Source organism: Arthrobacter sp. 10T419, from assembly GCF_056394105.1.
Window position 1 is genome coordinate 1 of the sequence record NZ_JBFTHF010000011.1, and the last position, 54983, is coordinate 54983.

Consider the following 54983-nt stretch of genomic DNA (forward strand, 5'->3'; position numbering starts at 1 on the left):
GCTTCGTCCCAAGAGTCTTGAGCTGAGCAACATCTGCACCCCAAATAGCCATTCGAAAAAACTCCTTAGTTCACCGGACCCGAAACTCTCGGCATCCCCAGCGGCCCCCGGCTGATCCGGAAGATCCAATGCCTCGAACCTACCCTGCCTCGCAAAAAACTGTCGATGGGCAGCACTCCCCATCGGGTTACTTGCCGAAGCTGCGCAGCCGCAGCGAGTTGGCCACCACCAGCACGGAGCTGGCCGCCATCGCCGCGCCGGCGATCATTGGGTTGAGCAGGCCCAGCGCAGCAACCGGAATGCCGATGGCGTTGTAGAAGAAGGCCCAGAACAGGTTCGTCTTGATCGTGGCCAGGGTCCGGCGGGACAGCTCGATGGCCTGCGCGACCTGCCCCAGATCGTTGCCCATCACGGTCAGGTCCGCGGCTTCGATGGCGACGTCGGTGCCGGAGCCCATTGCGATGCCCAGATCCGCCTGGGCCAGCGCTGCGGCGTCGTTCACGCCGTCGCCGGCCATGGCCACCGTGGCGCCGCCGGCCTGCAGCCTCCGCACGGCATCGACCTTGCCCTCCGGCAGGACCCCCGCGAAGACGTCCTCCGGCGGGATGCCGACGGCGGCGGCCACCTGGCCGGCCACCGCGGCGTTGTCGCCGGTCAGCAGGATGGGCCGCAGCCCCAGCTCCCGAAGCCGGGCGATTGCCGCAGCGGAGCCGGGCTTCAGCGTGTCGCGCAGGCTCACGATGCCCGCCGGTTCGCCGTCCACGGCCACCCAAATGGCGGTGGCCCCGGACTGCTCGGCGGCGGACAAGGCTTCGCGCTGCGCTCCGGAGACCGCAACGCCGTTCCCCTGCAGCCAGCCGGACCGGCCCACCGTAACGAGGCGGCCTTCCACGCTGCCGCGGACACCGCCGCCCGGGGCCGAATGGAAGCCGACGACGGCGGGCAGCCGCGCGTCGTCGCCGCGCCCACGCTCCGCGCTGAGCGCCGCTGCCGCGATGGCCCGGGCGACGGGGTGTTCGGACGCGGCCTCCGCTGCGCCGGCGAGCCGCAGGACCTCGTTTTCGCTGAACGGGGCGAACGCGCTGGTGCCGGCGACGGCAAGGTGCCCGGTGGTGACGGTGCCGGTTTTGTCCAGCAGGATGGTGTCCACGGTGCGGGTGTCCTCGAGCACCTGCGGGCCCTTGATCAGGATGCCCAGCTGGGCGCCGCGGCCTGTGCCAGTGAGCAGGCCGACCGGGGTGGCGAGCCCCAGGGCGCACGGGCACGCGATCACCAGCACCGCGACGGCCGCCGTGAAGGCGGCGCGAAGCTCGGCGTCGCTGACCTCCGGCCCGGCCAAGAGCAGCCACGCACCGAAGGTGAGCGCGGCGATGGCGAGGACCACGGGGACGAAGACGGCGCTGATGCGGTCTGCGAGCCGGGCGATCGGGGCCTTCCCCGACTGCGCCTGGGAGACCAGCCGGCCCATCTGGGCCAGCGTGGTGTCGGCGCCGACCCGCGTGGCGCGGACCAGGATCCGGCCGGAGGTGTTGATGGTGGCCCCCGTGACGGGGCTGTCCGGACCGACTTCAACCGGCACCGATTCCCCCGTCACCAGGGAGGCGTCAACGGCGGAGGCGCCCTCGATGACCACGCCGTCGGTGGGGATCTTCTCGCCCGGGCGGACCACGACGACGTCCCCGACCCGGAGCCGGTCCGCGGGCACCGGGAACTCGGTGCCGTCGCGGAGCACGGTGGCATCCTTGGCGCCCAGATCCAGCAGGGCCTTGAGCGCGTCACCGGCCTTGCGCTTGGCGTTCGCCTCCAGATAGCGGCCGAGCAGCAGGAAGGTCGTGACGACCGAGGCGACCTCGAAGTACAGGCCGGCCGAACCCATGCTTTCCATGCCCGGGTGCTCGGTCAGGCGGGGATCGGCCAGGAGCTGCCAGGCCGAGAAGATATAGGCAGCCGATACGCCGATCGACACCAGCGTGTCCATGGTGGACGACAGATGCCGGGCGTTCACTGCCGCGGCCCGGTGGAACGGCCACGCCGCCCAGCTGACCACCGGCAACGCCAGCGCGGCGGCAACCCAGCCCCAGTTCGGGAACTGGACGGCCGGGAGCATCGAGAGCACGAAGACCGGGACGGTGAGGGCGGCCGCGACAACCAGCCGGGGCTTCAGCGTCGCCGCAGGTCCTGCGGCAGTCTCCTCGGCCGGGGAGGCAGGCTCCGGCAGAGTCCGCACCGTGGCCTTGTAACCGGCGGCGTTCACTGTCGCAGCGATCTGCTCGTCTGAGATGTTGGCCGGGACGGTGACCCGGGCGGACTCCAGCGGGAGGTTAACCGAAGCCTGCACGCCGTCGAGCTTTCCCAACTTGCGCTCGACCCGGCCGACGCAGGAGGCGCAGGTCATGCCCTCGATGTCGAGTTCAATCACCCGGCTTCCGGACTGGTCCAGCAGTTGCGCGTTGCTCACGGTATGTTCTCCTCGGTCGTGCTCGGTGAAGTCCTGCTCAGGTCCTGCTTCCGGGAGGCCGCCCGGCGCCGGGCTCAGGCCTCGTTCGCGACCACCAGGTAGCCCGCCTCGGCGACCGCTTCGCCGATTTCGGCGGGCGAGAGTGCCTTGTCGGAGGTGATGGTGACGGTGGAGATCCCGCCCGCGTTGAGGTCGACGTCGACGCTTTCGACGCCCGCCAGCGCTTCAAGTTCTTCGGAGACGGAGGACACGCAGTGCCCGCAGGTCATCCCGGATACCTCGACGGTGGTGGAAACGGTGCTCATGGCTTGCTCCTTGGTGGGGGACTGGTTTACCAGTCCGGTCGTGTTTTGGGAGGTGTGGTGAGTGGTGTTGCCGCTACCGCAGCAGGCGCCCGATGGCATCGGTGGCCTCCTTCACTTTGAAGTCGATGGCTTCGGCGCGAAGTTCCGGATCCGGTTCCGCGGCCGCCCCGACCACGCAGTGGCCGATGTGTTCTTCCACCAGACCGAGGCTGACGGCGTGCAGGGCCTTGGTGACGGCGGCGACCTGGGTCAGGATGTCGATGCAGTACTTGTCCTCATCGACCATCCGGGCAATGCCGCGGACCTGGCCCTCGATCCGTTTGAGCCGCTTGAGGTAGGCGTCCTTGTTGGCGGTGTAGCCGTGCTGCTGGGGCGGTGCGCCCTCCAGGGGCGCCACGATGGAGGCGTCGGACTCGTTCATCTCATCAAGTTATACCCCCCAGGGGTATATGGCAAGTACCCTCCGGGGGTACCGTGACGGGAAAAGGAATTCTGTCCGGAAATTAAAGAGCTCCGGAGTGCGTTATTGGGGGATACGCACTCCGGAGCAGCTATGGGGTAGGGGTTTCCCGCCTACGAATACAACCTTACTTGGCAGTAGAGACGATGCGCCAGCACCTCGAATAACTACTTTCGCTTTATTTTCCCGGGCCGGTCAGGAGCCGCGGCGGGGCCTGCCCGCCCCGCTGGATCGCACCGGGACGATGAGGACCGGGCGGTCCTGATGATGGCTGAGCCAGGCGGCCACCGATCCGTTGAGTGCAGCAGTGAGCCGGTGCCCGAGTCCGGGTTCGGGAGTACCGACGATGATCATGGCCGCACCGGCGTCCGCCGCCAGCCGGCCGAGCGCCCGGGCGGGATCCCCGGCCAGGGTCCGCAGGTTCCATTCCACCCCCGGGACATCGCAGACGGCGGCGATCTCGGACCGCAGCCGCTCGGTGGCTGCCCGGATCTCCGCATTGTCGGCCTCCGGGTGGAGCGAGAGCCGGTGCGCGGACCGGGCCGGATCCCACTCCACGAGGTAGCTGGCCTCGTCCACGTAGGCACAGACCAGCGGGGCGGAAAGGCTTCTCGCCAGTGTCACCGCCGTTTCAAGCACCTCCGGGGGCTGGCCCGGGAGGACGCCGACAACCAGAGGTGCTGGGCTCATGCGCTCTGCGGGCATACCCAATTCTTGCCCCGGCTCTTCCGGCCCGGCTAGGGCCTTCCTCCCTTGATCCACTCCGGCGCCGGGCCCACGGTTGGAGGACACGGGAAGGGCGGCAGCGGTGGAAATCTTCATGTGGTGGCTGGACCTGGACCTTGCCAGCAAGGAATGGCTGCGCGGCAACCTGCGGGCCGAGGAGTTACCGCTCCCGGTGCTGCAGGGCATTGCCGAGGCCGGCGGCCCGCATCCGGACAAGGCCACCGGCGTCCTGAGCGCCGCCGACTGGGACTTCGTCGAAACCCAGTCTGAATTCGTCGATTGACCCCCGAAAAACCATTGCGGCAGCCGGGCCGCGGTGGTTGCATGTAGGGCATGGCTACCGCAGAAAGTTATGTCCTGGCGATCGGCACCAAGAAAGGGCTCTGGCTGGCCAGCAGCCCGGACCGGCAAAACTGGTCCCTCTCCGGACCGCATTTCCTGATGAGCGAGATCCCAAGCATCGGAATCGACACGCGCGAAGGCCGGACCCGCATCCTCGTCGGGGTCCGCTCGGAACACTGGGGACCCACCGTCTTCCACTCCGACGACCTTGGCGAAACCTGGAACGAGCCGGAAAACGGAGCCATCCGCTTTCCCGAGGACACCGACGCCGCGCTGGAGCGCGTCTGGCAGATCCACCCCGACGCGGAGTCGCGCCCCGGCGTCGTCTGGGCCGGGTGCGAGCCGATCTCGGTCTGGAAATCCACCGACGGCGGCGAACACTTCGAGCTCAACCGCGGCCTCTGGGACCACCCGCACCGCAGTGAATGGGGGGCCGGCTACGGCGGGGCGGCGGCACATTCGATCGTCGTCAACCCGGACGGGGAGAAGGTGCACGTCGCCATGAGCACCGGCGGAGTCTACCGCTCGCTCGACGGCGGGACGTCCTGGGAGCCGCGGAACAAGGGGATCTCGGCTTACTTCATGCCCGATCCCAACCCCGAATTCGGCCAGTGCGTCCACAAGATTGCCGCCGACGCCGCGGTGGACGGGCGCCTGTACGCGCAGAACCACCACGGCGTCTACCGCAGCGATGACGACGCCGAGAACTGGGAATCTATTGCCGAGGGCTTGCCGGCGGACTTCGGCTTTGTCATGCTGACGCACCCCCGCCGCGCGGGCACAGCCTGGGTCATCCCGCTGAAGGCCGACGGCGAACGGATCCCGCCCGGCGGAAAGCTTGCCGTGCACCGGACCGACGACGCCGGCGCGAGCTGGAAGCGGCTGGACGCCGGCCTGCCCGGGGCAGAGTTCAATTCCGTGCTCCGCGACGCGGCCTGCGTCGACGCCGCCGAACCCGCCGGAGTCTACTTCGGGACCCGCGGCGGCAGCGTCTACGCCAGCGCCGACGAAGGCGAACACTTCACCGAGGTCGCCTCGCACCTGCCCGACGTGCTGTGCGTGCGGGCCGCGGCTGTTGTCGGCGCCCCGGCGCCTGCGGCGCGCGTTGCCGCGGCTTCCGCTTGAGGCTAACTGTGCCTGAGATCAGTGTGCTGCTTCCCAGCGTCCTGCAACCGCTGGCCGGCGGGCAGTCCATCCTGACCGCGCCCGCGGACGGGGCCGTAACGGTCCAATGGGTGCTGGATACTGTGGCCGGGGACTTCCCCGCCCTGTCCCGGCGGCTGCGGGACGAAACCGGAGCCGTCCGCCGCTACGTGAATATATACGTCAACGGGAATGAAATCCGGCGACTGCAGGGCCTCGGCACGGAAGTGGCGCCCGGCCAGGAGGTCCTGATCATCCAGTCCGTCGCCGGCGGTTAGCTCGTTAGGCCACGCGCCAGAGGGTGCACTCGTCGGCGTTGACCGCCTTGCGCATGCCCGATTGCCGGTCCAGGATCCAGACGACGCCGATCCCCGGCGCCGTTTCCTGCACGCTGCCGCGGCGGATCACGACGTCGTCGTAGTTGGGGCCGACGCGCAGGCGGGCCTCGATCTCGTCGCCGCGATGCAGCTGGTCGAGGGCGCGGATGCGGGTGGTCTGGGCTTTGGCTTCCTTCAACATGGCGGGCCTCCTGGACTGGAGCTGGTGCCTGCTCTTGCCGGCACTTCCAGTGTCCTGCGCCATTGTTGCCGCTGCGTTTCGGCCCGGTAAGCGGTGGGTTAGTTTTCCGGGCCGTCCTGATTTCCGCGGCAGGGCCGCCGGCCCAGGCGCACGCAGGCTCTGTCGTGGAAATCCGCACGAAGGCCGGCCGCTAGCCCCGACTGGCCGCTGGCCCCCGGCTGGCCGCCCGGGGGTCGACGCCGGCGGCCGGCCCGGACAGAATGGGCCGTATGCGACTGCCGCTGATGCCCCCGATCGCGCCGATGCTGGCGAAAGCCGTAAGCTCCCTGCCGGAGGGTTCGATGAGTTTTGAGCCCAAGTGGGACGGATTCCGTTCCATCATCTTCCGCGACGGCGACGAGGTGGAGATCGGCAGCCGCAACGGCAAACCCCTGACCCGGTACTTCCCGGAGCTCGTGGAGTCACTCAAGGCAAACCTCCCGCCGCGCTGCGTTCTCGACGGCGAGATCGTCCTGGTCGGCGCCGCGGGGGACCGCCTGGACTTCGATGCCCTCCAGCAGCGGATCCACCCGGCCGCGAGCCGCGTCCGGCTGCTCGCCGCCCAGACCCCCGCAAGTTTCGTTGCTTTCGACCTGCTGGCCCTCGACGACGAGGATCTCACCGGCCGGCCCTTCGGGGAGCGCCGGGCGGCCCTCGAGCGGGTGCTCGCGGACAGCTCCGCGCCGGTGCACTTGACCGCCGCCACCGCGGACCGGGACACCGCGGCGAGGTGGTTCCGGCAGTTCGAAGGCGCCGGCCTGGACGGGATCGTGGCCAAGGCGCTGGACTCCAGCTACCAGCCGGACAAGCGCACGATGTTCAAGGTCAAGCACGAACGCACCGCTGACTGTGTCCTCGCCGGTTACCGGGTGCACACCTCCGGCCCGGACCGGATCGGTTCGCTGCTGCTGGGGCTCTACGACGACGACGGCGTGCTCGCCAACGTGGGTGTGGTGGGTGCGTTCCCGATGCAGCGCCGCAAGGAGCTGTTCGAGGAACTCCAGCCACTCGTCACCGATTTTGCCGACCACCCGTGGGCGTGGGCCAGGCAGGAGGAGGGGGCCCGGACGCCGCGCAACGCCGAGGGCAGCCGGTGGAGCGGGGGCAAGGACCTGGGCTTCACGCCACTGCGCCCGGAGCGGGTGGTGGAGGTGAAGTATGACCACATGGAGGGCGCGCGTTTCCGGCACACCACCCAGTTCGTCCGCTGGCGGCCGGACCGGGAGCCGGGCTCCTGCACCTACGCCCAGCTGGAGGAGCCGGTCAGCTACGACCTAGCCGCCGTGCTGGGCGCCGGCCAGGGATGAGCTCCCGCCGTCGGGCGGTCCACACGACGCTCCCGCCCGGTTCTTTTGCCCGCGACACCGCCGACACGCGGAAAAGCCCGGCGTGTTCACCGAACACGCCGGGCTTTTCCAATAAGAACTGGGCGGGAGCGTCGCGGATGCCCTTGCCCGTCGGGGGCCTTAGCGCAGGCCGAGCTCCTTGGTGGGAACCTTGAAGGTTTCCTTGGCGGTCAGCGCGGAGATGGCGGCGATGGCGCAGATGATCCCGGTGAAGATGGTGATCTGAACCCAGCCACCGGGCTTGATGCCGCCCATGGCCGCCACGATTGCCGGGGCGAAGCCTGCCATCAGGAAGCCGAGCTGGGTGCCGATCGCCAGGCCGGAGAAGCGGACCCTGGTGCTGAACATTTCGGCGTAGAAGGACGGCCAGACGGCGTTGGAGGCCGCGTAGCCGAAGGAGAAGAAGCCGATTGCGGCCAGGAACATCAGCGGGACGCTGCCGGATTCGAGGCTGAGCAGGAATACCGGGGTCAGCAGCGCGCTGGAGAGAGCGCCGTAGATGAAGACCGGCTTGCGTCCGATCCGGTCGGCCAGCTTGCCGAAGAGCGGCTGGGTACCGAGTGCCACGAGGTTGGCGCCCACGACCAGCCACAGCGTGACGGTGCCGTCCACGTTGGCGACGTTCTTCGCGTAGCTGATGGCCAGGGTACCGAACACGGTGGAGACGGCGGCGATGAAGGCGCATGCGACAACGCGGAGCACGTCGCGCCAGTGGTGCTTCAGCAGGTCGGCGACCGGGAGCTTGGAAATCTGGGCGCTCTTCTGGGCCTCCTCGAAGGCCGGCGGCTCGTGCAGGGTGCGGCGGATGAAGAAAGCAACCACGACGACGACGGCGCTGAGCCAGAACGGGATGCGCCAGCCGATGCCGTACTTGACCTCGTCAGGCAGGGCAAGGACGGGGATGAAGACGAGGGCGGCAAGGATCTGGCCGCCCTGGGTGCCGGTCAGGGTCCAGGAGGTGAAGAATGAACGGCGGTTGTCCGGTGCGTGCTCCAGGGTCATGGAGGAGGCGCCGGCCTGCTCACCGGCGGCGGAGAGGCCCTGGCAGAGCCGGGCGATCACCAGCAGCACGGGGGCCCACCAGCCGACGGTCTTGAAGTCCGGCAGGCAGCCGATCACAAAGGTGGAGGCGCCCATCAGCAGCAGCGTGAACATCAGGACCTTCCGGCGGCCCACCCGGTCACCGAAGTGGCCCAGGATGACGGCGCCGACGGGACGGGCCACATAGGCGAAGCCGAAGGTCGCGAAGGACATGATGGCGGCGTTGGCGTCCGCGTCCGGGAAGAAGACCTTCGGAAAAATCAGGGCGGCGGCGGACCCGAAAATGAAGAAGTCGTAGTACTCGACGGCGCTGCCCAGGAAGCTGGCGAGGGCCGCCTTCTTAGGCGTCCCGGCCGGTGCGGCAGTGCCCGGCGTCGTAGACGGGAGTGTCTGGCTCATGGTGTTCCTTTGATGTGACGACGTTGTCGCGGATGGATCGGGAGGGTCCTGCCGGCCGGTGGCTTCAGTGTGCGGCAGCCGGTGGACCGAGGAAAGACCCGGACTAGTAGCCACATGGTGGGAGCTACTTGTGCGATGTAGCAAGCATGGCTGTGAGCGCGGTCACTTGTCAAGAAAAATAATCACTATCTAGCAATAGCTCTCACTATGTGAGAACATCGATGCATGAGTGTGAATCAAGACACAGAGCCGGACCTCGCTGCCGGGGCCCCCGATGAAGAGACCGCGAAGCCTGCGCGCCCGGCCAAGGAGGACTCGCGCACCGATATGGTGGGCAAGGCTCTGGGCCTGCTGGTCCTGCTCGGCGATGAACCCCGCGGAGCCAGTGCCGCGGAGCTCTCGCGCCGGGCGGAACTGCCCTTCAGCACCACGTACCGCCTGCTCGGTTCGCTGACCAGGGACGGCTTTGTGGACTACGAGCCGGACGGCCGCCGCTATCATCTGGGCCTGCGCGTCTTCCAGCTCGGCCAGCGGGTATCCAACCACCATGGCTTCGCCGGCACGGCCCTTCCCATCCTGCGGCGCGTCACCGAGGAGACCGGCGAGGCCACCATCCTTTCGGTGCGTGACGGAAACCACCACCTCACCGTCAACAAGGTCGACGGTCCGCAGACCTTCCGCGTCACCTCCGATCCGGGCCACCTCGGCGCGCTGCACACTACCTCGGTGGGCAAGGCGCTGGTTGCGTTTGCCGACGATGCCACCCGGGACCGTCTGGTGCAGGACCTCGAACTGGAGCCCCTGACGGAACTCTCCATCACGGACCGGGATGCGTTCCGGGCCGAAATCGAGCTGGTCCGGAAGCGCGGCTACGCCACCATGGACGAGGAAAACGAGCTGGGCATGCGCGCCGTCGCCGTCCCGGTCGTCAACTCCCAAGGCCATGCCTTCGCCTCGCTGGCCACCGCTGTGCCCGTCTTCCGGATGAGCATGGAGGCCCTTGTGGCCCTCGTGCCGCTGCTCCAATCCGCCGCGGCCGAACTCTCGGCCCGGCTGCCCCAGCAGTGAAGAAATATATGTTCGTAATAAGAACATCAGTGCAATATGTGAACACTTGCGGTAATGTAATCCCCACCACCCGGCCTGCCGCCCCCATTGCGGCCGCCGAGTGCCGTTGTCAAAGGAGCTAGACGGATGAGCAATCGAGCAGAGTCCTTCCTCGTGGGCCTCGTAGGCGATGGCGTGACGCCGTCCCTCACGCCCCCCATGCATGAACGCGAAGGCGATGTGCAGGGCCTCCGGTATCTTTACCGCCCCATTGACCTCACCGAACTGGGCCTCCCCGGCCAGGCCGTCGGGGAACTCCTGACCGGCGCCCAGCGGCTCGGCTTCAACGGATTGAACATCACCCACCCGTGCAAGCAGTTGGTGCTGGAACACCTCGACGAGATCTCGCCGGACGCCCGGCGCCTCGGTGCCGTCAACACCGTGACCATCCGCGACGGCCGCTTCATCGGCCACAACACCGATTTCTCCGGCTTTGCCTCCGCCCTCGCCTCCGGCCTGCCCGGGGCGAAGCTGGACCGCGTCGTGCAGCTCGGCGCCGGCGGCGCCGGGTCCGCTGTCGCCTACGCACTGCTGACTGCCGGGGTCCGGCGGCTGGACCTCGTGGACACCGACGCGGCCCGTTGCGCGGACCGGGCGGCCGAACTGGCCGGGTTTTTCCCGCACAGCCAGGTCACGGCCCGGACGACGGCCGAGCTTCCCGGGCTCATGCCGCTCGCCGACGGGCTGGTGCACTGCACCCCGGTGGGCATGGCCGCCCACCCCGGTGTCCCGCTGGACATGTCCCTGCTGGAACCACGGCACTGGGTCGCGGACATCGTCTACCGGCCGATCGAGACCGAACTGGTCCGCGAAGCCCGCGCCAAGGGCTGCGAGGTGCTCGACGGCGGCCGGATGGCCGTGGGCCAGGCAGCCGACGCGTTCCGGATCTTCACCGGCCTCGAAGCGGACGCGGACCGGATGCGGGCCCACTTCCTGGAGCTCGTCGCTGCCGAGGAGGTGGCCGCCTGATGCGCACCGGAATCGCCACCGTCTGCCTCTCCGGCACCCTGAAGGAGAAGATGCACGCCTGCGCCGTCGCCGGGTTCGACGGGATCGAGATCTTCGAGCAGGACCTCGTGACGTCCTCGCTGAACCCGGAGGAGATCCGGTCGATGGCCGCGGACCTGGGCCTCGGCCTCGACCTGTACCAGCCGTTCCGCGACTTCGACAGCGTGCCGGAGGAGCTGCTCGCCGCCAACCTGCGCCGGGCGGAGGCCAAGTTCCGGCTGATGTCCCGGCTGGGCATGGACACCATCCTGGTCTGCTCCAACGTGGCCACCGCCAGCATCGACGACGACGAGCTCCGCGCCGGGCAGCTGTCCCGGCTCGCCTCGCTCGCCGGCGAGCACGGTGTGAAGGTCGCCTACGAGGCCCTGGCATGGGGCAAATACGTCAACGACTACGAGCACGCCCACCGCCTCGTGGAACTGGTGGACCACCCGAACCTGGGCACCTGCCTCGACTCGTTCCACATCCTGTCCCGGGACTGGGACACGGCCCCGATCGAGCGGTTCAACCCCGAGAAGATTTTCTTCGTCCAGGTGGCGGACGCCCCGAAGCTGTCCATGGACGTGCTGTCCTGGAGCCGGCACTACCGGGTCTTCCCGGGCGAGGGGCAGTTCGAGCTCGCCAAGTTCATGGGCCATGTGGTCCGTGCCGGCTACTCCGGCCCGGTCTCGCTGGAGGTGTTCAACGACGTCTTCCGGCAGTCCGACGTCGAGCGCACCGCGGTGGATGCCATGCGTTCGCTGATCTGGCTCGAGGAACAAAGCGCACAGTGGCTGGAGGCGCACCCCTCGGCGCCAGAGGCGGCCGAAACGGCCGCCGGGACCGCCGGCCGCCGTCGTCATCCGATGGAACTGGCCACGCTGCCGCAGGTGGCCGAACCGGCTGGCTTCAACTTCGCCGAGGTGCGGGCCGCCGACACCGCCACCCTGGAGACCCTGCTGGGCCAGCTCGGCTTCGCGTTCAACGGCCGGCACCGGACCAAGAATGTGCAATTGTGGACCATGGGCCACGCGCGCGTGATCATCAACGAGGAAGCCCCCGCCGCGGCGGAGACCGCCATTGCCGCGGTCGGCTTCGACGTCGACTCACCCGTGATCGCCGCCGCCAGGGCGCAGCAGCTCAAGGCCCCCGCAGTGCCGCGCAAGAGCCAGGCGAACGAGGAAATCTTCCAGGGCTTCGCCGCCCCGGACTCCACCGAAATCTTCCTGTGCCAGGGCAGTCCGGACGGGACCGCCGCCTGGGTCAACGAGTTCGGCACGCCCGCCGGAACTGGAAACGGCACTGGAGACGGCGCTGCCGGCGCAGCCGCAGGCAGGGCTGCGGGGCCGCAGGCCGTGATCGACCACGTCAACCTCGCCCAGCCGTGGCAGCACTTCGACGAGGCCGTGCTCTTCTACACCAGCGCTCTGGCCCTCGAGCCGCAGCCGTACGCCGAAGTGGCCAGTCCCACCGGGCTGGTCCGCTCCCAGGTGATGACCACCCGGGACCGCGGAGTGCGGCTGGTGCTGAACCTGGCCCCGCTGCACCAGCAGGACGGCGGCCAGGACGCAGCCGGCGGCGCACCCACCGGAATCCAGCGCCGGACCTACCAGGAACACATCGCGTTCGCGGTGGATGACCTTGTGGCCACGGCCCGGGCCGCCCGCGGCCGCGGCCTGGACTTCCTGCGCATCCCGGCGAACTACTACGAGGACCTGGACGCGCGTTTCGACCTGGATCCGGGGTTCCTCGCCACCCTCCGCGAGCTGAACCTGCTCTACGACCGTGACGCCGACGGCGAATTCCTGCACTTCTACACCGCGACCGTCGGCAGCGTGTTCTTCGAGATGGTGGAACGCCGCGGCTCCTACGACGGCTACGGGGCCCCCAACGCCCCGGTCCGGCATGCCGTCCAGTACGACCATCTGCACCAGCTCAAACTCACCGCCTGACCGCTCCCGGCCAGGTTCGACCCACCCCAACGAAAGGAGGCTGCTGTGCCTGAAGAAATCAACCTCGAAATTTTCAACGCGGACCCGATCACCGAAGACGTGTCCGACGCAGCGCCCGAGGCCACACCGCAGGCCGCCGCGCAGGCTGTTCCGGCCCTGGACACTGCCGCGGAATCGCAGCAGATCCTCAGCGACGAGATGAAGGCACTGGGCGACGCCTACGCGCAGGCCCGCCTCAACGGCGCCGCGGCGGAAACCCAGCCGCGGCTGGACTACCCCCCGTACCGCAGCAGCATCCTCCGGCACCCGACCAAGAGCCTGCAGCACGCGGACCCCGAGACCATTGAGCTGTACTCGCCGGCCTTCGGACACATGGACGTGCACGCCCTCGAATCCGACCTCACCATCCAGCACAACGGCGAACCGATGGGCGAGCGGATCATCGTCTCCGGCCGCGTGCTCGACGGCGACGGCCGGCCGGTGGCGGGCCAGCTGGTGGAAATCTGGCAGGCCAACTCCTCCGGCCGCTACATCCACAAGCGCGACCAGCACCCGGCCCCGCTCGACCCGAACTTCACCGGCGTCGGCCGCTGCATCACGGGCGCGGACGGGTCCTACAGCTTCACCACGATCAAGCCCGGCGCCTACCCGTGGAAGAACCACCTGAACGCCTGGCGGCCGGCCCACATCCACTTCTCCCTCTTCGGCCAGGAGTTCACGCAGCGGATCGTCACGCAGATGTACTTCCCCGGCGACCCGCTCTTCGCCCTGGACCCGATCTACCAGTCGATCGTGGACCAGGACGCGCGGGACCGCCTGGTCGCCAGCTACAACCATGATCAGACCAAGCCGGAGTGGGCGCTGGCCTACAACTGGGACATTGTCCTGACCGGTTCGAAGCGGACCTGGACCGAGAACGAGGCGCTGGGCGCAGAAGGAGACGACCATGAGTAAGTTGACCCCCACGCCCGGCCAGACGGTGGGCCCGTTCTACGGCTACGCACTGCCCTACGCGAAGGACCGGGAGCTGCTGGCCCCCGGGTCCGCCGGCTCGATCCGCCTGCAGGGCACCGTGTTCGACGGCGCCGGCCATCCGGTCCCGGACGCCATCCTGGAGATCTGGCAGGCCGACGCCGAGGGCCAGGTCCCGCAGCGCACCGGCTCCCTGGTCCGTGACGGCTACACCTTCACCGGCTTCGGCCGCAGTGCCGTCGGCAACACCGGCGTCTTCACCTTCACCACCGTCAACCCGGGCCCCACTGCGCCCGGCGCCGCACCGTTCATCTCCGTGGTCGTGTTCGCCCGCGGCCTGATGAACCGGCTCTTCACCCGCGTCTACCTGCCGGAGAACGAGGAGGCCCTCGCCGCGGACCCGCTGCTGTCCGCCCTGGAGCCGGAACGCCGCCGCACCCTGATCGCTCGGCGCGATCCCGACGGCGGCCTCAGCTGGGACATCCGGCTGCAGGGCGAGGGCGAGACGGTGTTCCTCGATTTTGAAGGCGACGGCGCTGAAGCCAGTAGCGTCGAGGATGCCGGCGTTCAGGACGCTTCGCAGTGACGATTCCCAACGGTGACGCCGCTGCCGGCCGGGACGGCGATTTCGGCCTGCTAAGCCCCGTGTCGGCGTCGCCCCGGGTGGCGGCGCTGACCGGGGACCGCGCGGTGCTCGCCGCCATCCTCCGGGTCGAAGCCGGCTGGGCCGCGGTCCTCGAGGAAGCGTCCCTGGCCCCGGCCGGGTCCGCCGCCCTCGTGGCGGAGGCCGCCGACGTCGGACGCTACGACATCGCTTCAATCGCCGTCCGAGCCCAGGGCGGCGCCAATCCGGTGATACCGCTGCTTGCCGACCTCCGCAAGCAGGTCACGGCCCTCGACACGGCCGGCATCGGCGCCGGACGCGCCGTGCACACCTCGCTGACCAGCCAGGACGTGCTCGACTCCGCCCTGATGCTGCTGGCAGCCGGAACCGTTGGGGAACTGCTCACCGACGTCAAACGCACGACGGCGGCCCTCGCCGCCCTCGCGGAGCGGCACCAGCAGACGCTGTGCGTGGGCCGGAGCCTGACTCAGCACTCGCTGCCGTTCAGCTTCGGGCTCAAAGCCGCGCAGTGGTTCCACGGGCTCGCCGCTGCCGCGCGCCGGCTCGAGGCACTGGAGCTGCCGGTGCAGACCGGGGGAGCCGCCGGAACCCTGGCGGCCGGCACCGTGCTGACCGAAGGCTCGGCCCTCGCGCCGCTCGACTTGGCCGACCGCCTGGCCGCCCGGCTGGGACTGGCCGCTGCCCCGGCGCCCTGGCACACCAACCGGCTCGCGGTCACCGCGCTCGGCGACGCCCTGGCAGCCGTGACGGACGCCGCTGGCAAAATCGCCGCCGACGTGCTCTTCCTGAGCCGCCCGGAGGTGGCCGAACTCGCCGAACCGCGGGCCGCGGGCCGGGGAGGCTCCTCGGCCATGCCACAAAAGCAGAACCCGGTGCTGTCCGTGCTGGTCCGCAGCGCCGCGCTGCAGGCACCGGCGCTGGCGGCGCAGCTGCACCTCGCGGCGGCCAATTTCAACGACGAACGTGCCGACGGCGCCTGGCACAGCGAGTGGCCCGCGCTGCGTTCCCTGCTCCGGCTGGCCCTGGGCGCCGCCGGACAGCTCCGCGAACTGGCCGAGGGCCTGCAGGTCTTCCCGTCGGCGATGCGGCGGAACCTTGACCTGTCCGGCCCGCTGCTGCTCTCCGAGGCGGTGACTGCCGCCGTCGGCCCGCTGCTGGGCGCGGACGGCCCACGACGGCTCCAGGACGTGGTGGACCAGACCCTGCAGGCGCCGGCGGCCGATCAGCCAAGCACCTACCGCAAGCTGCTCCGCGCGGCCGTCCCGGCCGAACTGCTCTCCGACGAGCGGCTTGAGGAGTTGCTGGACCCGGCCAACTACCTCGGCCAGGCCGCCGAAATCTCACGACGCATCCTCGCGGCGTGGCCCGACTTCGCGGCGGCCCTGCCCCAACCCATCGAACCGAACCAAGCGACCGAAGAGAACGGAGCCCACCGTGGCTAGACCAACCGTCAAGGCCGTACTGCTCTCGCCCGTGCGCGAGCTCGGCGATAAGCCCCTCCTCGTGGTGGGCCCGTCGCTGGGCACCTCCACGCTGCTCTGGAGCCAGGCCGGCGCACTGCTAGGCAACGACGTCGACGTCGTCGCCTGGGACCTGCCCGGCCACGGCGTCTCCCCGGCCGCCGCCGAATCCTTTTCCGTCGCCGAACTGGCCGACGCCGTCATCGAACTGGTCGACTCGATCGCGCCCGGCGCGCGGTTCCACTACGCCGGAGTCTCCCTCGGCGGGGCCACTGGCCTGCAGCTGGGCATCAAGCACGGCGAACGGCTCAAGAGCCTGTCCGTGCAGTGCAGCGGCGCGAAGATCGGCACCCCGGAAGGCTGGCTGGAACGGGCCGAAACCGTCCGCAACCAGGGCACCGGAGTGATGATCGAGGGCTCCGCCCAGCGCTGGTTCGCGCAGGGCTTCATGGAGCGTCAGCCCGAGCTCAGCAGCCGACTGCTGCACACCCTGCGGGACGCGGACCGGTTCAGCTACGCCTTCTGCTGCGAGGCCCTGGCCGGCTTCGACGTGCGGGACGAACTCGGCAGCATCCGGGTCCCCACCCAGGCCCTGGCCGGCGCCGAGGACACCGTCGCCCCGCCCTCGTTCGCCGAGGAGATCGCCGCCGGCATCACCGCCGGCGGGGGCACGGCCAGCGCCGCGACGCTGGAGGGCGTATCCCACCTGGCACCCTTCGAGGCGCCGGGGCACGTGGCCGAACTGCTGCGCAGCCTGATCAGCTGGACCGAATCCCGCGGAGCCGCAAAGTGACCGGCCCCCGGCCCGGCGGCCCGGAGGCCGGCCCGGAACGGAACGGCGTCGTGCAGCCGGATGCCACCAGCCAGGAGATCTACGACGGCGGCATGAAGGTCCGCCGCGAGGTGCTCGGCGCGGCCCACGTGGACCGGGCCAACGCCAACAAGGATTCCTTCACCGAGGACTTCCAGGACATGATCACCCGGATCGCCTGGGGCGGGATCTGGACCCGGCCCGGGATCAGCCGTCAGATGCGCTCCGCCGTCACCATCACCGCGATGGTGGCCCACGGCCACTGGGAAGAACTCGCGATGCACATCCGTGCCGCCATCACCAACGGCCTGAGCAGGGACGAGATCAAGGAAATCCTGCTGCAGACCGCCATCTACTGCGGCGTTCCCTCCGCCAACACCGCCTTCAAGACCGCGCAGCAGGTCTTCCACTCCATGGACGAGGCCACCCCACCCAACTAGCTCGCAATAGTTGTCGTTTTGAGGGCTGAAAACGACAACAACTGCCAGCTACTTGGGCCCCACCGAGAATTCAGAGGAAATCATGATTCAGGCTTTTGTTTACGACGCCGTGCGGACCCCGTTCGGCAAGTTCGGCGGCGGACTTGCCGGCGTGCGCCCGGATGATCTGGCCGCGCACGTGATCGGCGAGGCGGTCAGGCGCGCCCCGGGCCTGGACGCAGCGCGGATCGACGAGGTGGTGTTCGGCAACGCGAACGGCGCCGGCGAGGAGAACCGCAACGTGGCCCGGATGGGCACCCTGCTGGCCGGGTTGCCGGTCTCGGTCCCGGGGACCACGGTCAACCGGCTGTGCGGTTCCTCGCTGGATGCGGCGATCATCGCGTCCCGGCAGATCAACACCGGGGACGCGGAGCTGATGCTGGTCGGCGGGGTCGAATCGATGTCGCGGGCGCCGTGGGTGCTGCCGAAGACCGAGAAGCCCTACCCGGCCGGGGATCTGTCCCTGGTCTCCACCACGCTGGGCTGGCGGCTGGTGAACAAGGACATGCGCCCGGACTGGACCATCTCGCTGGGCGAGGCGACCGAACGGCTGGCCGAGAAATACGGGATCACCCGCGAGGCGCAGGATGAGTTCGCGGCGGCCTCGCACAACCTGGCCGCCGCGGCCTGGGACGAGGGTTTCTACGACCGGCTCGTCACCGCGGTCCCGGGCACGGACCTGGTCCGGGACGAGGGCATCCGGCCCGGATCCTCGGCGGAGAAGCTCGCCTCGCTCAAGACCGTGTTCCGGAGTGAGGCCGGGACGGTGACGGCCGGGAACGCGTCGCCGCTTTCGGACGGCGCCTCCGCGGCGTGGCTCGGGTCCGAGGACGCCGCCGGGCTCCTGGGCCTGGAGCCGCTGGCCCGGATCGCCGGGCGCGGCGTGCATGCGAACGATCCGCAGTTCTTCGGCTACGCCCCGGTGGAGGCCGCGAACAAGGCTCTCGCCAAGGCCGGGATCGGCTGGGACCAGGTCGGCGCCGTCGAGCTCAACGAGGCGTTCGCCGCGCAGTCCCTGGCCTGCATCAACGCCTGGGGCATCGACCCCGCAATCGTGAACCGGCACGGCGGGGCGATCGCGATGGGCCACCCGCTCGGCGCCTCCGGCGGACGCATCCTCGGCACCCTGGCCCGGTCCCTGCAGGCCTCCGGCGAACGCTGGGGCGTCGCCGCGATCTGCATCGGCGTCGGCCAGGGCCTCGCCGTCGTCCTCGAAAACATGACCGTTGCCGGAACCAACACAGGAAAGGCCTAAGGGAATGCTCAACTTCGTAGATACCGTCGGCGAGGCCGTCGCCGGGATCCAGGACGGTTCCACCGTGATGATCGGCGGTTTCGGCAACGCCGGGCAGCCGTTCGAACTCATTGACGCCCTGATGGACTGCGGGGCCACGGACCTCACAGTGGTCAACAACAACGCCGGCCAGGGCGACCAGGGCCTTGCACTGCTGATCAAGGAGGGGCGGGTGAAGAAGATGATCTGCTCCTTCCCGCGTCAGTCCGACTCCTGGCACTTCGACGCCAAGTTCCGGGCCGGGGAGATTGAACTCGAACTCGTGCCGCAGGGCAACCTGGCCGAACGGATCCGCGCCGCCGGCGCCGGGATCGGCGGCTTCTTCACCCCCACGGGCTACGGCACCATGCTGGCCGAGGGCAAGGAAACCCGCTTCCTGGACGGAAAATGGCAAGTGTTCGAGACCCCCATCCACGCCGACGTCGCGCTCATCAAGGCGCTCACGGCCGACGGCAAGGGCAACCTCGTCTACCGCAAGACGGCCCGCAACTTCGGCCCGATCATGGCCGCCGCGGCCAAACACAGCATCGTCCAGGTCTCCGAGATCGTCCCGACGGGCGGCCTGGACCCGGAGGTCATCGTGACCCCCGGTATTTACGTCAACAGCATCGTGAAGGTGGCCTGATGAGCAGCGCGACGAGTATCCAGACGTCCGACAAGCCGCTGGGCCGCGACGACCTCGCCCGCCTGGTGGCCCGGGACATCAGCCCCGGCTCCTTTGTGAACCTCGGCATCGGCCAGCCCACGCTGGTGTCCAACTATCTCGAACCGGAGCAGAACATCACGCTCCACACCGAGAACGGCATGCTCGGCATGGGCCCGGAAGCCACCGGCGACCAGATCGACGGCGACCTCATCAACGCGGGCAAGATCCCCGTGACCGAACTGCCCGGCGCCTCCTACTTCCACCACGCCGACTCCTTTGCGATCATGCGCGGCGGCCACCTGGACATCTGTGTGCTGGGCGCCTTCCAGGTCTCCGCAACCGGTGACCTCGCCAACTGGCACACCGGCGCACCGGACGCAATTCCCGCCGTCGGCGGCGCCATGGACTTGGCGACCGGAGCCAAGGACGTCTTCGTGATGATGACGCTGCTGACCCGCGAGGGTGTGTCCAAGCTGGTCGAGTCCTGCAGCTACCCGCTGACCGGGATCGGCTGCGTCACGCGGGTCTACACCGACAAAGCCGTCTTCCTGACCGGCCCCGACGGCGTCCAGGTCCGGGAGACCTTCGGCTGCACCCTCGAGGAACTGCAAGCGCTCGTGCCGGTGCCGCTCGCCGCCGCCGCCTCAGCCTGACCACCCATGTGCGAACGAACGCTTGGTGCCCGGCCGGAGAGCCGTTTCGGGGCCTCAAGTGTACGTTCGCGCGTATAAAGTGATGCGTGATCGAGAGGCGTGAAATGACCGAGGCAGCAAAGGCCACCCGTGCCGACGGGGCGCCCGCAGCCAGCGACCAGTACGTGCAGTCGCTGGCGAGGGGACTGGCGGTGATCCGGTCCTTCGACGCGGAGCACCCGCTGATGACCCTGACCGAGGTCGCGGCCCGGACCGACCTCACCCGTGCCACTGCGCGGCGTTTCCTGCACACGCTCGTCGAGCTCGGCTACGTCCGGACCGACGGCAAGGCGTTCGCGCTGACCGCCAAGGTGCTGCAGCTCGGCTACGCCTACCTCTCCGGGCTGTCGCTGCCGCAAATCGCCCAGCCGCACCTGGAGGAGCTGTCCCTGAAGCTCGGGGAGTCGACGTCGGCCGCCGTGCTGGACGGGACGGACATCGCCTACATTGCCCGGGTGGCGACGCGGCGGATCATGACCGTCGGCATTACCGTGGGAACCCGCTTTCCGGCCTACGCCACCTCCATGGGCCGGGTCCTGCTGGCCGCCCTGCCGCCCGCGGAGCTCCAGGAATACCTGGACGCGGCCCGGATCCGGCCGCTCACCCCGCGCGCCATCGGCACCCGCGAAGAGCTGCTGGTGGAGCTGGCCACCGTCCGCGCCCAGGGCTGGTGCCTGCTGAACCAGGAACTGGAGCTCGGGCTGATGTCCCTGGCGGCGCCGATCTACGACGGGCCGGACAAGGTGGTCGCCGCCATTAACGTCTCCCTGCAGGCGCAGGCCGTTGCGGCGCAGCCGGACCCGGAGGCGTACTTGGATTCGGTGCGCGAGGCCGCCGTCGCCACCGCGGAACTCATCTCCGCGGACCTCTCCGCCGGACGCTGACGCTGCCGGACGCTGACTGGTCCTAGCTTCGGCGGGACTGGGCGAACAGTTGCCGCAGCGTGAAGAAGCAGCCCAGGGCGCTGAACAACAACGCCATCAGGAACTCGCCCTTTAGGCCCTCGACCAGGTCCGTGTTGTTGGCGAGATTGTAGCCCAGCAGGTCCCAGGCCTGCGGTTCGAACAGCAGTGCCAGCGGTGAGCCTCCAAGGTAGTCGGCCAGATCAAGCCAAATGGTGCCGAGGAACGAGAGCAGCACCGTCGCCACTGTCACGGCCACGACAACCCAGGCGCCGCGCCTCGTCATGGCGCCGCCGCTGCCCACGGTGCTGCCGGCGACATACAGCCGGGCGGCGCCGGCCGCCGTCACGAAGGCCACAATCGAGGCCATCCAGCCAAGCTTCCACAGGATCAGCCACAGTCCGACGCCGACCGGGATCACGGCCAGGGCAAAGACTGCGCCCCGCACCGAGTGTTCCAGGGACTCCGTCCGGATCCGGGGAAGGGGCAGCGGTGGCAGCTGCGCCTGCCGGCGTTCGGAGGAATCCGGCCAAGGGGCCCCGTCCGGCCAGCGCTGACTGTAAGACGGCTCGGCCCTGCCGAAGGATTCGGATTCTTTTCTGGCGTCAGAATTTGCGCGCTCTGTCATCATTCCCCCAAATGAGATGAGTGTCCCGGCCCACTGTATGCCGGTAAATCCCGCTTAGTCTGGCACACAAAGGGAGGGAATTGATGATTTGAGCGGCTTTATTTCCGCCCGGGCGTCAGCCGGCGGACTCCGCCGTCGTCGACACCGTGATCGTGACCCCCGCCGCGTCGTCACGGATTCTGAGGTGCAGCGGCCGGTCCACGAGGCTGGCGTGCATGTCTTCGCTGTCTTCCGGGGCAAGTTGCTCCGCCAGCCGGGTCAGGGCCAGCGCCATCGCCCGGCCCCAGTCGTGCGGATCCCTGCTCGAGGCTTCGGCTTCGGCTGAGTAGTTTTCCTCTGGTTCGGTCATGTGGCCGCCTTCCGCGCCTGGAACGCGGCCACCCCGGCGGTTCCGGGACGGCATCCGGCCAGGCCGGCACGCTTCAGTTCCTAAACATGGCCAGTGTAGTGACCCGCCGGACAGCGCGTCCATGATTCGCTGCCATGGCGCGCAAGTTATGCCGCCCCACCCCGATAAGATTTCCTTGCGGGGCCTATCCCGCCACATGCCCGAAGGACGCCATGCCCCAGACCAATGCCGCCCAAGACAATGCCGCCCGGGACAGTTCCGTGCAGCCCAAGCGCGCCGCCGTGATCATCAACCCCATGAAGTCCTCCGGCGAGGATTTCAAGGCTGCGTTCTACCGGCTCTGCGAGACGCAGGGCTGGAAGGAGCCCCTCTGGCTCGAGACCACGGCCGAGGACACCGGACTGGGCCAGGCGCGTGAAGCGCTCGAAGCGGGGGTCGACGTCGTGATTGCCGCCGGAGGTGACGGAACCGTCCGCTGCGTGGCCGAGGTCCTCGCCGGCACCGGCACGCCGATGGGCCTGATCCCGATGGGCACCGGCAACCTGCTGGCCCGCAATATCGGCGTCGACATCACTGACCCCGTGGCCGCCAGCTACGACATCCTGAACGGCTCAGACATCAAGGTCGACGTGGTGAAGGCAAGCCTGGACCACGCCCGGGACGAACAGCTATTCCTGGTCATGGCCGGCCTTGGCTACGACGCGGCGATCATGGCGAACACCGTGGACGAACTCAAGGACCGGGTGGGCTGGCTCGCCTACGTCGAGGCCGGCATCCGGCACCTGCCCGGCAAGCCGGTGAAGGCGCAGATCAGCATCGACGGGCAGCACCCGGTCCGGCGCCGGATCCGCAGCGTAATGGTGGGAAACTGCGGCCAGATCACGGGAGGAGTGGAAGTATTCCCCGACGCCAAAATCGATGACAACATTCTCGACGTCGTGGTTCTGGCCCCGAAAGGCAAGCTCGGCTGGTTCAGCGTGCTCGCCGGCATGTTCGGCCGCAAGAACGCCAAGAACAAGTCGGTCGAGTATTTCGCCGGCAAATCCGCGGAAATCACCCTCGACCATGAGCAGGAATTCCAGCTCGACGGCGACCACATTGGCAAGGCCAAGCACCTCAAGGTCGCGGTGGAGCACGAGGCGCTGACCATCCGGATGACGAAGGCGGCCTAACCGTTCCGGGCCCGGGACCCGGAGCTACCGCCAGGTAGTATCCGGGCCGTGCCAGGCCGTTGGGTCAAGGCCTCGGCGGGTTCGGCCGGCCGGTGCGGCCGCCCGAATTAGCGGCTGTGTTTCCCCGAGAGCTCGACCGTGCGACCGCCGGGGAGCCCGGATGTGTCTTCGCCGCGGTCGGGATGCCCGGCGGTCCCGCCGTCGGCGTCGGGATGCCCGGCGGTCCCGCCGGTGCCGGCCAGCCCGGCCAGCAGGTCGCGGATCTCCGCCAGCAGTGCGGTGTCGGCCGGGACCGGGTTCTCCTCCGGCTCCGCGGCGGCCAGCCGGTGCTTGACCATCCTGTTGATCCGGTTCATCGGAGCCACAAAGATGAAGTACACCACCGCCGCGGTGATGAGGAAAGTCACGAATGCCGTGAGGACGGCACCGATATTGACGAAGGTCTTCGCATTTCCGGGCCAGACGTAAAAACCGAGCCCCTGGGTTTCGACGCCGCCGGCTGCCGCGATGATCGGGTTCACGATGTTCGTGGTGAACGCCGTGACCAGGGCGGTGAACGCCGTACCGACGACGACGGCGATGGACAGTTCGATCACGTTGCCGCGCAGGATGAAGTCCTTGAATCCTTTGAGCATGGGTCCTCCGGAAGATGCCGTGTGGGTGGTTCAACCGATAGACGCTACCACCATGCCGATCCCCGCTCGTTCCGTTGAATGGAATTCGAAGCCTGCCGGCCGCGGTTGCCGGCGTACGATTCAGCTGGATGCCAGTGCCGCCGTCGTTCTCAACCGACTGCAAAGGAAGACCCATTCCACCTGTGAAACCCGCGACATTGTTCGGCGAGATGTTCACCATGGCTCCAGCCAACAAGGACCACCAAGCCGCGGTCCGTTGCGCCGTCGGCGTCTTCGTCCCGCTGATCACCCTCGTGCTGCTGGGCCGGCTGGATCTGGCCATCTTCGCCTCCTTTGGGGCCTTCGCCGGGATCTACGGCCGGAACGAGCCCCACGGCCGCCGCTTCGTGCTGCAGTTGCGCGCCGGCACCCTCATGCTCGCGGTGATCCTGCTCGGCGCCTTGGCGGCCCGCGCCGGGGCGGCGTTGGCGCTCACGCCGTCGGGCACCGTCTGGCTGCAGGTCCTCGCGACCACAGTGGTGGCCGGCGGCTGCTCCCTGATCGTCGCCTGGTGGCGGCTCCGCCCGGCAGGATCGCTTTTCCACATTTTCGCCTTCGCTGCCATCGCCTCCATCCCCAGCCAGCCACCGCTCTGGCAGGGCATGCTGGTGGCCGTCCTGACCGTCGCGCTCTCGCTCCTGATCGGCTTGTCCGCCCGGGTCGCCCCGAGCCGCCGGAAGCCGTGGTCGTGGCCCCGGCCGGTCCGGCTGACCACAGCGGAGCGCCGCGTTGCCAAGCTCGAAGCCGTGGGCTACCTCGTGGCGGCCGGCCTGGCCGGCACCCTCGCGACCCTGGCCGGCGAATGGCTCGGCTTCGGCCACAACTACTGGGCCATGGTGGCCGCCGTCGTGCCGCTCGTGGGGCACAGCACGCGTCACCGCGTCAGCCGCGGCGTTCAGCGCATCATCGGCACCGCGCTCGGGCTGGTGCTGCTGGCCGCCATCCTGCTGCTGCAGCCGGCCCCCTGGCAGACCGTGCTGGTGATTGCCGCCTGCCAGTTCGGCGCCGAGATGTTCATCGCCCGCCAGTACATGCTGGCCCAGGTCTTCGTCACCCCGCTGGCGCTGATCTCGACCCTGCTGGTGGCGCCCGTGCCCGCGGGGACCCTGCTGCGCGACCGGTTCCTGGAGACGGTCATCGGAGCCGCCGTCGGCGTCGCCGTCGTGCTGGCGCCGGCCCTCTGGCGCCGGGTGGCCGCCGGCCACCGTTCAATGGAAGACTGATCCCAGGCAGTCAACAGTTCGGGGAAGCGGGAAGCGTGGCCAATTCCGGGTCGGGGGACTCCGTGGTGGACCGCGTGGTGCGCCTGATCGAGGCCTTCCCCGAGGGCTCTGCCGCCCTGCAGCTCTCCGAACTCGCGGACCGGGCCGGCCTGCCCCTGACCACCGCCCACCGATTGGTCCGGCAGCTGGCCGGGCACGGGCTCCTGGAGCTCGGCAGCGGGGGGTCGGTCCGGCTGGGGCTGCGGCTGTGGGAGCTGGTCAACCGCAATTCGCCGACCCTGGCCCTGCGGCAGGCGGCGATGCCGTTCATGGAGGACATCCAGCAGGTGCTCAACCAGAACGTGAACCTGGCTGTCCTGGACGGCTGGGACGCCTTGTTCGTGGAGCGTCTGTCGCGCCGCGGCTCGGTCGCCAACCGGGCGAAAGTCGCCGGGCGGATGCCGGTGCACCTGTCCTCGGCCGGGCTGGTGTTGATGGCCCACCAGCCGGCCTCGGTGCAGGCGGCATACCTGCGCCAGTTCAACGACCCCGCAGGCAGGCTCCGCGCCGGGGACCTCCGCTCGCTCCTGGCCGAGGCCGCCGAGGAAGGCTACGCCCAGCTGGCCGGCGTCGTGGACCCCGACACCTGGGGGATCGCCGTCCCGGTGCGGGACGCGAGGAAGCGGACCGTCGCTGCCCTCGGCGTCGTGGTTCCGCTGCGGGAGATGCGGCTGCAGGCGCTGGTGCCGGCGCTGCAGACCGCGGCGCGGGGCATCGGGCGCCGGCTCGGGGACTCCCGCACGGCGGCCGAATTCCGTTCAACGGAAGACCTGTAACGCAGATCACTGCTCCGGGCGCACACTGTTAGCCAGAAGACCGATCCGGTCCGGAGCCGCGGCGTGCGGCCGACAGCTTGGCGCGCCGCTCCGGGCCCCGCAACGAAGCGAGGACAACATGGCAGCCCGAAAAGTCATCACCACCCAGGTGGCCATCGTGGGCGGGGGCCCCGCCGGGCTCATGCTCTCCCACCTGCTGGCCAAAGAGGGCATCGAGTCCACCGTGGTCGAACTGCGCAGCCGGCGCGAAATCTCGGAAACCGTCCGTGCCGGCATCCTCGAGCACGGCACCGTCAACCTCCTCGTGGACACCGACGTCTCCGATCGCGTGCTGCGCGACGGCGACCGGCACGACGGGATCGAGCTGCGGTTCAACGGGGAAAGCCACCGCATCGACTTCCAGGACCTGGTTGGCGAGTCGGTCTGGCTCTACCCGCAAACCGACGTCTTCATGGACCTCGCCGCGCGCCGGGAGGCCGACGGCGGCGACGTCCGGTACAGCGTCACGGACACCAGCGTCCATGACATCGAGGGTTCGCCGAAGGTGTGGTTCACGGACGCGGACGGCACCGAGTTCGAGCTTCAGGCCGACTTCATTGCGGGCGCGGACGGCTCGCGCAGCCACTGCCGTGTCCAGATTCCCGAGGCTGACCGTAAGTGGTACTTCCACGAGTACCCCTTTGCCTGGTTCGGCATCCTGGCCGAGGCGCCGCGCAGCTCCGACGAGCTGATCTATGCCAACTCGGAGAACGGCTTCGCCCTGATCAGCCAGCGGACCGAGACGGTGCAGCGGATGTACTTCCAGTGCGACCCCGGGGAGGACGTCAACAACTGGGACGACGAGCGGATCTGGGAGGCGTTCCGCAGCCGCGTGAACGGCAACGGCTTCGAGCTCAAGGAGGGCCCGGTCATCGACAAGACGGTCCTGAAGTTCCGCAGCTTCGTGCACGCCCCGATGCGGCACGGCAAGCTGTTCCTGGCCGGGGACGCCGCCCACACCGTCCCGCCCACCGGAGCCAAGGGCCTGAACCTGGCCATCCACGACGTCAAGGTGCTGTTCGAAGGCCTGGACAGCTTCTACAAGACCGGCTCCACGAAGCTCCTTGACCTGTACAGCGACCGCGCCCTGGACCGGGTCTGGAAAGCGCAGCACTTCTCCTACTGGATGACCTCCATGCTGCACACCCCGACCGGAGCCGACGACTTCGCCCGCGCCCGCCAGCTCGGCGAACTCAATTCGGTGGTGTCCTCGCGGCACGGCCGCGCTTACCTTGCCGAGGCCTACACGGGCTGGCCGGCAGGGAACTAGGACGTCCTCCGGGACTCCGGCAGCCCCGCATCTTTCCATCGACAGCACCCCGGGCCAGGACTAGCCTTTAACCGTCCCAGCATGACCCGACAAGGACGACGGAGAGGTGTCCGATCATGGGAAACGCAGAGAATGTTGAACTGGTCCGGCGGGGGTACGAGGCCTTCAACGCAGGGGATATGGCGACCCTCAGCGAGCTGTTCGCGGAGGACGCAGTCTGGCACGTGGCCGGAAGCGGCGTGCTATCGGGGACGAAACAGGGCCGCGACGCCATCCTGGCGTATTTCGGCGAACTGGGAGCGCGCACGCAGGGAAATTTCCAAGCCAAGGTCCAGGACATCGTGGGCGGGGAAAGCCACACGGTCGCGATCCAGCAAACCCACGGGGAGGGCAACGGCAAGACCCTGGACATGGGCACCGTCATCACTTTCGTGGTCCGCGACGGCAAGATCGCCGAGGGCCGGGAGTACTTCGAGGACACGGCCAAGTCCGACGATTTCTGGACCTGACGGTCCGGGCCCGGCGGCACTGGCAACGCAGGCACTGACAGCGCAGGCGGCACGCAGCGACGCGCGGCCTCACGCCATGGCGGTGTGCGCGGCGCTGTGCGAATCGATCGGCTTCGCGTAGCAGTACGAATGCTCCACGCCGATGTACGGGCCGAAGTTGGGCACGGCCACAAAGCCCGAGTTCTGGTAGAACTGCCGCCCGTCGGTCTGCGCCGACCCCGCCTCAGCGGTCAGGGTGGTGACGCCGAGGGCATGGGCGTGCCCCTCCAGCGCCGCCAGGATGGAACTGGCCACGCCCGAACCTCGCGTGTACGGCAGCACGTAGAGCCGCTTGATCTCGGCGGTGTGCTCGTCCAGCAGGCGCAACCCGCCGCAGCCCACCGGCTGGCCCGACGCCTTGTCGTGCGCCACCAGGAACACCGCGGTGTCGACTTCCGACGGCGGTGGTCCGGACTCGTGCCCGCGGTGGCCGAAGCGGGCGTCCAGTTCCGCCTGCTGGGCTGCCCGCAGGTCGGCTCCCACCGGGTTGGACCAGGGGACCTGCCGGATGTTGAGCCGCGGGTTGGTCTGCATCGCTGCCTCGATTCGCCGAAGGGTTATGCAGACCAAGGCTATGGAGCGGCGGTTTCCGTGGTGTTTCGGCCACGTAAGGGCTTCGAGAACTCGGTTTCCGCGATTTCGACGAGTCCGCGCACATTCGGCGTCCGGATACGCCCGTCCGGCAGGGAAACGTCTAAGCGGACGGTTCGGCGGGGCGGCCGGTGGGGTCCTCCGCCGTCGGGTCCGCCAGGGCCAGTCCGCCCACCGGGCTGTCGTCCCAGTGGATCAGCCGCCAGCCGGCGTCGGGATCGCCTTCCAGCGCCACGATGCCGGTGTTGGCGAGCACGTGCCGCGCGGCGAACTCCGCCTCGACATTGGCGGCACGCAGGCCGGTCCAGACCCGGATCGCGGCGCCGTGGCTGACGACGGCGACGGCGGCGTCCCCGGCGGCGGAGGCAGCGGCGGCGATCCTCGCGATCGAGTCGTCGTAGCGTTCGAAGAAGTCGTGGCCGCTGGGGCCGGAGGGCATCCGCCGGTCCAGTTCGCCCGCCGTCCAGGCGAACACTGTGCCGAGGTAGCGCAGGTGGGATTCGCGGTCGGTGAGCTTCTCCAGCGCCCCGGCTTCGATTTCCCGCAGCCCTCCCAGCACCTCAATCTCCAGCCCGCGGGTGGTGGCGAGCGGTGCGGCCGTGAGCTGGGTGCGGACCAGGGTGGACGCGTAGAGCAGTCCGATCTTTTCGTTCGCCAGGGAGCGGGCCAGCGCGGCCGCCTGGCGTTCGCCCAGTTCGGTCAGTCCGGGGCCCGGATGGGCGGTGTCCAGCTGTCCCAGGACGTTCCCCGGGGTCTGGCCGTGGCGGATCAGCAGAAGCCTCATGGCAGCGATTTTACCGGCTGGGCCGGGACCCGGCGCGGCCCGGCTTGCCGCCCGTGATTCCGGCGGTCAAGGGATCCGGACCGTGGCCTGGATCGGGGCGTGGTCGCTGGGGTACCGGTCGTCCAGCCGGAAGGTGTTGACCGCGGCCTCCGCGACCTGGATCTCCGGCGTGACGGCGATCCAGTCGATGCGGCTTTCGCCGATGACCGGGTCCTTGTAGTTCGGGAACGTCCCGTACTCCGGAGTCAGCCGCTGCTTGGCCGCGGTCCAGGAGTCCCGGAAGGTGCCGCTCCCCACCAGGGTGCTGTACGCGCCGGAGGCACCGGCGTCGGCGTTGAAGTCGCCCATCAGCACGGTCGGCAGCCCCGGCTCGAAGCGTGTTGCGTGCTCCACGATGGCCTCGGCGCTGCGCAGCTGCGCGTTCTCGGACTCGTGGTCGAAGTGGGTGTTGACCACCATCAGCTCACGTCCGGTGTGGTTGTCTTCGAACCGGCCCCAGGTGGCGATCCGGGTGACGTGGTTGCCCCACGTCGCCGAGCCGGCCACCGTGGGCGTGTCCGAGAGCCAGAACTGGTCCCACGTCCGCAGCTTCAGGCGGCGGGCGTCGTAAAAGATGCAGGAGTGCTCGCCCCGGCGGCCACCTTCGCGGCCGTGGCCGATCATCCGGTAATGGTCCGGAAGGGCCTCGCCGATCACGGCCAGCTGGTGCTCCAGGCCCTCCTGGATGCCCAGCACCTCGGGCAGCTCCTCGGCCAGTACGGCCTGCAACGCCGGAACGCGCTCCGGCCAGTAGTCGGCCTGGCCCGGCAACGTCGCCGCGATGTCGCAGCGGATGTTGAAGCTCATCAGGCTCAAGGCAGCCGGGTCGGCCGCGGCGTCAGCAGCCGCGCCGGCTCCTGGGCCGGGGTCGGCGTCGGGACCGGCCGCTGGGCCGGGGTCGGTCAGAACGGTCCGTGCTGTCGACGGTGCGTCGCTCGGCAAGGGGTCTCCTCGGGTCGGTAACAGCCCCAGCTTCCTTTCTGAAGCTGGCCAGTCCTCGACGGCCGCGTAAACGGCGGCCTGCCGGAAGGTGAATTCGGGGCGAGCACGGCTAGGCCAGGTGGTCGACCAGCTTGTCCGCGATGCCGGTGTACTTGCCCGGGGTCAGCGCCAGGAGGCGGGCTTCGGCATCGGCTGACAGGCCCAGGCCCTGGACGAATTCCCGCATCCGGGCGGCGTCCACCCGCTGGCCGCGGGTCAGGTCCTTGAGCCGCTCGTACGGGTTTTCCATGCCCGCGACGCCGGCGATCGCCTCGGCCCGCATGACCATCTGGATCGCCTCGCCGAGGACCTCCCAGTTGGTGTCCAGGTCCCTGGCGAGCACGTCCTCGGCCACGTCCAGGCGGTCCAGTCCCTTGGCCACGTTGGAGATGGCCAGCAGGGAGTGGCCGAAGGCCACGCCGATGTTTCGCTGCGAGGAGGAGTCGGTGAGGTCTCGCTGCCAGCGGGAGGTGACCAGCGTGGAGCCCAGTACGTCCAGCAGGCCCGAGGAGATTTCCAGGTTGGCCTCGGCGTTCTCGAAGCGGATCGGGTTGACCTTGTGCGGCATCGTGGAGGATCCGGTGGCGCCGGCAACCGGGACCTGCGCGAAGTAGCCGATCGAGATGTAGCTCCAGATATCGGTGCACACGTTGTGCAGGATCCGGTTGAAGCGCGCGACGTCGGCGTACAGCTCGGCCTGCCAGTCGTGGCTTTCGATCTGCGTGGTCAGCGGGTTCCAGCCCAGGTCCAGGCCTTCTACGAAGCTCTTGGCGACCTGCTCCCAGTCCGCCCCCGGCACGGAGGCGACGTGGGCGGCGTAGGTGCCGGTCGCGCCGTTGATCTTGCCGAGGTACTCGGTCCGGGCAATGCGGTCCAACTGGCGGGTCAGCCGGTGGGCGATCACGGCCAGTTCCTTGCCGAGCGTGGTGGGGGTGGCGGGCTGGCCGTGCGTGCGGGACAGCATCGGGACCGCGCGGTTGGCCTCGGCCATCGCGCTGATCTGCGCGACCAGCTTGCGGGCCGCGGGCAGCCAGACGTCCTCCACGGCGCCCTTGACGCCGAGCGCGTAAGAGAGGTTGTTGATGTCTTCCGAGGTGCAGCCGAAGTGCACCATGGCGGTCAGGTGCTCGATTCCGATGCCCGGCAGCCGGCGGCCGATGTAGTACTCCACGGCCTTGACATCGTGCACGGTGACGGCCTCGATTTCGGCCAGTTCGGCGACCGACGCGGCGTCGAACTCGGTGACGATGGCCCGCAGCTGCTCCTGCTGCCCCGCGCTCAGCGGTCCGGCCCCCGGCAGGACGTTGTTGTTGGTCAGGTGGATCAACCACTCAACCTCGACGGCGACCCGGTCACGGTTGAGCGCGGCCTCGGAGAGGTAGTCCACCAGCGGCGCGACCGCCGACTGGTAGCGGCCGTCGAGCGGGCCGAGCGCGATCTGGTGGTCGGACGCGGCGAGGGCCAGGCGTCCGGACGGCGTGCGGGTCTCAGCTGTGGCGGCAGTTTCAGGCATGGTCCGATTCTTTCACGAAGTGCCGCCGGGCCTTAAGCGGGCAGTTGCTTATGACATTTCCCCCCCGCGGACGGGACCGTTCCGCCCCCTGCGCGGGCGCCTGCTTTTCCACATAGCTGTCCCGGCCGCTTCCGGCGCCGCCGGCCGGCCCCTAGCGTCGAACCCGGGACTCAACTGCAAATGAAAGGGGCCCGGACCATGAGCGGCACGTTGACAGCGGCGGAGGCGGCGGCGTGCACCTCACGCAGCTACGAGGTCCAGCAGCTGGCTGCCAGAGTCGCGTCATGTGCGGACCAGGGCGGTGCCGCCTTGGCCGCACTGAGCCGGCTGGAACTCCACGGCTGGCAGTCCCCGGCCGGCCGCGCCTACCGCTCTACGCTGTCGCTTCAGGCCGCGGCATTGCGGCGGGGCCGGGACGGGCTGCAGGACGCGGCAGCGGTGGTCCTGCGGCACGCCCAGAACGTGACGCTTTCGTCGGGACGGCCGGGGTACTGATGGCGGAGGCGACCCCGGCGGGCTCCGGAGACGTCCCCCGCCCCTCCGCGCCGCCCCCGGACGGGATGCTCCGGATCCGTGGCGGGATCGGCGGCCTCAGCTTCCAGTTCGAGGAACTGCTGGCGGGCGCGGCGGCCCTGGATGGGGTGGTGCGCCAGCTCTACGCCCTGGAGGCGGAGGCCGACGGCGTCCGCCGCGCTCTGTTCGACTACCAGCCCGACTCTTACCGCAGCGGCAGCGACGCCATCATCGCGGTGGGGGAGGCCGGCCGTGACGTCAGCCGCGTCAGGGCCGAATTGGAACACATCGCCGCCCAGGTCCGGGCCAGCCACCGGGAGTACGAATTCACCGAAGCCCGGAACGCCTTGCTGCTTCGGATGGGGCTCTCCGCCCCCGGGTACGGCTCCCCGCAAAGTCTCTTCGCGCTTCCCGGGATCCGCGACCAGGTCGAACACGGCGTGGCCATGGCTCCGCGCAGCCTGGCGCTCCTGTTGGGCCTGCCCGTTCCCCTGGCCGGGGCCGTCGGCGCGCTCAGCGGGCCCACTGACGTCCGGCGCGCAATCCGGGACCTGGCGGCCGCGCCGGGACTGGGGTTCCTGAAACCGCGGCCGGTCACAGTGGTCGGCAGCGAAACAGCCGCCGCGGACGTGGACCTCTCCCCGGCGGGCCTGTTGCGGCGGGCGGACGCGGTGGGCCGGAACAGCGGCGACATTGAAGTCATCCGGGTCGAGGGCGGCAGCCGGCGCGCTTGGGTGGTCATCATCCCGGGAACCCAGCTCGGCGGGCTGCCCGCGGGAACCAACCCCTTCGATACGGCAGGCATCGCCGAGGGGCTCGGCTACGATTCGCAGGCAACCACAGCGGCCATCAGGCAGGCACTGCGCGAGGCCGGTGTGGAGGCGGGCGAGCAGCTCGCCGTCGTCGGCTACAGCCAGGGCGGCATCCACGCCATGAACCTCAGCAGGGACAAAGCCTTCCTGGCCGAATTCGACCTGAAGTTCGTACTGACCGCCGGTTCCCCGGTGGGCGGCATCACCCCTGAGCCGGGCATCGGCAGCCTGCACCTGGAGCACCAGCACGACTGGGTGCCGGGAGCCGACGGACTGGCCAATGCGGACACCAGGGACCGCGTGACCGTGACCTTGACCAATGACCTGGTCATGCCGCCGCCGCAGGATTTCGGTCTCGGTCCCGGCCATCGGCTGGAAAACTACACGGCCGGCGCGGAGGCGGTCGCGGCGAGCCGGGATCCCTCGCTGCGGGCATCCACCGCCGCACTGGCCGCCGTGGTCGGTGCCCGCGGCATCGCAACGGTGACCCGATTTTCCCTGCGGCGCGAACCGCAGCCGGCGCAGGGCGTGGTCACGGCTCCGGGGCCCAACCGCTCGACCGGCGTATTGCCCTCAGCCCGCGTCGCGACGGACGCACGACCCGCTGCGGCCCCGGCTGCGGCACCGGCTGCGGCGGGGATGTCCGGCTAGGGACTGGGCCGGGAGTGCCGGCGGGAGTGTCCGCGGAGGGCCGGCTAGCGCCGCCGGCCGCCCGGGAGCCGCCCGGCGACGAGGGACACCACGGTGATGATGATGGCGGCGAAGACCGCGGTCCAGAAGAAGGAGTCGATGGTGAAGTGCACCGGCGTGTAAGCGCTCAGCCAGGAGGTGAGGTACAGCATCGCGGCGTTGATGACGATCGTGAACAGCCCCAGCGTGAGGATGGTCAGTGGCAGCGACAGCAGGCTGACCAGCGGCTTGACGAGGGCGTTGACGAGGCCGAAGATCAGCCCGATAAACAGGTACGCCAGGATGATCCCGATCGTGTCCGTGCCCTGCGTGACGCCGCTATTGGCCACGGCCCCGGTGGTGGCGGACGTGGAAATATCCAGCCCGGGGAGGATCCAGCTGGCGATCCAGAGGGCCAGGGCATTGACGATGACCCGCACGAAGAGTGAGCGCATGGCCCCATGCTGTCACATCACCGGTCGTACCGGCAGGAGGGCGAAGTAGGCTAAGACGCATGACTTCATCAGACAACCAGGCCGGAGGGATCCGCCCGCGGCCGGTAGTAGACCTCCTTCCCCGTTACGCAGCCGGAAAACCGCCGGTCCCGGTCGAGGGGCTCGTGAGCTACAAGCTTTCCTCCAACGAGAACCCGCTGGCTCCGATCCCTGCAGTGCAGCAGGCCATCGCGGCGCAGACCGACTTCAACCGCTACCCGGACCCGTTGAGCAGTAAGCTGCGCGGTGCGCTCGCGGGCTTCCTGGACGTCCCCGCCGAGGACATCGTCACCGGCGCCGGCAGCCTCGGTGCGCTCAACCAGCTGCTGGCCACCTTTGCCGGCCAGAACGACGACGGCAAGGCCGACGAGGTCATCTACGCGTGGCGTTCCTTCGAGGCGTATCCCATCAGCGTGGGCCTGGCCGGCGCCGAGAGCGTGCAGATCCCGCTGACGGCCGACGGCCGGCACGACCTGGACGCGATGGCTGCCGCGGTGACGGCCCGCACCCGGATGATCCTGCTGTGCACCCCGAACAACCCCACCGGCCCCATTCTCACGACCGAGGAGACCGAGCGGTTCCTCAAGACCGTCCCCTCGGACATCGTGGTGGTCATCGACGAGGCCTACCAGGAGTTCGTCCGGGCCGAGGATGCCGTCGACGGCATCGAGATGTACCGCAAGTACCCGAACGTCGTCGTCCTGAGGACCTTCTCCAAGGCGCACGGCCTGGCCGGACTGCGCGTGGGTTACAGCGTGTCCCAGCCGGACCTCACCCAGCACCTGCGCGTCACCGCGACGCCCTTCGCGGTTTCCCAAATCGCCGAGGCGGCGGCTGTCGCCTCGCTGCAGCACTTTGGCGAGGTTGTAGAAAGGGTACAAAGCCTGGTCGATGAGCGGGACCGCGTGACCGAGGGCCTGCGTGAGCTCGGCTGGTTCGTACCGGACGCCCAGGGCAACTTCGTCTGGCTTAATCTGGGTACCAACAGTGCGGAATTTGCCGCACTGGCGGGGGAGCGGGCACTGTCGGTCCGGGCCTTCGGCAACGAGGGGGTGCGGGTGAGCATCGGCGAGGCCGAAGCCAACACCCGTTTCCTCGAATTGTGTGCGATCTATACAAAACCCCCACAGCGTTCCTAGCGCTTAACACGAAGTCCGCCGAAGGTACGCTGCGGATAAAGTAGGGACGAGTAAGCCAAAATATATGCCGGACCTGGAATGCATGCCCGGTCCGGCATATATCCCAGCGATTGCGGCGCATTCGGATGCGGCAGGCAAGGAGACGGTATGGGCGCCACACATCTGCCCTCTACCGAGTTCGACGGAACCGACGTGGATGACCAGCTCGAGGCGCAGGCCGAGGCGGTGCTGGGCGACCCCGCTGTCCCGATGGTCCAGCTGCTGGGTCCGGACGGCACCCTGGGTTCCGATCCGGTGTTTTCCGAGTACGCCGCGCGGCTCGACGCCGGGAAGCTCCGCGGTTTCTACGCGGACATGGCAAAGATCCGCCGTTTCGACGTCGAGGCCACCGCGCTGCAGCGGCAGGGCCAGCTGGCCCTGTGGGTCCCGCTCACCGGCCAGGAAGCGGCGCAAATCGGGTCCGGCCGGGCGAGCCAGCCGCAGGATTACATCTTCCCGACCTACCGGGAGCACGGCGTCGCGCTGACCCGCAACGTCGACCTGGCCGAGCTGCTGCGGCAGTTCCGCGGGGTGTCCAACGGCGGCTGGAACCCCAAGGACACCAACTTCCACCTCTACACGCTGGTGCTCGCCGCCCAGACGCCGCACGCGGTCGGTTACGCAATGGGCATCCAGCGCGACCAGAAGCTCGCCGCGGCCCAGGCGGCAGCCGGGGAGGCGCCGGCCGGTTCACAGGCGCCCAAGGCCGCCGTTATGGTCTATTTCGGCGACGGTGCCAGCTCCGAGGGCGATGTCCACGAGTCCATGGTCTTCGCCGCCTCCTACAACGCCCCCGTGGTGTTCTTCTGCCAGAACAACCACTGGGCCATCTCGGTTCCCACCGCCGTCCAGACCCGCATTCCGCTCTCCAACCGCGCCAAGGGCTACGGCTTCCCGGGCATCCGGGTGGACGGCAACGACGTGATCGCGGTCCACGCCGTCACCGAGTGGGCCCTCGAACGCGCCCGCGAAGGCAAGAGCCCGGTGCTGATCGAGGCCTTCACCTACCGCGTCGGCGCGCACACCACCGCCGACGATCCGACGAAGTACCGCGGCTCGGATGAAGAGGCGCAATGGCGGGCGAAGGATCCGCTGGAGCGGCTCGAGAAGTACCTGCGCGCCGAAGGCCTCGCCGACGACGCCTTCTTCGAGCAGGTCAAGGCCGACGGCGACGAGCTGGCGGCGTACGTCCGCAGCACCATCCATGACCTGGGAACCCCGGACATCCGGACAGCCTTCGCCAACACCTACGCCGAGGCACACCCCCTGGTGGCCGAGGAGCTGGCGTGGTTCGAGGAATACAGTGCGGGCTTCGCCGACGAGGCAGACGGAGCCGAGGCAGGCGCTGCCGGGTCCGAAACGGCCGCGGCACACACAGAGGGGGCGGTGCGCCGATGACCACCATGACCATTGCCAAGGCCATCAACGAGGGCCTGCGCGCGACGCTGAGCAGCAACCCCCGGACCCTGCTGATGGGCGAGGACATCGGCCCGCTCGGCGGCGTCTACCGCGTCACCGACGGCCTGATCGGGGAGTTCGGCGCCGACCGCGTCGTGGACACCCCGCTCGCCGAGTCCGGCATCATCGGCACCGCGATCGGCCTGGCGCTCAGCGGCTACTTGCCGGTCTGCGAGATCCAGTTCGACGGCTTCGTCTTTCCCGGCTTCAACCAGATCACCACGCAGCTGGCGAAGATGCATTCGCGCAGCAACGGCAACCTCACCGTCCCCGTCGTCATCCGGATCCCCTACGGCGGCGGCATCGGCTCGATTGAACACCATTCCGAGTCCCCCGAGGCGCTGTTCGCCCATACCGCCGGGCTGCGCATCATCACCCCGTCCAACCCGCACGACGCCTACTGGATGATCCAGCAGGCGGTCGACTGCCTGGACCCCGTGATCGTCTTCGAGCCGAAGCGGCGCTACTGGCTCAAAGGCGAGGTCGACACCGACTCCCCGGGCAGGTCCGCGGACCCCTTCAGGGCCCATGTGCTGCGTGAGGGGTCGGACGCTACCGTCGTGGCCTATGGCCCGCTGGTTCCCGTGGCCCTCGCGGCCGCCTCCGCGGCGGCCGAGGACGGCCACAGCGTCGAGGTGATCGACCTGCGCTCCATTTCGCCGATCGATTTCGACACCGTCACGGCCTCGGTCCGGAAAACGGGCCGGCTGATCGTGGCGCATGAGGCGCCGACCTTCGGCGGTATCGGCGGCGAGATCGCGGCGCGGGTCAGCGAGCGGGCCTTCCATTCCCTCGAAGCCCCGGTCATCCGCGTCGGCGGCTTCCACATGCCCTACCCGGTCGCCAAGGTGGAAGAAGACTACCTCCCGGACATCGACCGCATCCTTGAGGCGCTGGAACGCGCCCTCGCCTACTGACGGGGACCTCCATGACCGTGAACAAGTTCAACCTTCCTGACGTGGGCGAGGGCCTGACCGAGGCCGAAATCGTGTCCTGGAAGGTCAAGGCCGGTGACACCGTGGCCGTCAACGACGTGCTGTGCGAAATCGAGACCGCCAAGTCCCTCGTGGAGCTTCCTTCCCCCTACGCCGGAACTGTCACCGAGCTGTTAGTCCCGGAGGGCGTGACGGTCGACGTCGGAACGCCGATCATCAGCGTTTCCGACGCCGCCGCCGAACCCGCCGCGCCGGCCGCAACCCCGGCGGTTGCCGCCGCTGCCACAACAACTCCGGCGGCTACTCCTGCTGCCGCTGCGCCGGCGCCCGAGGCGCCGATGTACGGAAAGCTGGAGCAGGACGCGTCCGACACCGCCGAGCCGGCCGGGCCCCCGGCCGGCGGCCCGCTGGTCGGTTCCGGTCCGAAGGCCGACGCCGTCAAACGGCGCCGCCGGATCTCCGCGCCGGTTGCGGCGGCCTCCGCCCCCGCCGTCGAACGGGCCGGGATCGAGGCGCACGACATCTGGATTAGCCCGTCCGCGGCCACCCAGGCTGAACCGCCCGTCGCGGCGGAAGCCGAAGCTGTCGACCAGCGCCCGACGCTGGGCGGGGCCATCACCGGCCTCGTCAACCGCGTCCTGGCCAAACCCCCGGTCCGGAAGATTGCCCGCGACCTCGGCATCGACCTGGCCGACGTCGTTCCCACCGGCGCGCGCGGCGAAGTGACCCGTGAGGACCTCGTCAGCTATCAGGCCCAGCGCGACGCCGAGCTGGACCAGGCGGATTCGTTCTGGGGCAAGACCGGCCGCCCCCAGGAGCAGCGGATCGAGCGCATTCCGGTCAAGGGCGTCCGCAAGGCCACCGCACGGGCGATGGTCGAGTCCGCCTTCGCTGCCCCGCATGTGAGCATCTTCGTGGACGTGGACGCCAGCCGCACCATGGAGTTCGTCAAGCGGCTCAAGGCTTCCCGCGATTTCGAGGGCATCAAGGTTTCGCCGCTGCTGATCCTCGCCAAAGCCGTCATCTGGGCCGCGGCGCGGAACCCCAGCGTCAACGCGAGCTGGGTGGATGCCGAGGACGGCAGCGACTCAGCCGAGATCCACGTCAAGCACTTCATGAACCTCGGCATCGCGGCCGCGACCCCGCGCGGGCTGATGGTGCCCAACATCAAGAACGCCCAGGATCTCTCGCTGAAGGAACTGGCGCTGGCCCTCAATGAGCTGGCCACCACCGCCCGGGCGGGCAAGACCCAGCCGGCGCAGATGCAGGGCGGCACCCTCACGGTCACCAACATCGGCGCCCTGGGCATCGACACCGGAACGCCGATCATCAATCCCGGCGAGGTGGCGATCGTGGCTTTCGGCACCATCAAGCAGAAGCCCTGGGTTCTCGACGGCGAGGTGATCCCGCGCTGGATCACCACGCTCGGCGGTTCGTTCGACCACCGGGTGGTGGATGGAGACCTGTCGGCCCGCTTCATGGCCGACGTCGCAGCCATCCTCGAAGAGCCAGCACTGCTGCTGGACTGAGCCGGGCGGCCGCCGGTCCGGCCCCCGCTCCGGGGCGCTGGCCGCCGACGCTCCTGCCCAGTTGTTCCCGGCCAGTTCCTGGCCAGTACCCGGCCGGGCGGCGGGATCCCGCGGTTCTCCGGCGCCGGGGCGGACCCCGCTGCAGTAGAGATGCCCAAGAACCGGGCGGGAACTCGGGGTCCGGGCGTGTTGCGCCTAGTTCGACCCGTAGGCGGCGAAGGTCGAGAGCAGCTCGGTCATGCCCGGGTCGCTGCCCCAGCCGGCAACGGCGGCCGCTGCGGCAAACACCACGCCGGCGAAACCGAAACTGCCGGCCGTGACCGCGCCCAGGAACTTCCAGTCCTCGCGCAGGATGCTCCGGACCGTATCGGGCATCCGCAGCGCCGGGGAGATCAAATTGGGGGCGCTGTCCACCGAGCCGTCGTCGAGGTACGCGACCACCCGGCCGGCGGCACGGTCGACCCGCATCGTGCTGATGTGGTTTCCATGGCGGGCCAGCAGAATGTCGTGGCCGACGAGCTGGCGGCGCTGAAGAACAGGCATGGTTTCTCCCCGGGAGGTGGCGGATAGGTCTGTCCGCGCCATCGGGGGCACCTCCAATTTTACCGCCGCGCGCCGCGCCGTCGCCGGTAATTCCGGGTGAGGCTGCCCACGACAGAGGGTGACCGCGGTCAAATCCAGGCGAATCCTGTCCCGGAACCGCGCGGCGGCACTAGAGTGGCACCAGCCGCCGCCGAGCCGGCGAACGCCGATCAAAGGAGATTTTGCGTGTTCTCGAGCCCGTTCCCCGCTGTAGAAATTCCCGACGTCAGCCTTTACGAGTACCTCTTCGGCGGCCTGGAGGAGGCGGACCTGGACCGGGTCGCCGTCGTCGACGGCAGCAGCGGAGCCGAAACCAGCTACCGCGAGCTGCGCGACCGGATCAACGCTCTCGCGGGCGCCGTCGCCGCCAAGGGGCTGGGCATCCACGGCGTCGCCGCCATCCTATGTCCGAACATCCCGGCGTTCACTGTCGTGTTCCACGGCCTGCTGCGGGCCGGCGCCACCGTCACTCCCGTCAATTCGCTGTACACGGCCGATGAGATCGCGAAACAACTCACCGACGCCGGAGCCAGCTGGCTCTTTACGATCTCGGCCCTGCTGCCCGCCGCCCGGGAAGCGGCCGGCCAGGTGGGCATCCCCGCGGAGCGGCTGGTGGTGCTCGACGGCGCCGAGGGTCACCCCTCGCTGACGGAGCTGCTCGCCAGCGGCGCACCCGCCCCGGATGTCAGCTTCGACCCTGCCACCCACCTCGCCGTGCTGCCGTACTCCTCGGGCACCACCGGACGGCCCAAGGGCGTGATGCTGAGCCACCGCAACCTCGTGGCGAACGTGGAACAGTCGCGCGGGCTGCTCAAGGTCCGGCCGGACGACCGGCTGCTGGCACTGCTGCCGTTCTTCCACATCTACGGACTCACGGTGCTGCTGAACCTGGCCCTCCGGGAACGCGCAAGGCTGGTCACCATCCCGAAGTTCGACCTCGCGGAATTCCTGCGGATGGTCCAGGACCACAAGTGCAGCTACCTCTTCATTGCCCCGCCGGTTGCCGTGGCACTGTCCAAGCACCCGCTGGTGGCGGAATACGACCTCAGCTCCGTGCACACCGCGTTGTCCGGCGCGGCGCCGCTGGACGGCGAGCTGGGGGCGCGGCTGGCCGAGCGGCTGGGCTGCCGGGTGCTCCAGGGCTACGGCATGACCGAGATGAGTCCCGTCTCCCACCTGATCCCGGTCGACGCGACGGACGTTCCGGTCAGCTCGGTGGGCTACACCGTCCCCAACATGGACTGCCGGCTGGTGGATCCGGCCACGGGCGAGGAAATCGAGGTCCCCGCGGAGGGAACCAGCGCCCCGGGCCACCTGCTGTGCCGGGGGCCCAACGTGATGCTCGGTTACCTGAACCGGCCGGATGAGACGGCTGACACCCTCGACGCGGACGGCTTCCTGCACACCGGGGACATCGCCACGGTGCGGGCGGATGGCGTGGTGTCGATCGTGGACCGGCTCAAGGAATTGATCAAGTACAAGGGGTACCAGATTGCGCCGGCCGAGCTTGAGGCGCTGCTGCTTACCCACCCCGGCATCGCCGACGCCGCCGTGGTCGGAACCGCCGACGCCGACGGCCAGGAGGTGCCGATGGCTTTCGTGGTGCGCCAGCCGAACGCCGAGGGCGAGCTGCTGGACGAAGCCGGGGTGCAGGAATTCGTAGCCGCCCGGGTGGCGCCGTTCAAGAAGATCCGGCGCGTGGAATTCATCGAGGCGGTGCCGAAGTCCTCGTCCGGCAAGATCCTGCGCCGGATGCTGAAGGCAGTGGATGCCTAGGACAGCAAAGCCGGCGCAGCAGCCCTAGGGCTGCTGCGCCGGCATCTGCAGTTGCGCCGCTACTCGGGGCTGTCGGTCTTGGCGATGTAGACGTCGCAGGGGGCGCCGTGGGCCACGCTGTTGGCAACGCTGCCGAGGACGCGCCCCAGGCCGCGCATCCGGCGGTTGCCGACCACGATCATCTGCGCGTCGGAACGTTCCGCCTCGTGGATCAGCGCTTCCGCGGGCTTGCCCCGGGCTGCCGCGTAGGTGACGTTGATCCCGGCCGTCCGGAGACTGTCGGCTACACCCTTGGCCACCTTCTCGGCGTCGTCGGCGTCGGAAACAATCCACCGGTCGCTGCCGCTGCCGAACACCTCGGTCCGGTCGCTATCGAACGCGCTGACCACGTGCAGCGTCGCGCCGAGCGAGACAGCCAGGTCCCGGGCCGTTTGGGCCGCCTTCAGGGCAGTCTCGCTGCCATCGACGCCGACAACGATGATTCCGGTCATAGGGGACTCCTCTGGTCAGGCATGAATACGTCAGGCGCCGTTCAATCAACAGCAATAGTTCAGGCTACAACGCCGCGACTGCTTCCCGCAGTACCGGCGCCAGACGCCGGACGCCTTCCTCGATTGCGTCCGGCGGCACCGCACTGAAAGCGAGCCGCAACTTGTTGGAGGGCTCGTCCGAGTGGGTAAATGCTGCACCGGGAATGAACACCACTCCGGCATCGATGGCCTTCTGCAACAGCGGGTAGGTGTCGATGCCCTCGGGCAGCGTGACCCAAATGAAGAAGCCGCCCTGCGGGCGTGTCCAGTTCAGCCCCTCGGGCATGTACTTCTCGAGGGCTGCGAGCATGGCCTCGCACCGCTCCTGGTACAGCCCGCGGTAGGTGGCAATCTGGCCGCGCCAGTCGTAGTCGCGCAGGTACGCGGAGACCAGCATCTGGTTGAGCGTCGGCGGGCACAGGGTGACGGCTTCCGAGGCGAGGTAGTAGCGGCGCTGCAGGTGCGCCGGGACCAGGGCCCAGCCGATCCGCAGTCCCGGGGCGAAGATCTTGGAGAAGGAGCCCATGTAGATCACATCGTCCGGGTTGCCGGCCCGCAGCGGGGTCAGCGGTTGGCCGTCGAAGCGCAGCAGGCCGTACGGATTGTCCTCCAGGACCAGAATATTCGCGTTGCGGCATATATCGACTACCTGCTGCCGGCGTTCGGCGGCGAGCGTGATACCGGACGGATTGTTGAAGCTTGGGATCGTGTAGAGGAATTTGACGTTCTTGCCCGCGGTCTGCAGGGCCGCGATCCTGGCCTCGAGGAGGTCCGGGATGATCCCTTGCTCGTCCATCGGCACCGTGCCCACCTCGACCTGGTAGGCCTCGAAGGTGTTCAATGCACCGACGTAGGTGGGATCCTCCACGAGGACGACGTCGCCCGGGTTGCAGAAGACCTTGGTCGCGACGTCCTGGGCGGACTGCGAGCCTGCGGTGATGACGACGTTTTCGGGCTTCGCGTCGAGGATCCCCTCGGCGGCCATGACCTCGCAGATCTGCGCGCGGAGCTCTTCGGTACCCTGCCCGCCGCCGTACTGCAACGCCGTCAGGCCGTGTTCGGCGATGATTTTCGCGGCGGACTGGCCCAGCCGCTCCAGTGGAAGGGACTGGAGGTAGGGGCTGCCGCCGGCGAGGGAGACCAGGCCCGGACGCAGGGAGATGTCGAAGACGTCCCGGACGGCCGACTGCTTGATATTTGCTGCGCGCTCCGAGAAAAGCCTCTCGTGGCGGTGGGCGGACGTAGCCGCACGTTCGATTGCGTCAATTGCCTCGGCCGGAAGGAGCTCTGCGGCGGCATCAAGTGTTTCGTGGGTCACAATCCTAGGATACAGGCCCGCGTTGTCATGGGGAAAACTTTTGTTCACAAGAACGGCAAGGGGATCCCGGACACAGGACACCCCCGGCAGTGGGGGGCGCTGCCGGGGGTGTCGGTCTGTGATGAGCCTGCTTAGGCGGCGTCGGCGGTACGGGCTTCGGCCAAGGCTTCGAACACGCCCTTGATCTGCTCCACGACCTCGGCGTCGTCCTTCGGGTGGACCTCGGCGAAGCGGACCATCGAACCGGGGACGGCAAGCTTGACGTCTTCGAGCACCTTGGCGCCGGCGATGCCGACGGCCTTTCGGGCCTCGTCCTGGGCCCAGACGCCGCCGTACTGGCCGAACGCGGTGCCGACGACGGCGGTGGGCTTGCCGCTCAGGGCGCCGGCGCCGAAGGGCCGGGAGAGCCAGTCGATGGCGTTCTTCAGCGGTGCGGGAACGGTGCCGTTGTATTCCGGGGTGACCAGGAGCAGGGTGTCGGCGTCGTTTGCGGCGGCACGCAGCGCTGCGGCGGCGGCGGGAACCTGGCCCTCGACGTCGATGTCCTCGTTGTAGAACGGAATGTTGCCGAGGCTCTCGTGGATGACGACGTCGACCTGCTCGGGAGCGTTGAGCTGGATGGCTTCAGCCAGCTGGGCATTCGTGGAGCCGGCGCGCAGGCTGCCGACCAGGGTGAGAACGGTGTTGGTAGTCATGTGAACTCCTTGAAACGCGCCGCGGAGATTCCGGCGGCTGGATGGTCGCGGAGGCTTTGATGGCCTTCACCAAAGCTAAACGGACTGCGGTCCGCTTATTATTCCCCCGGGGCTAGACTGGGCGTTGTGAGCCTCATCCCAATTCGGCCCGGCGGGCAAGCAGACGACCCCCCAGCCCACCCTGGCAATCGTCCCGGCGTCCGGGGCGCGGCCGAGTCTGAACGCCGGGATGCCGCCCGCAACCGTGAATTGTTGCTCCAGGCCGCCCGGGAATTGATTGAGGAGTGCGGGGCGGACGGCCTCACCATGGCGTCCCTGGCCGGGCGCGCCGGCGTGGGCAAGGGGACCGTCTTCCGGCGCTTCGGCAGTCGGGCGGGACTCATGATGAGCCTGCTCAGTGATGCCGAGGCGCAGTTCCAGGGCCGGTTCATGTTCGGGCCGCCGCCGCTGGGGCCCGGTGCGCCGCCCCTGGAACGGCTGATTGCCTGTGGCGCGAAACGGATTGCCTGGGTGCTGGAATTTGGTGAACTCGCCCGCGCCGCGGATGCGTCCGCCCACAACCGGTTCGATGTGCCCGCCGCCGTGCTCTGGCACCGGCATCTGGAACTGCTGCTGCGCGAAGCCGGGGTCAGTGCGGATCCCTGGCTGATGGCGGGCGCCCTGAGCGTGACCCTCGAGCCGGAGCGCATCCTGCATGCGGTGCGGGTCCACGGGGTCGCCCCGGACCGGCTGGTTGAGTCCTGGCGGGAGCTGGCCACCCGGGTGGTGCGCGGCGCGTAGGCTAGCCGACCCGCGCGGAGACTGCCAAGTCAAATCAATTCAAATGAGTTATTCATAACGATCTGGTAGTGGGCATACCGTTTCGCCCCCTTTCGCGCGCCTCCCCGCAATTTCTATGTGGTAGTTTCCTCTGGAATGTGACCCGCAACATAGCCCGGCTGGGCTGGCCGCAAGGCCTGCGGGGGGCCAGGCACCCGCTGGCCGAGATCCCGGATCGGCAGCGGACACCCCGCTGCCTTATGGGGGGACGACGGAAGGATCCACGCTGTGAATGTTGTAACGACCCCGGCCTGCGGACAGGCTGGTCCAGCCCGTCCGGTGGCCTCCGGAACCGCGCAGACCACGGCGATCCTGAACTAGCCCCATGCTCCGATACCTTGCCAAACGTGCCGTCACGTATGCATTCATGATTTTCCTGACCACCAGCGCCGGGTATTTCCTGGCGGTCACCAGCCTGCAGCCGGCGCTGCTGGAGCAGGAAAAAATTCCGCGCCCCACGCCGGAACAGGTTGCCAACTCCTTCCGGCTCAAAGGACTGGACCCGGCCCTGAGCCCTTGGGAACGCTACGTGGACTGGCTCACCGGAATCGTCACGCGCTGGGACTGGGGACGCAGCCCCAACGGCGCCTTCGTGAACGCCGAGTTCGGCGACCGGGTTTGGATCTCCACCCGGCTGTTCCTGGCTTCGATCATCCTCACCCTGATCATCGGCGTCGCCCTCGGCGTCTACACCGCGGCCCGGCAGTACAAGTTCTCCGATCGCGCGATCACCTCGTACAGCTACCTCGTGTACATCGTGCCTGCCCCGATCGCCTACTTCCTGGTCCAGCTCGGCGCCATCAACATCAACGAAACCGTGGGCGAACGGATCTTTTTCGTCACCGGCATCTCCACACCCGGGCTGGACGGTGACGGCTGGGTGCAGTTCGTCGACATGATGGCCCACTACGCCGTGCCGACCTTCGCCATCACGATCGTGGGCTGGGGCGCCTACCAGATCGCCCAGCGCCAGTACCTGCTGGACAACGTCAACGCCGACTTCGTCCGCACCGCCCGGGCCAAAGGCCTCACCCGCAACCAGGCCATCAGCCGGCATGCCCTGCGGGTCTCGTTCATCCCGGTGGCGCAGAGCATCGCCTTCACCATCCCGGCCATCTTCGCCGGCGGCTTCTTCGCCGAGAAGATCTTCGCCTGGCACGGCGTCGGCTCCTGGAGCATCGACGCGATCGCGCTGCAGGATGTCAACGCGGCCACGGCGACACTCGCCTACGGCTCCGTGATCTTCGCGATCGGGGCGATCCTCGCCGACTTCGCCACCACCCTTGTCGACCCGAGAGTGCGGGTGCAGTAGCCATGACGAATTTGAACGCCATCGATCCGGCCGCCGTCGCGGAAGAAGCCAAGATCGAGAACAACGACGTCGTGATCGCGAAGTCGCGGATCATCGTGCGGCGCTTCCTGCGCAACAAGACCGCCGTGACCGGCCTGGCGATCTTCGTCCTGCTCACCGTGCTGTCCCTGATCGGCGGGATTTTCTCCAGCTGGGACAAGGAGACGATCGACCCCTTCAACATCGGCATGGGCCCTTCCTCGGAGCACCTGCTGGGCACCTCCCAGGCCGGCATCGACCTGTACGCCCTGACCGTGGAAGGGACCCGGGTCTCGATCCTGATCGGCCTGGTCGTCGGCCTCGTGTCAGTGCTGATCGCCGCGGTGTACGGCTGCACCATGGCCTACTTCGGCGGCAAGGTCGACAAGGTGATGCTGTTCATCCTGGAAGCCCTGATCATGATGCCGGCCCTCCTGGTCGTGGCCGTGGCCACGAGCGGCGGCGGCAACGGGCTGCAGCAGAACCTCCCCAGCTGGCTGCTGCTGATCATCGTCCTGCTGATCTTCAACTGGATGGGCACTGCCCGCCTGATCCGCTCGCTCTCGATGTCGCTCATGCAGCGCGACTTCGTCAAAGCCGCCCAGTACATGGGCATCCCCGCGCGCCGCATCGTCTGGCGCCACCTCGTGCCGAATATCGGTTCGCTGCTGGTCCTGGACATCACCCGCGGCGTGACCGGCGCCATCCTCGCCGAGGTCGCGTTCTCCTTCATCGGCATCGGCATCAAGGTCCCGGATGTGAGCCTGGGCGTGCTGATCGGCCAGGCGACCTCCCAGGTCTCCACCTTCCCGTGGATGTTCTGGGTGCCGCTGACCGTGATGTTCCTGCTGACCGGTTCGCTCGCCATGATGAACGACGGTCTCCGCGACGCGTTCGATCCCAGCTCCAGCTCCATTGGCAGCGCCAAGAAAAAGAAGAAGACCTCATGAGCAGCGATACCACCGCCACCGACCTCAGCACCGCCGAACGGCTGCACGTGGCCGGCCTGCACACCGCCGGCGGGCACTACGCAGATGCGCCGGCGGGTGCCGTGCTCTCCGTCCGCGACCTCAACGTCCGCTTCAACACCGAGAACGGCGTGGTGCATGCTGTGCGCGGCATCGACTTCGACCTGATGCCGGGAAAGACCCTCGGGATCGTCGGCGAATCCGGCTCGGGCAAGTCCGTCACCTCGATGGCCATCATGGGCCTGCTGCCGGATACCGCCGAGGTCACCGGCTCCGTCCGGCTCAAGGGCCAGGAACTGTTGGGGCTCAGCGACAAGGCCATGTGCCGCTACCGCGGCAACGAGCTGGCCATGGTCTTCCAGGACCCGTTGTCCTCGCTGACCCCGGTCTACACCGTAGGCAACCAGATCATCGAGGCGCTCACGGTGCACAACCCGACCATGAGCAAGCAGGCCAAGGAGGCCCGCGCCGTCGAACTCCTGGGCATGGTGGGCATTCCCAGCCCCAAGGACCGGCTCAAGGCCTTCCCGCACGAATTCTCCGGCGGTATGCGCCAGCGGGTGATGATCGCCATCGCGATTGCCAACAACCCGCGCGTTCTGATCGCGGATGAGCCGACGACGGCGCTCGACGTCACCATCCAGGCGCAGGTGCTCGAGGTGCTGCACACCGCGCAGGAGGAAACCGGCGCCGCCGTCGTGATGATCACGCACGACCTGGGCGTCGTGGCCGGAATGGCCGACGACATCATGGTGATGTACGCCGGCAAGCCGGTGGAGACCGGCAGCGTCGACGACATCTACTACAACCCCAGGATGCCCTACACCATGGGGCTGCTGGGCGCCGTTCCCCGCGTCGACGTGGCCGAGAAGACCTCGCTGGTGCCGATCGAGGGCATCCCGCCGAACCTCATCCACGCGCCCACCGGCTGCTCCTTCGCCCCGCGCTGCCCGCTGGTCAGCGAGGCCTGCCTGCAGGGCGAACCCGAGCTCTGGCCGGTCAGCGGCACCGGCGACGGCACCCTGGAGCACAAGGCCGCCTGCATCAAAACCGATTCCCTTGCCGCCGAGGTGGACGTCCACGAAATCTTCCACGCCCCCGCGGTGCCCGTCTCCCGGTTCGACGCGGTGCCCCGGGCCGAGCGCAAGGCTGTCCTGGAGCTCAAGGACGTCAAGAAGCACTTCCCGCTGATGAAGGGCGCCCTGCTCAAGCGCCGGATCGGCACGGTCAAGGCCGTGGACGGCCTGAGCTTCGACATCCGCGAGGGCGAATGCTTCTCGATCGTGGGCGAGTCCGGCTGCGGCAAGACCACCACGCTGCTGGAAATCATGGAATTCCACCGCGACCAGGACGGCGAGGTGACGATCGGCGGCCTGAGCAACAAAGCCGCCTCGGACGCCAAGACCAAGGCCGCCATGCGCAAGGAACTCCAGATGGTGTTCCAGGACCCCACCGGCGCCCTGGATCCGCGCTTCACCGTCTACGAGGTGCTGGCCGAGCCGCTGGAGAACTCCGGGATGGCCAAGCCTGCGATCCGGAAGCGGATCATGGAGCTGATGGAGCTCGTGGGCCTCCAGCCGGACCACGTCAACCGCTTCCCGAACCAGTTCTCCGGCGGCCAGCGCCAGCGCATCGGCATCGCCCGCGCCCTGGCGGTGAACCCCAAACTCGTGGTCCTGGACGAACCGGTGTCCGCGCTGGATGTCTCCGTCCAGGCCGGCGTCATCAACCTGCTCGACCAACTCCGCGCCGAACTCGGGCTGAGCTACCTGATGGTGGCCCACGACCTGTCCGTGGTGCGCCACATCTCCAACCGTGTGGCCGTGATGTACCTGGGCAAAATCGTGGAAATCGGGGACGTCGACAGCGTCTTCGACAACCCGCGCCACCCCTACACCCGCGCCCTGCTCTCCGCCATCCCGGTGCCGGACCCGCAGCTGGAGCGCACCCGCGAACGCATTATCCTGCAGGGCGACCTGCCGTCGCCGCTCGATGCGCCGAAGGGCTGCAACTTCGCCACCCGCTGCCCGGTCTTCGCCGCACTCCCGGCTGCCAAGCAGGAAAAGTGCCTGACCCTGGAGCCGCCGCTGGAAACCGCGACGGCGCCTGCCCCGGCCACCGGCCCCCGGACCGACGCCTCGCCGTCGGCCCCCACAGACCAGCAATTCGCCTGTTTCTACCCGGACGGCGAACTGGACGCGGACATGTTGGTTGTCCACGAGTCCCTCTGACGCACCAAACCGCACCTGAACCACAACTCGCACCAAAATGAAGGGGATCATTATGAAGAATCTGACCAAGATCGGCGGGGTGGCCGCCGTAGTGGCAGCCCTCGCGCTGACCGGATGCGGCGGAGGCGGCGCCACCACGACCGCCGAGAGCGCCAAGGCCCAGGACGCCAACGGCGACCTCAACAAGCTCGTCAGCGTCAACGCCAAGAAGGCCGACGAACTGAAGCAGGGCGGCACCGTGACCCTGCCGGTCGGCAACATCGGCCCGGACTTCAACGGCTTCTCCAATGCGGGTAACTCCGCGGACAACACCGAGCTGCACTACCCGATCGACGAAGCCGGTTACGTGGGCTGCTGGAAGCTCGACTTCGACGGCACCGCGAACCTGAACAAGAACTTCTGCGAAGACTTCAAGAGTGAGGTCAAGGATGGCAAGCAGACCATCACCATCAAGATCAACCCGAAGGCCGTGTACAACGATGGCACCCCCATCAACGCCGCTACCTTCGTCAACACCTGGAAGATGCTCAACGGCAAGAACAAGGACATCGACATTGTCTCGTCCGGTGCCTACGAGTTCATCGACTCCGTCAAGGCCGGCAGCAGCGACAAGGAAGTCATTGCCACCACCACCCAGCCGGTCTACCCGCTGAGCGACATCTTCGGCGGCTTCATCCCGCAGACCGTCAACACGCCGGAGCTCTTCAACACCGGGTTCTCCGGCCAGATGCACCCCGAGTGGATGGCCGGCCCGTTCAAGGTCGACAAGTTCGACTCCGCGGCGAAGACCGTCACCATGGTCCCGAACGACAAGTGGTGGGGCGAAAAGCCGGTTCTGGAAAAGGTGGTCTTCCGCCAGCTCGAGGCCAGCGCCGAGATCGCAGCGTTCAAGAACGGCGAGATCGACATGGCTGACGGCCGCACGCTGACCAAGTACAAGCAGCTCGAAGGCTCCAAGAACTCCGAGGTCCGCCGCGGCCAGCGTCTGTTCGCCGGCGGCCTGAACCTCAACGCCCTGAAGGCTCCGCTGACCGACGTCGCCGTCCGCAAGGCGATCTTCACCGCCGTCGACCGCCCGGCCATCCGCGCCGTGCGCTTCGGTGGCTTGAACTGGGAAGAGGAAAGCTCAGGATCGATGATGCTGATGCCGTTCTCCAAGTACTACCAGGACAACTACCCGGTCAAGGATGTTGGCGCCGACGCGGCGAAGAAGGCCCTGACCGAGGCCGGCTACGCCCCCAACGCCAAGGGCATCATGGAGAAGGCCGGAAAGCCCGTCTCCTTCAAGATCACCAACTTCGGTGACGACCCCACCTCGCTCGCCACCGTGCAGACCCTGCAGAAGCAGCTCCAGGCCGCCGGCATGGACGTCGGCATCGACCAGCGCGGCGACGCCGACTTCGGCAAGGTTGTGGGCAGCCGCGACTTCCAGCTCACCATCAGCGGCTACACCGTGGGCTCGGACGCAACCTCGGGTGTGAAGCAGTTCTACGATTCCAAGACCAACGAAAACCAGCTCGGCGACGCCGAACTGGACAAGGAAATCAAGGACCTCGCTTCCATCCAGGACGATGCCCAGCGCAACAAGGCCGCCATGGAGGTCGAGAAGAAGCACATGGCGAAGTACTTCTCCATGGGCGTCATCATGAACGGCCCGCAGATCTACTTCGCACGCACGGGCCTTGCCAACTATGGCGCGTCCCTGTTCCAGACCCCGGACTGGAGCCTCGTCGGCTGGCAGAAGTAAGCCTTCCGTTCCGACGCTCCCTCACCTAGGGCAGCAATCCAGGCGACCCTCCCCACTCTGCGGGGGAGGGTCGCCTGCGTTGTTGCCGGGCCTGAGCGAGCCTCGGGCGGGCGGGTAACGTGGACGCATGGCACCTTCCTCCCCGCCCATCCGCACCGCAGTCGCCGGCTTCGGCCTCTCCGGCAGCGTGTTCCATGCGCCGCTGATCGCGGCCAACCCGGCTTTTTCCCTGGACGTCATTGCCACCTCCGACGCGGGCCGGAAGGCGACGGCCGCCGCGGCCTACCCGGCGGCCAGGATCGTCGATACCCCGGCCGCCGTCCTCGAACTCGCCGGCGGGCTGGACCTGCTGGTGCTGGGGACTCCGCCGGCCACCCACTACCCGCTGGCCAAAGCCGCGCTGGAGGCGGGCCTCGACGTCGTCGTTGACAAGCCCTTCACGGTGCGCAGCGCCGAGGGCCGGGAGCTGATGGACCTGGCCGCACGGCTGGGCCGCGTACTCACCGCCTTCCAGAACCGGCGCTGGGACGGCGATTTCCTGACCGTGCGCGCCCTGCTGGAGAGCGGCGTCCTGGGCACGGTCACGCGCTTCGAATCACGCTTCGAGCGCTGGGCGCCGAAGGTCACGAAAGCGTGGAAGGCGGCGGCCACCCTCGACGACGGCGGCGGGGTGCTGTTCGACCTCGGCACGCACCTGCTGGACCAGGCGCTCGCGCTCTTCGGCCCTGCCGCCGTGATCCACGCCGAACTGGCGGCCCGGCGGCCCGGGGAACGGGCGGACGACGACGTTTTCGTGGCCCTGCGGCATGATTCCGGGGTGACGAGCCACCTTTCGATGAACCTGCTGTGCGCCCAGCAGGGGCCGCGCTACCGCCTGTTGGGCAGCGACGGCGGCTTCACCAAACACGGTGTGGACCCGCAGGAGCCTTATCTCGCCGCCGGCGGGAGTCCGCTCGACGCAGCCTACGGCGTGGAGGACCGCGAGTGGGCCGGCCTGTTGGGCCGCGACGGCCACCTGGACCGCCTGCCCACCGAACGCGGCGCGTACCCGGAGTTTTACCGGATCCTCGCCGAGAAAATCATCGACGGCGGCACGTCCTCGGCTCTGCCGCTCCCGGTGGATCCCGCCGACGCCGTCGAGGTCCTGAAGCTCATCGAACAGGCCCGGGAGCTCGTTTAAACACCCATCGACTGCTCCGATAACGCCGTTTGGGGGGTCCAAAAGGGCGTTCACGGAGCAGCCGATGCCGGTGGAACTTACGCGGAGACCAGCTCGTGCCAGTCCGCGACCAGGGGCAGGTTGTGCGCCTCGGAGACCGAGCGGTGCGCAACCTGGCCGGCGGCGATGTTGAGGCCGGCAGCGAGGGCGGCGTCGCGCTCAAATGCGGCCTTGACGCCCAGGTTGGCCAGCGAAACCGCGTAGCGCAGCGTGACGTTGGTCAGGGCGTAGGTGGAGGTGTTCGGCACGGCGCCGGGCATGTTGGCGACGCAGTAGAAGATCGTGTTGTGGACCTTGTACGTCGGTTCCTGGTGCGTGGTGGGGTGCGTGTCCTCGAAGCAGCCGCCCTGGTCCACGGCGATGTCCACCAGCACCGAGCCGGGCTTCATCCGGGAGACGAGCTCGTTGGTGACCAGCTTCGGGGCCTTGGCGCCGGGGATCAGCACGGAACCGATCACGAGGTCGGCGTCGACCACGGACTTCTCGATCTCGTAGGCGTTGGAGGCGACCGTCTTCAGGCGGCCCTGGTACTGGGCGTCGAGTTCGCGCAGCCGGTTGATGTTGATATCCAGGATGGTGACGTCGGCGCCGAGGCCCAGGGCCATGGCGGCGGCGTTGGTGCCGGCCACGCCGGCGCCCAGGACTACGACCTTGGCCGGGCGGACGCCCGGGACGCCGCCGAGCAGCACGCCCTTGCCGCCGGCCGGAGCCATCAGCGAGGTGGCGCCGACCTGCACGGACAGGCGGCCGGCAACCTCGGACATCGGGGCCAGCAGCGGCAGCGTACGGCCTTCCTGCACGGTCTCGTAGGCGATGGCGGTGACGCCGGAGTTGATGAGCTCCTGCGTCAGTTCCGGCTCGGCGGCAAGGTGCAGATAGGTGAAGAGGATCAGGCCCTTGCGGAACCGGTGGTATTCGGCCTTGACCGGCTCCTTGACCTTCATGACCATGTCGGCGCGGGACCACACGTCGTCCGCTTCGGCGACGATCTCGGCACCGGCAATGGCGTATTCCTCGTCCGTGATGCCGGAGCCCAGGCCTGCGCCGCGCTCGACCAGGACGGTGTGGCCGTGGTGGCGGAATTCGTGCACGCCGGCGGCCGTGATGGCGACGCGGAATTCGTTGTTCTTGATCTCTTTGGGGACGCCGATGATCATTTTTGGGCTCCAGTGGTGGTGGCCGCGCGGGCCGGGTGTGCGGGGGAAGTCGTGATTCCAGAATAGAACCGGCTGTGAGGCAGGCGACAGGGCCGCCGGTCCCGCCCCACGCCGCAACCGCGTGTTTCCGGGAATTTCCAAAAGCTCGGCTCGACAACTGTCGAGTCAGGAAACGTCAGGTGTCGCCTCTTGTTCGTCGCCGTTCCGTTCGGCCCCGGGACCCGCGGGGCAGTAATGTGGCAGCATGCAGCAGCAGGACGTAGAGCAGCTCGTGGAGCGGGTGGCCCAGCGGCTCGGGCGCGGGCTCTCGCTCGAAGACCTCGACGGCGTCCTGCTCGCCTACAGCTCCAACCAGTCGCACGCGGACCGGGTCCGGGTGAACTTCCTGCTCAGCAAGCGCGTCGCGGCGGACGTCAGCGCCTGGCAGCTCTCGCACGGCATCGCGACGGCGGTGCGGCCCGTCGTCGTGCCGGCCAACGAGGAACTGGGCATGCTGGGGCGCGTCTGTGTCCCGTTGCTGGTCCGCGGATTCCGGGTGGGCTACCTCTGGGTCCAGCTCGACGCCGCGGAGCCCACCGCGGGCACCGTCCTGGCCCAGTTGCCGGAGGTGGCGCGCGAGCTGGAGGAGCTCTCCGCCCTGCTGCTGGACTCGAACACTGCCGAATCCGAGTTCCGCCGCCGGCGCGAACAGGAGTTCCTCGCCGCCTGCCGGGGCGAGGCGAACGCCGTCGCCGCCGTCGCGGGCTGGAAGGAAGTGCAGGGCCGCGGGCCGTGGCAGCTGGTGACCGTCCTCGACGCCGACGGCTGGGCGGAGGGTTCGGACCCGATCGCCTCCACACTGATCCACAGGTCCGCCGCGCTGCAGGCCACCATCGGTGTGGACGCGGCACTGTTCAGCGCGGGGACCGAGACACACGCCGTCGTGCTGTTCAAGGAATCCACCGGACGGGCCAACCACGCCCAGGTGCTGGTCCACTACCAGCTGGAACTGGCCAAGCGCGCGGGCCGACCGGTCCGCCGGATCATCCTCGGCACCTCCGAGGGCTTCTCCCGGCCGCGGGAACTGGCCGAGGCGTACCGGCAGTCCCGGCAGGCGGCGCAGGCCGCGGCCGTGGACCCCCAGCTGGGGGAGCTGGTGGACTGCCGTGCCACCGGTCTCTACCAGTTGCTGGCCTCGGCCGGCGGCGGGGCCGGAGCCTGGGCGGATGCGGGCTCGGTGTACTTCCGGATGCTGGAGGACCACGACCGGAACGGTGAACTGCTGCCGGTGCTGGAGCTTTTCTACGACAACGACAGTTCGGTCCAGGAGGTGGCGGCCAAGCTGCACCTGCACCGGAGCAGCATCTACAACCGGCTCGGCAGGATCCGCCAGGTGCTGGGCGTCGACCCGCTCAAGGGAATGGTCCGGCTGGAACTGCACGCGGCGCTGAAGGCGCGGCGCTGGGCCCAAAGGCCAAGGATCTAGGCTGCCCCGGCTAGCGGTCGTCGCGGAGGGCGGAGTCCTGCTCGCTGTCGGGGCGGGAGGCCAGCGGCCGCGCCGCCTCCCGAAGCGCATCGGGCGCAGTCTCCCGCGCTGTGCGCCTCCGGCGCGATATCCGGCTGTCCATCCACAGGGCGACGGCCACGAACGCGACGCAGCTGGCCATGAACGCCGCGGTGTTGTTCAGCCCCATCACCGTTCCGAGGATGCCG

General features: G+C 68.6%; 55 protein-coding genes (1 of these 55 running past the window's edge). 35 read left to right on the forward strand and 20 right to left on the reverse strand.

The window, feature by feature from the left end:
• Positions 1 to 187 precede the first annotated feature (187 nt).
• From AC1DBD_RS16135 to AC1DBD_RS16150, 4 genes are all read right to left on the reverse strand, one after another.
• Positions 188 to 2458, reverse strand: coding sequence for a heavy metal translocating P-type ATPase (locus tag AC1DBD_RS16135; protein WP_476982504.1), 2271 nt, complete (start codon positions 2456 to 2458; stop codon positions 188 to 190).
• A 74-nt stretch (positions 2459 to 2532) separates the two neighbouring features.
• Positions 2533 to 2763: a heavy-metal-associated domain-containing protein gene (locus AC1DBD_RS16140; RefSeq protein ID WP_175323461.1), complete on the reverse strand. Its 231-nt coding sequence runs from the start codon at positions 2761 to 2763 to the stop codon at positions 2533 to 2535.
• A 73-nt stretch (positions 2764 to 2836) separates the two neighbouring features.
• On the reverse strand, positions 2837 to 3184 hold the full coding sequence (locus AC1DBD_RS16145) for a metal-sensitive transcriptional regulator (RefSeq protein WP_476909681.1): 348 nt from the start codon (positions 3182 to 3184) through the stop codon (positions 2837 to 2839).
• A gap of 234 nt (positions 3185 to 3418) precedes the next feature.
• Positions 3419 to 3928 (reverse strand): universal stress protein, encoded by a 510-nt coding sequence (locus AC1DBD_RS16150; protein ID WP_441419188.1) that lies wholly within the window; start codon positions 3926 to 3928, stop codon positions 3419 to 3421.
• Between the two features lie 103 nt (positions 3929 to 4031).
• Between AC1DBD_RS16150 and AC1DBD_RS16155 the strand changes: the two genes are divergently transcribed.
• The 3 genes from AC1DBD_RS16155 to AC1DBD_RS16165 are packed head-to-tail and all read left to right on the forward strand — an operon-like array spanning position 4032 to position 5712.
• Entirely contained in the window at positions 4032 to 4232 is a 201-nt protein-coding gene (locus AC1DBD_RS16155) for a hypothetical protein (protein WP_441419189.1), read from the forward strand.
• Positions 4233 to 4282: 50 nt separating this feature from the next.
• A complete protein-coding gene (locus tag AC1DBD_RS16160) occupies positions 4283 to 5416 on the forward strand; it encodes a WD40/YVTN/BNR-like repeat-containing protein (RefSeq protein ID WP_441419190.1) in 1134 nt (377 codons plus the stop codon).
• A gap of 8 nt (positions 5417 to 5424) precedes the next feature.
• Positions 5425 to 5712, forward strand: coding sequence for a MoaD/ThiS family protein (locus tag AC1DBD_RS16165; protein WP_441419191.1), 288 nt, complete (start codon positions 5425 to 5427; stop codon positions 5710 to 5712).
• Positions 5713 to 5716: 4 nt separating this feature from the next.
• On the opposite strand, the gene AC1DBD_RS16170 is transcribed toward AC1DBD_RS16165, so the two are convergent.
• Positions 5717 to 5953: a hypothetical protein gene (locus AC1DBD_RS16170; RefSeq protein WP_476982505.1), complete on the reverse strand. Its 237-nt coding sequence runs from the start codon at positions 5951 to 5953 to the stop codon at positions 5717 to 5719.
• A gap of 269 nt (positions 5954 to 6222) precedes the next feature.
• Here AC1DBD_RS16170 and AC1DBD_RS16175 point away from each other — a divergent pair, with 269 nt between their 5' ends.
• Complete coding sequence (locus AC1DBD_RS16175; protein WP_476982506.1) at positions 6223 to 7299, forward strand: ATP-dependent DNA ligase; 1077 nt, start codon at positions 6223 to 6225, stop codon at positions 7297 to 7299.
• Between the two features lie 159 nt (positions 7300 to 7458).
• Here AC1DBD_RS16175 and AC1DBD_RS16180 read toward each other — a convergent pair whose 3' ends face one another.
• Positions 7459 to 8778, reverse strand: coding sequence for an MFS transporter (locus tag AC1DBD_RS16180; protein WP_441419194.1), 1320 nt, complete (start codon positions 8776 to 8778; stop codon positions 7459 to 7461).
• Positions 8779 to 9003: 225 nt separating this feature from the next.
• On the opposite strand from AC1DBD_RS16180, the gene AC1DBD_RS16185 reads away from it, so the two are divergent.
• The 12 genes from AC1DBD_RS16185 (at position 9004) to AC1DBD_RS16240 (ending at position 20687) form a co-directional block, all read left to right on the forward strand.
• Positions 9004 to 9846: an IclR family transcriptional regulator gene (locus tag AC1DBD_RS16185; RefSeq protein WP_476982507.1), complete on the forward strand. Its 843-nt coding sequence runs from the start codon at positions 9004 to 9006 to the stop codon at positions 9844 to 9846.
• Between the two features lie 126 nt (positions 9847 to 9972).
• Positions 9973 to 10854: a shikimate dehydrogenase gene (locus AC1DBD_RS16190; RefSeq protein WP_441419196.1), complete on the forward strand. Its 882-nt coding sequence runs from the start codon at positions 9973 to 9975 to the stop codon at positions 10852 to 10854.
• Positions 10854 to 12824 (forward strand): TIM barrel protein, encoded by a 1971-nt coding sequence (locus tag AC1DBD_RS16195; RefSeq protein ID WP_476982508.1) that lies wholly within the window; start codon positions 10854 to 10856, stop codon positions 12822 to 12824. Before AC1DBD_RS16190 ends, AC1DBD_RS16195 begins: the two co-directional genes overlap by 1 nt.
• A gap of 45 nt (positions 12825 to 12869) precedes the next feature.
• On the forward strand, positions 12870 to 13778 hold the full coding sequence (gene pcaH, locus AC1DBD_RS16200; protein WP_441419198.1) for a protocatechuate 3,4-dioxygenase subunit beta: 909 nt from the start codon (positions 12870 to 12872) through the stop codon (positions 13776 to 13778).
• The gene (gene pcaG / locus AC1DBD_RS16205) at positions 13771 to 14382 is read left to right on the forward strand and encodes a protocatechuate 3,4-dioxygenase subunit alpha (RefSeq protein WP_476982509.1); all 612 of its coding nucleotides are present in this window, start codon (positions 13771 to 13773) and stop codon (positions 14380 to 14382) included. The genes pcaH and pcaG overlap by 8 nt, the downstream gene beginning before the upstream one ends.
• On the forward strand, positions 14379 to 15863 hold the full coding sequence (locus AC1DBD_RS16210) for a lyase family protein (protein ID WP_476982510.1): 1485 nt from the start codon (positions 14379 to 14381) through the stop codon (positions 15861 to 15863). The genes pcaG and AC1DBD_RS16210 overlap by 4 nt, the downstream gene beginning before the upstream one ends.
• Positions 15856 to 16674, forward strand: coding sequence for an alpha/beta fold hydrolase (locus AC1DBD_RS16215; protein WP_476982511.1), 819 nt, complete (start codon positions 15856 to 15858; stop codon positions 16672 to 16674). Before AC1DBD_RS16210 ends, AC1DBD_RS16215 begins: the two co-directional genes overlap by 8 nt.
• Positions 16671 to 17132 carry a 4-carboxymuconolactone decarboxylase gene (gene pcaC, locus AC1DBD_RS16220; RefSeq protein ID WP_476982512.1) on the forward strand — a complete coding sequence of 154 codons (462 nt, stop codon included), beginning with the start codon at positions 16671 to 16673 and terminating at the stop codon, positions 17130 to 17132. The genes AC1DBD_RS16215 and pcaC overlap by 4 nt, the downstream gene beginning before the upstream one ends.
• A gap of 82 nt (positions 17133 to 17214) precedes the next feature.
• Positions 17215 to 18426, forward strand: a complete 1212-nt coding sequence (locus AC1DBD_RS16225) for a thiolase family protein (protein ID WP_476982513.1) — start codon at positions 17215 to 17217, stop codon at positions 18424 to 18426.
• A gap of 4 nt (positions 18427 to 18430) precedes the next feature.
• Positions 18431 to 19090 carry a 3-oxoacid CoA-transferase subunit A gene (locus tag AC1DBD_RS16230; protein ID WP_175323478.1) on the forward strand — a complete coding sequence of 220 codons (660 nt, stop codon included), beginning with the start codon at positions 18431 to 18433 and terminating at the stop codon, positions 19088 to 19090.
• Positions 19090 to 19764, forward strand: a complete 675-nt coding sequence (locus tag AC1DBD_RS16235; RefSeq protein WP_441419204.1) for a 3-oxoacid CoA-transferase subunit B — start codon at positions 19090 to 19092, stop codon at positions 19762 to 19764. Before AC1DBD_RS16230 ends, AC1DBD_RS16235 begins: the two co-directional genes overlap by 1 nt.
• Positions 19765 to 19868: 104 nt before the next feature.
• On the forward strand, positions 19869 to 20687 hold the full coding sequence (locus AC1DBD_RS16240; RefSeq protein WP_476982514.1) for an IclR family transcriptional regulator domain-containing protein: 819 nt from the start codon (positions 19869 to 19871) through the stop codon (positions 20685 to 20687).
• A 22-nt stretch (positions 20688 to 20709) separates the two neighbouring features.
• Here the strand turns inward: AC1DBD_RS16240 and AC1DBD_RS16245 are convergent, their stop codons facing one another.
• Together AC1DBD_RS16245 and AC1DBD_RS16250 are read right to left on the reverse strand one after the other, a co-directional pair.
• A complete protein-coding gene (locus AC1DBD_RS16245) occupies positions 20710 to 21153 on the reverse strand; it encodes a hypothetical protein (RefSeq protein WP_476909672.1) in 444 nt (147 codons plus the stop codon).
• 295 nt (positions 21154 to 21448) lie between these two features.
• Positions 21449 to 21682, reverse strand: a complete 234-nt coding sequence (locus tag AC1DBD_RS16250) for a hypothetical protein (RefSeq protein ID WP_441419207.1) — start codon at positions 21680 to 21682, stop codon at positions 21449 to 21451.
• Positions 21683 to 21894: 212 nt separating this feature from the next.
• On the opposite strand from AC1DBD_RS16250, the gene AC1DBD_RS16255 reads away from it, so the two are divergent.
• Positions 21895 to 22854, forward strand: a complete 960-nt coding sequence (locus AC1DBD_RS16255; RefSeq protein ID WP_476982515.1) for a diacylglycerol/lipid kinase family protein — start codon at positions 21895 to 21897, stop codon at positions 22852 to 22854.
• 107 nt (positions 22855 to 22961) lie between these two features.
• Here AC1DBD_RS16255 and mscL read toward each other — a convergent pair whose 3' ends face one another.
• Positions 22962 to 23489, reverse strand: coding sequence for a large conductance mechanosensitive channel protein MscL (gene mscL, locus AC1DBD_RS16260; protein ID WP_476926426.1), 528 nt, complete (start codon positions 23487 to 23489; stop codon positions 22962 to 22964).
• Between the two features lie 209 nt (positions 23490 to 23698).
• Here mscL and AC1DBD_RS16265 point away from each other — a divergent pair, with 209 nt between their 5' ends.
• The 4 genes from AC1DBD_RS16265 (at position 23699) to AC1DBD_RS16280 (ending at position 27384) form a co-directional block, all read left to right on the forward strand.
• Positions 23699 to 24751 (forward strand): FUSC family protein, encoded by a 1053-nt coding sequence (locus tag AC1DBD_RS16265; protein WP_476982554.1) that lies wholly within the window; start codon positions 23699 to 23701, stop codon positions 24749 to 24751.
• Positions 24752 to 24786: 35 nt separating this feature from the next.
• Complete coding sequence (locus AC1DBD_RS16270) at positions 24787 to 25566, forward strand: IclR family transcriptional regulator (RefSeq protein ID WP_476893387.1); 780 nt, start codon at positions 24787 to 24789, stop codon at positions 25564 to 25566.
• A 118-nt stretch (positions 25567 to 25684) separates the two neighbouring features.
• Positions 25685 to 26875, forward strand: a complete 1191-nt coding sequence (locus tag AC1DBD_RS16275; protein WP_476909668.1) for a 4-hydroxybenzoate 3-monooxygenase — start codon at positions 25685 to 25687, stop codon at positions 26873 to 26875.
• Positions 26876 to 26991: 116 nt separating this feature from the next.
• On the forward strand, positions 26992 to 27384 hold the full coding sequence (locus tag AC1DBD_RS16280) for a nuclear transport factor 2 family protein (protein WP_441419212.1): 393 nt from the start codon (positions 26992 to 26994) through the stop codon (positions 27382 to 27384).
• 69 nt (positions 27385 to 27453) lie between these two features.
• Here the strand turns inward: AC1DBD_RS16280 and AC1DBD_RS16285 are convergent, their stop codons facing one another.
• The 4 genes from AC1DBD_RS16285 to purB all read right to left on the reverse strand — a co-directional run bounded on the left by AC1DBD_RS16285 (position 27454) and on the right by purB (position 31331).
• Complete coding sequence (locus tag AC1DBD_RS16285; RefSeq protein WP_441419213.1) at positions 27454 to 27957, reverse strand: GNAT family N-acetyltransferase; 504 nt, start codon at positions 27955 to 27957, stop codon at positions 27454 to 27456.
• 160 nt (positions 27958 to 28117) lie between these two features.
• A complete protein-coding gene (locus AC1DBD_RS16290; RefSeq protein ID WP_441419214.1) occupies positions 28118 to 28798 on the reverse strand; it encodes a histidine phosphatase family protein in 681 nt (226 codons plus the stop codon).
• 66 nt (positions 28799 to 28864) lie between these two features.
• Complete coding sequence (locus tag AC1DBD_RS16295) at positions 28865 to 29779, reverse strand: endonuclease/exonuclease/phosphatase family protein (RefSeq protein ID WP_441419215.1); 915 nt, start codon at positions 29777 to 29779, stop codon at positions 28865 to 28867.
• Positions 29780 to 29888: 109 nt separating this feature from the next.
• On the reverse strand, positions 29889 to 31331 hold the full coding sequence (purB, locus tag AC1DBD_RS16300; RefSeq protein ID WP_441419216.1) for an adenylosuccinate lyase: 1443 nt from the start codon (positions 31329 to 31331) through the stop codon (positions 29889 to 29891).
• Positions 31332 to 31529: 198 nt separating this feature from the next.
• On the opposite strand from purB, the gene AC1DBD_RS16305 reads away from it, so the two are divergent.
• Positions 31530 to 31826 (forward strand): hypothetical protein, encoded by a 297-nt coding sequence (locus AC1DBD_RS16305; RefSeq protein ID WP_476982516.1) that lies wholly within the window; start codon positions 31530 to 31532, stop codon positions 31824 to 31826.
• On the forward strand, positions 31826 to 33307 hold the full coding sequence (locus tag AC1DBD_RS16310; protein ID WP_476982517.1) for a hypothetical protein: 1482 nt from the start codon (positions 31826 to 31828) through the stop codon (positions 33305 to 33307). Before AC1DBD_RS16305 ends, AC1DBD_RS16310 begins: the two co-directional genes overlap by 1 nt.
• A 44-nt stretch (positions 33308 to 33351) precedes the next feature.
• On the opposite strand, the gene AC1DBD_RS16315 is transcribed toward AC1DBD_RS16310, so the two are convergent.
• Positions 33352 to 33780 (reverse strand): phage holin family protein, encoded by a 429-nt coding sequence (locus tag AC1DBD_RS16315; RefSeq protein WP_175323493.1) that lies wholly within the window; start codon positions 33778 to 33780, stop codon positions 33352 to 33354.
• 59 nt (positions 33781 to 33839) lie between these two features.
• Here AC1DBD_RS16315 and AC1DBD_RS16320 point away from each other — a divergent pair, with 59 nt between their 5' ends.
• The 4 genes from AC1DBD_RS16320 to AC1DBD_RS16335 all read left to right on the forward strand — a co-directional run bounded on the left by AC1DBD_RS16320 (position 33840) and on the right by AC1DBD_RS16335 (position 38919).
• Positions 33840 to 34958: a histidinol-phosphate transaminase gene (locus AC1DBD_RS16320; RefSeq protein WP_476982518.1), complete on the forward strand. Its 1119-nt coding sequence runs from the start codon at positions 33840 to 33842 to the stop codon at positions 34956 to 34958.
• Positions 34959 to 35105: 147 nt separating this feature from the next.
• Positions 35106 to 36395: a thiamine pyrophosphate-dependent dehydrogenase E1 component subunit alpha gene (locus tag AC1DBD_RS16325; RefSeq protein ID WP_476982519.1), complete on the forward strand. Its 1290-nt coding sequence runs from the start codon at positions 35106 to 35108 to the stop codon at positions 36393 to 36395.
• On the forward strand, positions 36392 to 37372 hold the full coding sequence (locus tag AC1DBD_RS16330) for an alpha-ketoacid dehydrogenase subunit beta (protein ID WP_476982520.1): 981 nt from the start codon (positions 36392 to 36394) through the stop codon (positions 37370 to 37372). The genes AC1DBD_RS16325 and AC1DBD_RS16330 overlap by 4 nt, the downstream gene beginning before the upstream one ends.
• A gap of 11 nt (positions 37373 to 37383) precedes the next feature.
• Positions 37384 to 38919, forward strand: coding sequence for a dihydrolipoamide acetyltransferase family protein (locus tag AC1DBD_RS16335; protein ID WP_476982521.1), 1536 nt, complete (start codon positions 37384 to 37386; stop codon positions 38917 to 38919).
• Between the two features lie 195 nt (positions 38920 to 39114).
• On the opposite strand, the gene AC1DBD_RS16340 is transcribed toward AC1DBD_RS16335, so the two are convergent.
• Positions 39115 to 39462 carry a hypothetical protein gene (locus AC1DBD_RS16340; protein ID WP_441419224.1) on the reverse strand — a complete coding sequence of 116 codons (348 nt, stop codon included), beginning with the start codon at positions 39460 to 39462 and terminating at the stop codon, positions 39115 to 39117.
• 225 nt (positions 39463 to 39687) lie between these two features.
• Between AC1DBD_RS16340 and AC1DBD_RS16345 the strand changes: the two genes are divergently transcribed.
• Positions 39688 to 41277, forward strand: a complete 1590-nt coding sequence (locus AC1DBD_RS16345; protein WP_476917742.1) for an AMP-binding protein — start codon at positions 39688 to 39690, stop codon at positions 41275 to 41277.
• A 59-nt stretch (positions 41278 to 41336) separates the two neighbouring features.
• On the opposite strand, the gene AC1DBD_RS16350 is transcribed toward AC1DBD_RS16345, so the two are convergent.
• The 3 genes from AC1DBD_RS16350 to AC1DBD_RS16360 form a co-directional block, all read right to left on the reverse strand.
• The gene (locus AC1DBD_RS16350; protein ID WP_175323500.1) at positions 41337 to 41768 is read right to left on the reverse strand and encodes a universal stress protein; all 432 of its coding nucleotides are present in this window, start codon (positions 41766 to 41768) and stop codon (positions 41337 to 41339) included.
• A 64-nt stretch (positions 41769 to 41832) separates the two neighbouring features.
• Positions 41833 to 43125, reverse strand: coding sequence for an aminotransferase-like domain-containing protein (locus tag AC1DBD_RS16355; RefSeq protein ID WP_476926434.1), 1293 nt, complete (start codon positions 43123 to 43125; stop codon positions 41833 to 41835).
• 131 nt (positions 43126 to 43256) lie between these two features.
• The gene (locus tag AC1DBD_RS16360) at positions 43257 to 43820 is read right to left on the reverse strand and encodes an NAD(P)H-dependent oxidoreductase (protein WP_175323502.1); all 564 of its coding nucleotides are present in this window, start codon (positions 43818 to 43820) and stop codon (positions 43257 to 43259) included.
• Positions 43821 to 43946: 126 nt separating this feature from the next.
• Between AC1DBD_RS16360 and AC1DBD_RS16365 the strand changes: the two genes are divergently transcribed.
• The 6 genes from AC1DBD_RS16365 (at position 43947) to AC1DBD_RS16390 (ending at position 52095) form a co-directional block, all read left to right on the forward strand.
• Positions 43947 to 44600: a TetR/AcrR family transcriptional regulator gene (locus tag AC1DBD_RS16365; RefSeq protein WP_476982522.1), complete on the forward strand. Its 654-nt coding sequence runs from the start codon at positions 43947 to 43949 to the stop codon at positions 44598 to 44600.
• A 364-nt stretch (positions 44601 to 44964) separates the two neighbouring features.
• Positions 44965 to 45951 (forward strand): ABC transporter permease, encoded by a 987-nt coding sequence (locus AC1DBD_RS16370; RefSeq protein WP_476982523.1) that lies wholly within the window; start codon positions 44965 to 44967, stop codon positions 45949 to 45951.
• Between the two features lie 2 nt (positions 45952 to 45953).
• The gene (locus tag AC1DBD_RS16375; RefSeq protein WP_476982524.1) at positions 45954 to 46919 is read left to right on the forward strand and encodes an ABC transporter permease; all 966 of its coding nucleotides are present in this window, start codon (positions 45954 to 45956) and stop codon (positions 46917 to 46919) included.
• Complete coding sequence (locus AC1DBD_RS16380; RefSeq protein WP_476982525.1) at positions 46916 to 49168, forward strand: ABC transporter ATP-binding protein; 2253 nt, start codon at positions 46916 to 46918, stop codon at positions 49166 to 49168. Before AC1DBD_RS16375 ends, AC1DBD_RS16380 begins: the two co-directional genes overlap by 4 nt.
• A gap of 52 nt (positions 49169 to 49220) precedes the next feature.
• Positions 49221 to 50915: an ABC transporter family substrate-binding protein gene (locus AC1DBD_RS16385; protein ID WP_476909661.1), complete on the forward strand. Its 1695-nt coding sequence runs from the start codon at positions 49221 to 49223 to the stop codon at positions 50913 to 50915.
• Between the two features lie 127 nt (positions 50916 to 51042).
• Positions 51043 to 52095, forward strand: a complete 1053-nt coding sequence (locus AC1DBD_RS16390) for a Gfo/Idh/MocA family protein (RefSeq protein WP_476982526.1) — start codon at positions 51043 to 51045, stop codon at positions 52093 to 52095.
• 77 nt (positions 52096 to 52172) lie between these two features.
• Here the strand turns inward: AC1DBD_RS16390 and ald are convergent, their stop codons facing one another.
• Positions 52173 to 53291, reverse strand: coding sequence for an alanine dehydrogenase (ald, locus tag AC1DBD_RS16395; protein ID WP_441419234.1), 1119 nt, complete (start codon positions 53289 to 53291; stop codon positions 52173 to 52175).
• A gap of 244 nt (positions 53292 to 53535) precedes the next feature.
• Between ald and AC1DBD_RS16400 the strand changes: the two genes are divergently transcribed.
• Positions 53536 to 54756 carry a PucR family transcriptional regulator gene (locus tag AC1DBD_RS16400; protein WP_441419235.1) on the forward strand — a complete coding sequence of 407 codons (1221 nt, stop codon included), beginning with the start codon at positions 53536 to 53538 and terminating at the stop codon, positions 54754 to 54756.
• Between the two features lie 10 nt (positions 54757 to 54766).
• On the opposite strand, the gene AC1DBD_RS16405 is transcribed toward AC1DBD_RS16400, so the two are convergent.
• Positions 54767 to 54983: the 3' portion of a hypothetical protein gene (locus AC1DBD_RS16405; protein ID WP_441419236.1), read on the reverse strand. 56 nt of this gene lie beyond the right edge of the window; only the last 217 of its 273 coding nucleotides appear in the window; its start codon lies off the right edge, out of view — the gene reads right to left on this strand; its stop codon occupies positions 54767 to 54769.

Excerpts from the sequence above, each read along its gene's own strand:
- AC1DBD_RS16140 (WP_175323461.1), bottom strand. The coding sequence starts at position 2,763 with ATGAGCACCGTTTCCACCACCGTCGAGGTATCCGGGATGACCTGCGGG.
- AC1DBD_RS16145 (WP_476909681.1), bottom strand. The coding sequence starts at position 3,184 with ATGAACGAGTCCGACGCCTCCATCGTGGCGCCCCTGGAGGGCGCACCG.
- AC1DBD_RS16150 (WP_441419188.1), bottom strand. The coding sequence starts at position 3,928 with ATGCCCGCAGAGCGCATGAGCCCAGCACCTCTGGTTGTCGGCGTCCTC.
- AC1DBD_RS16160 (WP_441419190.1), top strand. The coding sequence starts at position 4,283 with ATGGCTACCGCAGAAAGTTATGTCCTGGCGATCGGCACCAAGAAAGGG.
- AC1DBD_RS16170 (WP_476982505.1), bottom strand. The coding sequence starts at position 5,953 with ATGTTGAAGGAAGCCAAAGCCCAGACCACCCGCATCCGCGCCCTCGAC.
- AC1DBD_RS16175 (WP_476982506.1), top strand. The coding sequence starts at position 6,223 with ATGCGACTGCCGCTGATGCCCCCGATCGCGCCGATGCTGGCGAAAGCC.
- AC1DBD_RS16180 (WP_441419194.1), bottom strand. The coding sequence starts at position 8,778 with ATGAGCCAGACACTCCCGTCTACGACGCCGGGCACTGCCGCACCGGCC.
- AC1DBD_RS16185 (WP_476982507.1), top strand. The coding sequence starts at position 9,004 with ATGAGTGTGAATCAAGACACAGAGCCGGACCTCGCTGCCGGGGCCCCC.
- AC1DBD_RS16190 (WP_441419196.1), top strand. The coding sequence starts at position 9,973 with ATGAGCAATCGAGCAGAGTCCTTCCTCGTGGGCCTCGTAGGCGATGGC.
- AC1DBD_RS16195 (WP_476982508.1), top strand. The coding sequence starts at position 10,854 with ATGCGCACCGGAATCGCCACCGTCTGCCTCTCCGGCACCCTGAAGGAG.
- pcaG (WP_476982509.1), top strand. The coding sequence starts at position 13,771 with ATGAGTAAGTTGACCCCCACGCCCGGCCAGACGGTGGGCCCGTTCTAC.
- AC1DBD_RS16225 (WP_476982513.1), top strand. The coding sequence starts at position 17,215 with ATGATTCAGGCTTTTGTTTACGACGCCGTGCGGACCCCGTTCGGCAAG.
- AC1DBD_RS16230 (WP_175323478.1), top strand. The coding sequence starts at position 18,431 with ATGCTCAACTTCGTAGATACCGTCGGCGAGGCCGTCGCCGGGATCCAG.
- AC1DBD_RS16235 (WP_441419204.1), top strand. The coding sequence starts at position 19,090 with ATGAGCAGCGCGACGAGTATCCAGACGTCCGACAAGCCGCTGGGCCGC.
- AC1DBD_RS16240 (WP_476982514.1), top strand. The coding sequence starts at position 19,869 with ATGACCGAGGCAGCAAAGGCCACCCGTGCCGACGGGGCGCCCGCAGCC.
- AC1DBD_RS16250 (WP_441419207.1), bottom strand. The coding sequence starts at position 21,682 with ATGACCGAACCAGAGGAAAACTACTCAGCCGAAGCCGAAGCCTCGAGC.
- AC1DBD_RS16255 (WP_476982515.1), top strand. The coding sequence starts at position 21,895 with ATGCCCCAGACCAATGCCGCCCAAGACAATGCCGCCCGGGACAGTTCC.
- mscL (WP_476926426.1), bottom strand. The coding sequence starts at position 23,489 with ATGCTCAAAGGATTCAAGGACTTCATCCTGCGCGGCAACGTGATCGAA.
- AC1DBD_RS16265 (WP_476982554.1), top strand. The coding sequence starts at position 23,699 with ATGTTCACCATGGCTCCAGCCAACAAGGACCACCAAGCCGCGGTCCGT.
- AC1DBD_RS16275 (WP_476909668.1), top strand. The coding sequence starts at position 25,685 with ATGGCAGCCCGAAAAGTCATCACCACCCAGGTGGCCATCGTGGGCGGG.
- AC1DBD_RS16280 (WP_441419212.1), top strand. The coding sequence starts at position 26,992 with ATGGGAAACGCAGAGAATGTTGAACTGGTCCGGCGGGGGTACGAGGCC.
- AC1DBD_RS16285 (WP_441419213.1), bottom strand. The coding sequence starts at position 27,957 with ATGCAGACCAACCCGCGGCTCAACATCCGGCAGGTCCCCTGGTCCAAC.
- AC1DBD_RS16290 (WP_441419214.1), bottom strand. The coding sequence starts at position 28,798 with ATGAGGCTTCTGCTGATCCGCCACGGCCAGACCCCGGGGAACGTCCTG.
- purB (WP_441419216.1), bottom strand. The coding sequence starts at position 31,331 with ATGCCTGAAACTGCCGCCACAGCTGAGACCCGCACGCCGTCCGGACGC.
- AC1DBD_RS16305 (WP_476982516.1), top strand. The coding sequence starts at position 31,530 with ATGAGCGGCACGTTGACAGCGGCGGAGGCGGCGGCGTGCACCTCACGC.
- AC1DBD_RS16310 (WP_476982517.1), top strand. The coding sequence starts at position 31,826 with ATGGCGGAGGCGACCCCGGCGGGCTCCGGAGACGTCCCCCGCCCCTCC.
- AC1DBD_RS16315 (WP_175323493.1), bottom strand. The coding sequence starts at position 33,780 with ATGCGCTCACTCTTCGTGCGGGTCATCGTCAATGCCCTGGCCCTCTGG.
- AC1DBD_RS16320 (WP_476982518.1), top strand. The coding sequence starts at position 33,840 with ATGACTTCATCAGACAACCAGGCCGGAGGGATCCGCCCGCGGCCGGTA.
- AC1DBD_RS16325 (WP_476982519.1), top strand. The coding sequence starts at position 35,106 with ATGGGCGCCACACATCTGCCCTCTACCGAGTTCGACGGAACCGACGTG.
- AC1DBD_RS16330 (WP_476982520.1), top strand. The coding sequence starts at position 36,392 with ATGACCACCATGACCATTGCCAAGGCCATCAACGAGGGCCTGCGCGCG.
- AC1DBD_RS16335 (WP_476982521.1), top strand. The coding sequence starts at position 37,384 with ATGACCGTGAACAAGTTCAACCTTCCTGACGTGGGCGAGGGCCTGACC.
- AC1DBD_RS16340 (WP_441419224.1), bottom strand. The coding sequence starts at position 39,462 with ATGCCTGTTCTTCAGCGCCGCCAGCTCGTCGGCCACGACATTCTGCTG.
- AC1DBD_RS16350 (WP_175323500.1), bottom strand. The coding sequence starts at position 41,768 with ATGACCGGAATCATCGTTGTCGGCGTCGATGGCAGCGAGACTGCCCTG.
- AC1DBD_RS16360 (WP_175323502.1), bottom strand. The coding sequence starts at position 43,820 with ATGACTACCAACACCGTTCTCACCCTGGTCGGCAGCCTGCGCGCCGGC.
- AC1DBD_RS16370 (WP_476982523.1), top strand. The coding sequence starts at position 44,965 with ATGCTCCGATACCTTGCCAAACGTGCCGTCACGTATGCATTCATGATT.
- AC1DBD_RS16375 (WP_476982524.1), top strand. The coding sequence starts at position 45,954 with ATGACGAATTTGAACGCCATCGATCCGGCCGCCGTCGCGGAAGAAGCC.
- AC1DBD_RS16380 (WP_476982525.1), top strand. The coding sequence starts at position 46,916 with ATGAGCAGCGATACCACCGCCACCGACCTCAGCACCGCCGAACGGCTG.
- AC1DBD_RS16385 (WP_476909661.1), top strand. The coding sequence starts at position 49,221 with ATGAAGAATCTGACCAAGATCGGCGGGGTGGCCGCCGTAGTGGCAGCC.
- AC1DBD_RS16390 (WP_476982526.1), top strand. The coding sequence starts at position 51,043 with ATGGCACCTTCCTCCCCGCCCATCCGCACCGCAGTCGCCGGCTTCGGC.
- ald (WP_441419234.1), bottom strand. The coding sequence starts at position 53,291 with ATGATCATCGGCGTCCCCAAAGAGATCAAGAACAACGAATTCCGCGTC.
- AC1DBD_RS16400 (WP_441419235.1), top strand. The coding sequence starts at position 53,536 with ATGCAGCAGCAGGACGTAGAGCAGCTCGTGGAGCGGGTGGCCCAGCGG.